Raw genomic sequence first — 57,671 nt, forward strand, 5'->3', positions numbered from 1 at the left:
CGCCCACATCAAGCGCTGAAGATGATGACCCCGGACGCAGCCTACACCGCTACATTAACCGCATGACCTGAGCGGAAACCGGTGGGTCATTACACGACTGTGCGCGAGCCGATCCAGCACGCGCACAACGCCATGTCCCGAGATCGCGCGCTCCACATCGATGGTGACCGCTTCGTGCGTTGCGTCATCCACGATGACCAGACACTTGACTACCCGACCTTCAGCGGTGCGGTCGAACACGAAGTCCATCGACCACACCTGGTTGGCCTGCGCCGGCCGCAACAACGGCTGACGCTCGCCCACCGGCACTTTCTTGCGCTTGCGGCGGCGGACTTGCAGCTGCTGCTCGCGGTACAACCGCTCCACACGCTTGTAGTTCACGATGCGGCCTTCCTGTCGCAGTTTGAGATAGATCATTCCCACGCCATAGCGGCGATGGCGATGCGCCAGCGCAACAATGCGCTCGCGCAGCTCAACGTTGCGATCTTCGCCAGGGCAATAGCGCAGCGCACTGGCGCTCATGCCGATCGCCGCCAAGGCCCGACGCTCGCTGGCGCCATGCCCCATCCACTCGCGCACCAGCACACGACGTGCTGGTGCGCTCACCACTTTTTTCGCAGCGCATCCTTGATCAGGTCGTTCTCGAATAGCTGCTCGGCCAGCAACTTCTTCAGCCGCGCGTTCTCGGCCTCAAGGTCCTTGAGCCGTTTGGCATCGGGAACGCTCATCCCGCCGAACTTGCTGCGCCACAGGTAGTACGAGGCTTCGCTGAAGCCATGCCGCCTGCATAGATCCTTGATCGCCACGCCGCTTTCGGCTTCGCGCAGAAAGCCGATGACTTGCTCGTCAGTAAAACGTTTCTTCACGTCCAATCTCCTTCGGGTAGGGAATTGGACTCCAAACTGGGGCGCTACTCAAAATTGGGGGGACGTCGGTCAGCGTGGCACCCAAGGACTAAGCAGATGCGCCGCGCAGCATGCATGCCCACGCCAGCACTGAGCGTAACGCGCTTTATTACCACGCTGTGCGCGCTCACCGCTCCTCGCGCAGGAGGACAAAGATTGAACATCCGGCTGTCGTCTTGCATCTCATGTTGGACCAACTCGACTACGGCATAGCACATGGTCACGGGTGGCCGCGCTGACATAACGAGCGTTTGCCGCAAAGGCTTGCAGCGATTGACGGCCATCGACGACTCGGCGAGGATCATTTTTACGCCGCACACGGGCAGCCCCAGTAATAGTCAGGCCACTTTGGAGGTCTGGATGGAGTTGATGCTTCTATTGGGTTTGGTACTCGCCCTTGGCAATATCGTCGCATCGGTTGCAGTGCTTCGCGTTTCGGCGCTGTCGCCATCACAACGCGCACTGCAAGTTGCTGTCATCTGGCTTGTTCCAGTCATTGGCGCGGTCGTTTGTGCGGCATTTGCGTCTTCTCAGGCACCTGGCTCCACATCTTCCAGTACCATTGACCCGCTCTATCCATCATCCGATGGTGGCGCATCGGACGGCCAAGACGTTGGGTTCGTTGGCTGTGATGGTGGAGACGCTGGCAGCGCCGGGAGCAGTGACTAGTGGCATCGCTTAAACAACAACATCCCAAACTGAGGTAATGATGGAAGAGAAGTACCAGCTTGTAATGTCGCCACTCTGCCAGTCGATCACGAAAAAAGGGCAGACGGTTCGCTTCGAGATCTATCGTGGGCCAGATAGCGACTGGACGCTTGAAGCTGTTGACTCGTTCAACAACTCAACCGTCTGGGATGATCTGTTCGCTACAGATCAGGCTGCTCTGGACGAGGGGTGGCGGACAATCCGAGAAGATGGCATTGAGTCTCTCATTGGCCAGCCCAGCGGAAGTCAGGGCCAGTGACCCAACCGCCCGACAATTCGCGCAAGCCGAAACCGCTTTGCGAGTCGAGCTAGTTCAGGCGTTACGCCGCTCTGCACATGCGCACCCATCCGACATCATCAAAGACATCAGTTGGATACCGCGCTCTTCGGCTATTCGCTGTACTGCTCGTGTTCTTCGGTATTTCCGTCACTCTCACCTGGTGGCATCACACCAGGACTCTCTTGCCCTGTGCCACTTTTACCTCCATCGCAAGAGACCCGGTCGCACGTCATGCTGGCGTTTGGCTATTCGGCATATCCTGGGCCGGGCTTGCCGTTTTTTTGTTTACGCTCTTTGGCGTCTGCTTGCTCTTCTCATGGGGATGGTCCCTGACTCGCCACAAGCGAAGCTAAAGCCTTAAAATTTATCCAATTTCCCAGTGCTCCAATCTTTCACTCAAGCGTTGCCGCCAAGGAAAGCATGTTCTCCATCTTCAAGAAGAAAGCCGCTCCGTTATTGATCGTTCGCGCCGATGGGCGAGAGTTGTGCCGCGTTACCGAGAGCGATGTCCCGTGTGAGATCAAGCCTTCCGCATGGTTGAAGGCCAATAGCGTCCTGGAGTTTGCCGACTCAGCGGGAGAGGTGCATCGGCATGAACTCGGTGCTGCGACGGGGTGGTTCCACTTCTCCGTTCGTGTGCATCCCAACCTCGGGTGCCAGGCAGACTGCGTCATTTCGCAGACCGAGCAGCTGGAGCCGGATGCGTTTGCGAATGGCCAAGCACCCGGGATCAGGTTTCAGCCGTTCTTCCTGCCGGGCGCCAGCGTCAGCAGTTCCGCACTTGCAGGCAAGGGGTTGTTTGCCAGGGGGCTGCACTTCAATGGAATCGTCACCAGTGGCAATGTGGTGCTTTCCTGTGAGTGCGACCACTGCCAGCGTTCGTTCCTGATCCGCTCCTATCACGCGGGTTTTAGCAACGCGGGATACTTCTATTCGGGGTCCGGCAAGTACACCATCACCGTCGACAGCCACCTGCCTGGCAGCCCTGCAGCGCTGTCCGAGCCGGATGCCGAAGCGCTTGCTGTGCTGGAAGACGCATTACCGTTGGCACCGGATGGGTCCAGCTACGCCTATCTCAATCCCTTTCGCTGCCCGCATTGTTCCGAGCCTTACATCGATTTTGAGGCGAACCCGGGGCTGAGGGCAAGCGAGTACTACGGGAATTACTTCGAGGGTTCGACGCTGCTGCGATACGCGCCGCCCGATGTTCAGCATCCTTCCTGATGACTCCATTGTTGCGTTGCCGCTGGTCTGTCCGAGCTCGCAAAGCAACGCTTTTATAACGAGCCCGAATGCGCTTGAACAGGCATGCATTGCCGTCTCATGGGCTGAAAATCAGCCTTGTTTGTTGGCGTGATGTCACGCTTCCGCTACGCAGCGCGGAGTTCCCGAGTTGCAAGGCGAGCCCAAGACATTAGAATCAGTACGCGTGGTGCGCGTTAGTTCCCGCCTGCGCAATGTAATCGTCAGGTGGATCGGTTCAACTATCAACGAAGGAATGCTCATGTTGAAACCAGCAGATACCAAGCTCTATTCCAAATTGGTCGGCATCAGCATTGGCATCGGCGCAGCCGTGGGGGCTGCCCTCGGGGCAGCAATGGGCAACCTGCCGCAAGGCCTCGGCCTGGGGCTGTCGCTTGGCTCCGTGTTCGGCATTGCCTGGGCGCGTCGGCGTGGTGCCATCTGACGCCGGCATGAGGTGACACGCGCATGTCGCTCGCCGACTGCTCTGTGCTGCCGGAGCCGACGTTGATACCGCCTGGTAACCGCTGGGAAATGCAGCCATGGCAGCGGATCCGCAGCTGTTTCGGTGCCGCTCCTCGATGCCGGTCGGCAAGGCGCTGGCATGCGCTACCATTCGGTCGATGAACGTTAAATCGTGTCTTGCATTGTTCCTGCTCGGTGCCTGTGCATCGCTTTCGGCCCAAGGGGTTTCGCCCGCCACCACGCGTGAGGTCGATCAGCTTTTCAAGGTCCTTGCGCAATCCAACTGCGAGTTTTCGCGCAATGGGTCGTGGTACGCGGCGCCCAAAGCCAGTGAACATTTGCAGCGAAAGTATGAGTACCTGCAGAAGAAGGGGCTGGTGACGTCTACCGAATCTTTCATCGAGCTTGCTGCCACCAAGAGCAGCATGTCTGGTACGCCGTACCAAGTGCGCTGCGGTGGAGCTGCGCCGGTGTCGAGCCAGTCGTGGTTTGCTGGCAAACTGCGAGAGCTGCGCAGACGAACTTCGGGCAGCAGCACGACTTCTGCAACAACCACCCATTCCCGCACCGCGGTTTGATCCGCTCATCTTCAATCACTGGCAGACATGAAACCTTTTCAGGCAGATGCAATTGCTCAAGCGATGCTGGCGCGGGATGCTGCGGAACAAGAGGCCTTAGGTTCCAGGCGTGCGAAGGAAGCGCAGTGGCTGATTGAGCAGCGGAAAGTCGCGGCACTCGGACTTGCCGGTTTTGCTGCAGGTGTAGCGGTGGCGCACGTCAGCGGCCAACGCTGGGCGACCGGTGGCTTGTTTGGTAACCTTCTCGGCGCTGCAGCAGGTTGGATCTGGATCTCGTGGCGTAAACCGCAGCACCGATAAGGTGTCGATGTTGGCCATGCAGGCTTACTCGACATCGTCGCTGGTTCGGCTGGCAACTCTGGTTGGGTGTCTCTGGAGATGATGTCGGTCAACCGCACCATGCAATGGCTTGAAACGAAGATTCCGCCGCCGGTCGTGATGGTGTTGCTGGGCTTGGCTGCGTTGGCTTTCGCGCGTCTGACGCCGGCATTTGTATTCTCGTTACCACTGCGCACACCTGTGGCAGTTGCACTGACATGTGTCGGCGTTGCGCTCAATGGACTTCCCAAGCTAGCGTTCAAGCGCGCCGGTACTACGGTCAATCCACTGAGACCTGCGCTGGCCACGCAACTGATCACTGGCGGCGTGTATCGCTACAGCCGTAACCCAATGTATGTCGGTCACGCCGTAATCCTGCTGGGCTGGACGCTGTATCTGCACCATGCGGTGGCACTTCTGGCAGTCCCGCTGTTTGTGCTGTATGTGACGCGCTTTCAGATCAAGCCGGAGGAACGGCAGTTGGCTGTCCGGTTTCCTGGCGCCTATGCGGAATTCTGCGCGCGCGTTCGACGCTGGCTGTGAGCGAGTGTGGCGACGCACTCAGTCGTTCGCTTGGCGCTGGCCGGCTGACCATGCTCGATAGCGGACGGCCTAGCGGCACAACCGCGCCGACGGCAGCCCACCCCTGCAGCAGTACATCACGCGTAGCGCTGCAGAGATGACAAGGGCAAAGCCTATGGCTTGCGCAAGCCCAGAGCAGCACCCCGCGGGATCAGGCAACCCGTCGTTCGCTCACGACGTCGGCGCTTGCCGGCATCTCCGCCACAAACGCACTCACTGCATCCTCCAGCTGCGCGGCATGGTCGCCCATGGCGCGTGCGGCGGCGCTGGCGTCCTGCATGCGGGTGACCCCGTCGCGCATGTCGGCGTCTACGCCGGCGAGGGTGTGATGCACCTGCGCGATGCTGCCGGCTTCCTGTTGCGAGGCGACGGCGATCCTGCTGAGCGTGCTGCTGACCTGGCCGATGGTGGCGACGATGTGCTGCATGCCTTCGCCGGCGTGGCGCACCTGCTGCACACCGGCCTGCATATGCGTGACCGATTCGCCGATCAGCGTCTTGATCTGGCTGGCGGCGGTGGACGAGCGCAATGCCAGCGCGCGCACTTCGCCGGCGACCACGGCGAAGCCGCGGCCTTCTTCGCCGGCGCGTGCGGCTTCGACGGCGGCATTCAGGGCCAGGATATTGGTCTGGAAGGCGATGCCGTCGATGACCGAGACGATGTCCTGGATGCGGCGCGAGGCCTGTTCCATCTGCTGCATGGTGCCCATCGCCTGGTGCATGGTGTCGCCGCCGCTGCGTGCGGCCTCGGATGCGGCGGCGGTGAGCTTGTCGGCGTCGGCTGCCTGCGCGGTGTGCTCCTGCATGGTGCCGAGCACGGCCTGCATCTGGGTGGCGGTGCGGCCCAGGGTGGCCGACTGCCGCTGCACCTGCTGCTCCAAGGCATCGTTGCGGGTCAGGATGTGGCCGGCGGCGTGATTGATCGCGGTGCTGGAGCTGCGGATCTGCGTGATGATGCGCGCCAGCTCGTCGGCGGTGGCATTGGCGTCGCGCTTCATCTGCTCGAACACGCCTTCGCAGTGGCGGTCGATGCGCTGAGTCAAATCGCCACGCGACATCGCCGCCAGCATGCGGCGCATGTCCTGCAGGCTGTCGTCGGTGATGGCCAGGAACTGGTTGACGCCCTCGGCCAGCTGGCCGAGTGTGCCGCTCCTTGCATTCCCCTGCAGACGGGCACCGAGCTCGCCACGCGCAGCCTGGGCAATGACCGTGGCCAGCTGCTCTTCCAGCGCCAGGTCCTGGGTGCGGTCCTGCCACTCCACCACCACGCCCAGCGAGGCGCCGTCGTCATCGCGGACCGGGGTGATGTTTTCCTGCAGCTGCAACGCCGCCAGGGCGCGCGTTTTGCTACTGCCTGCGTCATGCCCCAGCTGCACCGCATCGGCCAGTGCGGTGTGCAGCACATGCGCATCGACCTGCGTGCTCAGTTGCTGGAACGACTGATTGCGATAGATGGCAGCGCCCTGCCCGTCGACGATGGCCACCGCCATTGCCGATGCATCCAGCGCCAGGCGGATACGGCGATTTTCCAGTAGCAGCTGCTGCTGTTGGGCGATGCGCTCTTCCACCTGCACGCTCATGCGCACCAACGCCTGCGCCAGCGAGCCGCTGCGGAAAGGCTGCTGCAGGATGGCCGGCGGCAAGGTGGCGCCGGTGGCCAGGGTGTCGGCCAGTTCGGCCAGCGCTTCGGCCTCGTGGTCGAGGGCATCGACCTGGCGGCGCAGCTGGATGGCCATCACGCAGACGAAGGCGGTTTCGACGATCACGTAACCGGCATGCAGCACCACGATGCCGAAGCCGCTGCCGACGGTGAACGCCTGCACCGGCATACCGCGCGATTGCAGCCAGTAGAACGCCAGGTGATGCACGGCGATGGCGCCTGCGGCGACCACCACCGGCAGCCAGTCGCGGTAGTACAGCAGCAGCGCCAGGATCACGAACACGCCAAAGTGCATTTCCACCAGGCCATGCGCCTGCTGGATGGTGGCCGCGACCAGGGCCATCAGCACCAGCGCGTTGGTGATGCGGGTCAGGCGCGTGCCGGGGTTGGCCTGCACTTGCCAGGCCATCAGCAACAGGCTGGGCAGCGTGACCGCCAGAAACGTGGTCCATTGGCCCTGGTACCAGGCCAGGCCCAGCGAGCCGACGCTCTGCAGCACGGCCAGCCATAGAAACAGCCGGTCGGCCTTGATCGCCAGGCGGGTGGCGTAGGTGGAGGTCGGCGGTGCCGATGCGGACAGTTCCATCATGACAGCGACTCCACGGCACAGGGACAAGGGGACACCAGCGCGGCACCCGGGGTGCGCGCCAGGACATCGGGTAACCAGCGCGACCAATCCGCCGCGCCGGCGGTGCCGCACACCGCGCCGCCGTCTGCGGGGCCGGCGTAGCGCGGTTGGCCGTCGGCACCGAGCAGCCACACGGCATAGCCGCTGCCACGCAGCGCGGGGGTGTCGAGCATGCGCACCTGGCCGCCACGCGCACGTACCGCGCTGCTGAGCACGGCCCAGGCGCGATCGGCGGCCGGGTCGGTGCAGGCGCAGGCACCGGCGACGCCAATCAGCATCGGCGCCTGCTGTGCGGCCGGCAGGCTGGCCTGGACCTGCGCCCATGCACTGGCGACGTCGGTGGCTTGCGCACGTGGCGTGGTCCAGGCCACGGCGATCCAGCCGCACCACAGCGCGAGCAGGGCAGCGCCCAGGGTGCGTCGCGTTGAGGCGGACAAGGTGCCGAAGACAGGCATGGCGCAGCGGTTTCGCGAGATAAGGTGAGCCCCTTATCGGATGCCGGTGCATGCGCTTGAGCCGGCTTGCGATTGAAATTAGTGATGGCAGCGATAGCGTGCAGCAGGCCCGTTACGCCGCAAGGGTTTGCGGGCGACACGCGTCGTGATGGCGCTGGCGGACGTTTATCCGGCGCGGGATTTTGTGAGCACGCGTTCACAGATCGGCGGCGGGCCCGCCGCGTGCGTGGCAGGCTGTGGTGGCTGTGATGTCGTCACTCTGGAGTCGGGTCCAGGCGCCAGGCGTGCCCTCGACAGCAGCGATGCACGGCGGGCCCGCCACTGAACCGTCCACGCTTCAGGGTCCGAGCACCGATGCCTCAACAAGGCATATCTGGCAGACGCGGAAATCCATCCACCGCTGCGCCTAGTGCAAGCGCGTAGGCGGTCAACCAACGCGCCGAGGCGCCCACCTGGCAGGTCAGCGCCGTCAGCTCGCTTGCCGATACTGCAGGGCGACGCTTACGCCATCGCCTCGTCGGCATCCAGCGCAACCGCCGGCTGCTGGGCATGATCGAAGCGTTCGCGTGCGGAGCGGATGGCCGCATGATTCTCGCCTGCCCAGTTGAGCAGCTGCGAGATCGGCCCGAGCAGCGCCACGCCGAGCTTGGACAAGGCATATTCCACGCTGGGCGGCTTGGTCGCGTAGACCTTGCGGGTGATCATGCCGTTACGCTCAAGGTTGCGCAGGGTCTGGGTCAGCATGCGCTTGGAGATGTCCGGCACGGCGCGCTGGATGGCGCTGAAGCGGGAGGGGCCGGGGATCAGCGTCAGCAGGATCAGCATGGTCCATTTGTCGCCGATCTGATCGAGCACGTCGCGCACCGGGCACTTGGTGGCGTCGAACGGCATACCTTGCAGGGACGGTGGCGGTGGAAACAGAGCAATCGCGTTCACTGGGAGATCTCACGGTAACCAGGGGGTGAAAAACTGCCTCCTTGCGGAGGTTCGAACGGCCCTGACAATAGGTGCGCGGACCAAGAGTCTAAATAGTAGACCACACCTCTTATCAATACCTACTGGAGTTCATCATGGCACACACCTCCCCCCTGATCCTCGTCACCGGCGCCAGCGGGCAGCTGGGCGCATTGGTGGTCGACGCACTGCTGGCGCGTGTCCCGGCCGCTCGGATCGTAGCAACAGCCCGCGACACTGCGTCACTCGCACAGTTCGCAAAACGCGACATCACCGTGCGTCGCGCCGACTACGCGGACCCGCAGAGCCTGGATCAGGCCTTCGCGGGCGTGGGCCGGGTGCTGCTGGTGTCGTCCAATGCGGTGGGCGAACGCGTGCCGCAGCACCGCAACGTGATCGAGGCCGCCAAGCGTGCCGGCGTGGAGTTGCTGGCCTATACGAGCGTGCTGCATGCCGATACCAGCACGCTGGCGCTGGCACCCGAACATGTGGCCACCGAGGCGCTGCTGCGCGAGAGCGGCGTGCCGCACGTGCTGCTGCGCAATGGCTGGTACACCGAGAACTACACCGGCTCGATCGCGGCCGAGGTGGCGCATGGCGCGGTGATCGGCAGCGCCGGCGAGGGCAGGATCAGTGCGGCCACGCGCGCCGACTATGCCGAGGCCGCCGCAGCGGTGCTGGCCGCCGACACGCCGCAGGCCGGCAAGGTCTACGAGCTGGCCGGCGATACTGCCTTCACGATGGCCGAGTATGCCGCCGAGGTGGCGCAGCAGTCGGGCAAGCCGGTGGCCTATCACGACCTGCCCGAAGCCGATTACGCGGCGGCCTTGGTGCAGATCGGCCTGCCGGCTGCATTCGCACAGGTGCTGGCGCAGTGCTCGGCATCCTCGCGCGGCGGCAGCCTGTTCGACGACAGCCACACGCTGAGCCGGCTGATCGGCCGCCCGACCACCCCGCTGCGCGATGCGGTGGCGGCGGCACTGCAGGCGACGCCGGCCGGCTGAGCCCTGGCACGGTGTTGCGCGACACCGTGCAGCCGCACCGGCCCGGCGCTACGCCACGCGGTGCGTGATCCGGCAAAGGCGGGCGATGACCCGCCTTTGCCACGTGTTGATTCATCGTCCCTCGCCCACACGTTGGCGACGACGACAGCACGCTATGCCGTGCCAAGCACCCGCCTTCGGCCTTTGCGTTGGCAGCTGCTCCTAGCGGCACCATCTGCCCATGGCACCGCAGGCCAATGGCCGGCGGCAGCAACCAAAGCGTCACATCGGCGCCTGGTGCCCACGCCGCGCGCCGATGGGCCCGCCTTCTGTGCGTCGCATAACTGACACGCGCCGGACACGCAGCTGACACAGGCGCTGCAGCGCGCAAGTCTGGCGATGTCACCAAACTGACATCAAATCTAAATATAACTGCACGCATTGCCGCACCGTCAGGACGACCGGGCGCCTTGCTGGGCGCACTGGCGCCGTGTTCGCCGCCCCGCCGGGCAGCGCCGGCCTGACGCTGCCGCCGACCCGTTTCCCTTGCACGAGCCGGACCAATGAAAAAACGCAATCTCGCCACCGTCCTGTGCGCCCTCAGCGCGACCGCCAGCGGCAGCACGCTGGCTGCCGAGCTGGAGCTGTACGTGGACCGCAAGACCAAGCAGATCTTCGCCGAGCCGGCACCGGGGCGCGACAAGCTGGGCACCTTCGTGCAGGTGGACGAGAACGGCAGGCTGCCAACGTCGGCGATGCCGGCCGCCCCGGCATTGCCGCCGGCCCCCGCGGCGCCGGTGCCAGCCGATACCGCCATCGCCCAGGCCGCACCTGCGCCCATACCGGCAGCAGCGCCGGCCACGTCCGGCGACGCCGGCAAGAAGTGGTACGACAAGCTCAGCCTGCGCGGCTACACGCAGATCCGCTACAACCAGGGCATCGGCGGCGACGCGCAGGATCTGCGCGCGCCGGGCGACCGCTTTATCGGCGACGACCAGAGCCTGGGCATCCGGCGTGCGCGCCTGGTACTGAGCGGGGATCTCAACGAGCACGTGTCGCTGTACTTCCAGCCGGACTTTGCGAGCACGCCGACCGGTTCGACCACCTCCAACTTCGCGCAGCTGCGCGATGCGTATGCCGACATCTACTTCGACAGGAAGCGCGAGTACCGCGTGCGGGTAGGCCAGTCGAAGATGCCGTACGGCTGGGAGAACCTGCAGTCCAGCCAGAACCGCCTCACCCTGGACCGCGCCGACGCACTCAACTCCGGCCTGCGCGACGAACGCGATATCGGCGCGGTGTTCTATTACAGCCCCACCGTGGCCAAGGGCCGTTTCCAGGATCTGGTCAAGTCCGGTTTGAAGGGCTCGGGCGATTACGGTGTGATCGGTGCCGGCGTCTACAACGGCCAGGGCGCCAACCGCGCCGAGCGCAACGACAGCATGCATGCGGTGGTGCACGCCACCTATCCGTTCAAGTTCGCCAATGGCCAATACCTGGAAGTGGGCGCCGACGCCTATAGCGGCCGCTTCGTGCCGACGGCGGCTGCGGTCAACATCGGTGGACGCAGTTTCACCCCGGCCATCACCGATCCGAACGGCTATACCGACCAACGCGTGGCCGCGCACATCGTTTACTACCCGCAACCGTTCGGCCTGCAGGCCGAGTGGACGGTCGGCCGCGGCCCGGAGCTGGATGTGGCACAGCGACGCATCCGCACCCGTTCGCTGAGCGGCGGTTACGTGCAGGCGATGTACAAGCACGATGGCAGCCACGGCCCCTTGCTGCCCTACCTGAAGTGGCAAACCTACCGTGGCGGTTCCAAGTTCGACACCAATGCGCCGCGCATGCGGCTGGACGAAGTGGAGGCCGGCGTCGAGTGGCAGCCGATGGATGCGCTGGAACTGGTGTTCGCCTACTCGAAGATGAAGCGCACCGACGTCACCACCGCGCCGTACCCGGTGGTGGAAGGCGATCTGCTGCGGCTGCAGCTGCAGGTCAATTACTGATCCCTGCACGTGATGGAAGACGAACAAGCCCCCGCGTGCGGGGGCTTGTTGGTTATTGCCTCGCGAGCCTTGGTGGCCGCTTGCGTCGGCAGGATGACGCTAGCCGCGGCCCTGCTGCTTCGGCCGCCCATCAAACGCCAGCACCGGCGCGCTAGCGGGCTGCCAGTTCTGCGCGAATGATGTCTGCGCCTGCGCTCAGGGCCTTGAGCTTGCCTCTTGCAACGTCACGGGCCAGAGGCGCCATCCCGCAATTGGTGGACGGGTAGAGCTTGTCGGCATCGACGAAGCGCAGCGCCTTGCGCAGCGTAGCGGCCACTTCTTCCGGCGTTTCGATCGTGTTGCTTGCCACGTCGATGGCCCCGACCATCACCTTCTTGCCGCGCACCAGTTCGATCAGGTCGATCGGCACGTGCGAGTTGTGGCACTCCAGCGAGATGATGTCGAGCGTGGATGTCTGCAGCTTGGGAAACGACTCTTCGTACTGACGCCACTCCGACCCCAGGGTCTGCTTCCAGTCGGTATTGGCCTTGATGCCGTAGCCGTAGCAGATGTGGACGGCGGTCTCGCACTTGAGCCCTTCGACCGCACGCTCGAGGGTGGCAACACCCCAGTCGTTGACCTCGTCGAAGAAGACATTGAAGGCCGGCTCGTCGAACTGGATGATGTCCACGCCGGCCGCTTCGAGCTCCCTGGCTTCCTCATTGAGGATCTTCGCAAATTCCCATGCCAGCTTTTCGCGGCTTTTGTAGTGCGCATCAAACAGGGTGTCGATCATCGTCATGGGACCGGGCAGCGCCCATTTGATCGGCTGCCGGGTCTGCTGGCGCAGGAATCTGGCATCGTCCACGAAGACAGGCGTGGGGCGGCTCACCGCGCCCACGACAGTCGGGACGCTGGCGTCATAGCGATTGCGGATCCTGACGGTCTCACGCTTCTCGAAATCGACGCCGCTGAGGTGTTCGATGAAGGTGGTGACGAAATGTTGGCGGGTCTGCTCGCCGTCACTGACGATATCGATGCCGGCATGCTGCTGTTCCTGCAGCGACAGACGCAATGCATCCTGCTTGCCTTCGATCAGTTCCTCGTCCTGCAGCTTCCAGGGAGACCAGAGTTTCTCCGGCTGCGCGAGCCAGGACGGCTTGGGCAGGCTACCGGCGGTTGAAGTGGGGAGCAGCTTTTTCATGATGAGTGGTGTCTTGCGTTCCTGTTGATTAGAAGGCGTGGCTGGAAGCCCACTGCGCGAGCATCGTCCCGTACGGCCTGATGAAGTGCTCCTGCGTGAATTTGCCCTGCGACACCGCGAGCTGATTGCGCTCTTCCCGGTCGTAGACGATCTGGGTAGACGAATAATCCTGATGCTTCAGGCTCGGCCGATAGACGGCTCCTGCCGCGGAATTGGCGTTGTAGATTTCCGGCCGGTAGATCTTCTGGAACGTCTCCATGGTGCTGATGGTGCCGATCAGCTCGAGGTTGGTGTAGTCGTTCAGCAGGTCGCCGAGGAAGTAGAAAGCCAGCGGCGCGGCGCTGTTCGCAGGCATGAAATAGCGCACCTGCAGGCCCATTTTCTCGAAGTAGCGATCGGTCAACGAGAACTCGTCCTGTCTGTACTCGATGCCAAGGACGGGATGCCGGTTTCCGGTTCGATGGTAGACCCTGCTGCTGGAGACGCTGATGCAGATGACCGGCGGCTTGGGGAAACGCGCTCTGTAGGCGTCCGAGTCCATGAAGTGCTTGAACAGCGTTCCGTGCAGGCTGCCGAAATCCTCCGGGATGCTGAAACTGGACGCATCCTGATTGTGCGCTGGCAGCAGCACGCTGAAATCGTAGTCGCGCACGTAGGAGGAAAAATTGTTCCCTGCGATGCCATCGATGCGCGCGCCGGTCGTCTTGTCGAGGATGCTGGGTTTCAATATCTCGATCAACGGAAATGCATCGCTGCGTTCGCTCGCATCGATGTTCATCTCGACAGAGATGATGTCCAGTTCGACGGTGTAGCGATCGCGCCTGGGGTTGTCCCAATGCGCCAGGTCGTTGCAGCGGTTGTCGATCATCGCAAGCGTGTTGCGCAGGTTTTTCTGCCGACGCTGCCCTCTGGCCAGGTTGGCAAAGTTCGTCGTATGACGCGTATTGGCCGCGGGACGGTAGTCCTCGTCAAACCGCAGGCTCTTGATGCTGAAGGTGAATTCTTGAGTCATTGCAAGTTGACGCCTTGTTTCCGGGATTGAATACGAGCGCAGGTCTCGGCGCAGGTGTGGATACCCGCTGGGTGGATGCCGCCACTTCGGATCGGCGGGCAATCACCAACCGATCCTGTGGCCGGCGACGGGTGTGGTGGCCCGCCGAACAACCGTGGGCTGGATGGCCTCAGGCCGCAGCCACGTTCTCTGCAGCAATGGCGCTCGCATGCCGCGTCAATGCGATCAGCGGCAGTGCGCGCTGCACCGCCAGCCTGGCCCGCTCGGCCAGGGCCTGGTTGTGCACGCGGTGGTCCAGGAAGTCGCGGTCGGTCGCGTAGACGCCGAGCGGCAACGTCCGTGCCTGGAAGAAGCTGAAAAGTGGCCGCAACTGGTGGTCGATCACCAGTGCGTGGCGCTCGCTGCCGCCGGTCGCCGCCAACAGCACCGGGGTGTCGATCAAGGCATCCTGGTGGATGAAGTCGAAGAAGTGCTTGAACAGCCCGGTGAAGGAGCCGCGATACACCGGCGTGGTCACCACCAGCACGTCCGCCTGCTCCACGGCCGCAAGTTCCTGCTCCACCGTCGCCGGTAGCTGCGAGCGCCAGACCGCACCGGCGAACTGCGGTGCCAACGCCCCGAGTTCGACCAGATGTTGCTCGCACGGCACCGCATCAGCGATCAGCGCCAGCAGGTGTTCGGCGAGGGCGACGGCCTTGGAGGGGCGCTGCAGACCGCCGGAGACCGCGACGACGCGGAGGGGGTGTGGCACGTTGACAGTCATGCGGGTTGACCTGAAGCGACGAACCCCGATGCTAGGGCTCGCATTCAATGAAGTAAAATGGTGTTATTTCAACAATCCATGAATTCGGATCATCTGAATGCTTGAGCGCATCCATCTCACCATCGTCCAGCAGGTCGAGCAGCAAGGCTCGCTGACCGCCGCCGCCGGCGTGCTGAACCTGACTCAGTCGGCGCTGAGCCACAGCATGAAGAAGCTGGAACAACAGCTGGGCACCGACGTGTGGCTGCGCGAGGGACGCAGCCTGCGCCTGACCCAGGCCGGCCAATACCTGCTGGCGGTGGCCAACCGGGTATTGCCGCAGCTGGATCTGGCCGAAGAGCGCCTGGGGCAGTTCGCGCAGGGCGAACGTGGCGCGCTGCGCATCGGCATGGAGTGCCATCCCTGCTACCAGTGGCTGCTCAAGCTGGTGGCGCCCTATCTGGCCACCTGGCCGGATGTGGATGTGGACGTCAAGCAGAAGTTCCAGTTCGGCGGCATCGGCGCGCTGTTCGGCTACGAGATCGACCTGCTGGTCACGCCCGACCCGCTGTACAAGCCCGGGCTGCGATTCGAGCCGGTGTTCGACTACGAGCAGGTGCTGGTCGTGGCCAAGGGCCATGCGCTGGCGTCGGCCGCCTACGTCAAGCCCCAGCAGCTGACCCGGGAGGTGCTGATCAGCTATCCGGTGGACCTGGAGCGCCTGGACATCTACAGCCAGTTCCTGCTGCCGGCCGGGGTCACGCCCAGGCGCCACAAGGCCATCGAGACCACCGACATCATGATGCAGATGGTGGCCAGCGGCCGCGGCGTGGCCGCGATGCCACGCTGGCTGGTGGAGGAATATGCCTCCAGGATGGACGTGGTGCCGGTGCGGCTGGGTGCGCGCGGCATCCCCAAGCAGATCTTCCTGGGCGCGCGCGAGGCGGATATCGCCGTCGACTACCTGCGGGCCTTCATCGAACTGGCGCGTCAGCCTGCCAATGGCATCGCCAACACCACCGCCAACACAAATTCCAATACGCCGGGAGCCAACTGATGGACAACATCGCCACGCGCACGCCACTTCCATTGCCTGCCGGCCACGACAAGGTGTTGCTGCATTCGTGCTGCGCGCCGTGCTCTGGCGAGGTGATGGAAGCCATGCTGGCATCCGGCGTCGACTACACCATCTTTTTCTACAACCCCAACATTCATCCGCGCAAGGAGTACGAGCTGCGCAAGGAGGAGAACATCCGCTTTGCCGAGCAGTGCGGCGTGCCCTTCGTCGATGCCGACTACGATCGGGACAACTGGTTCGAGCGGGCACGCGGGATGGAGAACGAACCCGAGCGCGGCATCCGTTGCACGATGTGCTTCGACATGCGGTTCGAACGCACCGCGCTGTATGCCCACGAACATGGCTTCCCGGTGATCACCAGCTCCCTGGGTATCTCGCGCTGGAAAAACATGCAGCAGATCAACGACTGCGGCGTTCGCGCTGCGGCCAGGTATCCCGGCCTGATGTACTGGGAGTACAACTGGCGCAAGGGTGGTGGTTCCTCGCGCATGGTCGAGATCAGCAAGCGCGAAAACTTCTATCAGCAGGAATACTGCGGCTGCGTCTACTCGCTGCGCGATACCAACCGGCACCGCGTGGAAAGCGGGCGCAATCGCATTCAACTGGGCGTGAAATTCTACGGCGATGCGGAACAGGACGATTGAGTGCCCGCCAGGGCATGCGGCGGCGCCGGGATTTCAGTGTGCTCCATGGCTCTCTCCGCGCTCGACCGGAGCTGACGTGGCGGCGCTGCCCACTCACCACCACAGGATGGCAAGCCCTTTGATCGATCCGGATACGCCCAGCCTCGCCAGCACCATCACCGACGCCTACTCGCTGGAGGTCGGCGCAAGGGACATTGACGAGCTGGCTGCAGCGGCGCCCCGGATCGTGCGTGGCTCAACCATCGCCATCCCCTACCTGCCCAACCAGGACAACGACGCGCGGCTGGCCGCAGCACGGAGGGTGCGCAACCTCGGCTTCCAGCCGATGCCGCACCTGTCCGCACGCCGCATCGGCTCGCTCGACGAGCTCCACACATTCGTCAGGCGCGCCGTCGATGAGGCCGGCGTTGAGCGCTGCCTGGTGATCGCGGGCGATCCGCCGTCTCCGATCGGGCCGTTTTCCGATAGCGTTTCGCTGATCGATACAGGGGTCTTTGAGCGCTCCGGCATTCAGGCCATCGCCGTGGCGGGACATCCGGAAGGACATCCGAGCATGCCTGCAACCGATCGCTGGGATGTGCTGGAACGCAAGTGTCGCAGCATCGCCGAGCGCGGCATGGCGCCGCTGATCGTCACTCAGTTCGCGTTCGATGCCGACATCGTGCTGACGTGGTTGCACGCGCTGCGCGCGCGTGGCATCGAACATCCCGTGCGTGTGGGCGTTGCCGGTCCTGCAGGCGTGGCGGTGCTCGCACGCTATGCCGCGCACTGCGGTGTCGGCGCATGCGCATCGATGCTGTCCAAGTACGGCATCTCGATCGGCAAGCTGTTGGGGACCGCCGGGCCGGACCGTTTTGTGGATCGCCTCGCCACCGGCCTCAGCGGAGCGCATGGAGACATCAGCATGCACTTCTTCCCCTTCGGCGGCATCGCACAGTCGGTCGGGTGGGTGGAGCAGTACCGCTCCCGCACCGCGCGCGCCCGGGCGGACTGACTCGCCGCGCGCGGCGCTCGGCATCGACCGCAGACCTCGACTGATCGAGCACGGAAGTGCGCGGCATCAACCTGTTCACGACCTGGATCACAGTCTGGACTCCTTCATTCTTGTCGGGCTTGTTTGCTGCGCGTGAGGTGCTGCAGCGCACAGCAGACCTGTCATAAGCGCGCGGTATAACCATCGGCGAATCGCGGCGATGGGGGCGCTGCATCCGATGTCGTTGCGATACGCGGCGGCATCGCTTCTGCAACGTTCAAGGAGAGATGTCGCCATGCCGAAGCCGTCGCTGTTGTCATTGCTGTGCACCCTGTCGCTCGTTTCCATGCCGCTTGCAGCGGCCGAACTGCAGCCCAAACAACTGGCCGGCCCGCCGGAGGAGTTCGCGCAGATGCGCGCGCCCGATCCGGCCGAGTCGGCGATTCTGTCCAAGAGCGCCTTGCTGCCGGTGGAGCTGGCACCGGCCGGCAACTCCGCACGCTGGCAAGGCACGCTGCCGGTGGAAAACGGGCACCTGCGCTTCATGGTGCTGGCCGGCGATCAGCCGTGGAAGGCGGCGGTGACTGCGCCACGCGTTGCCGGCGCGCGTGCGGCGACCGTTGCGCCGCAACTGCAGGCGCAACGCACACTGCTGGGCACCGCAGACAGCGGCGCCAGCGGCATGCGCTACGCGGTGGAATCGGCGCAGAACGGCGCGTGGTCGCTGACCCTGCAATCGGCAGCGCCGGTGGCGCAACGCGGCTATGTGCTGATGGAAGGCGATGCGCGCACGCAGCTGGCCTCCTACCCGCGCCATCGTCGGCAGCAGGTCGGCCAGACGCTGACGCTCAACGCGCTGCTCAGCGGCAACGATGCGCGCGGTGCCACCCTGCTCGCCGCGCAGGCCGGGCAGATCGACACCGCGAGCCTGCGTGTGATCGATCCGCAAGGGGGCATCCGCACGCTGCCGATGGCCGATGACGGGCAACACGACGATGGTGCTGCCGGCGACGGCGTGTATGGCGGCACGTTCCGACCGACGGCCGAAGGGACCTGGATCGCGCAGGTGATCGTGCGTGGTCACGACCAGGCCGGGCAGCCGTTCGTGCGCACCAGCGAGCATGTGTTGCCGGTGCTGGACACCTCGCTGCGCCTGCTCGGCAATGCCCTGAGCGCACATGCGGCCGACGGCACACGGCTCAGCATTGCCCTGCCCATCGCCGCACGCGGCAAGGCGCCGTCGCATTACCGGGTGTTCGGCCAGGTCTGGGGCACCGATGCCAAGGGCACGCAGGTGCCGGTGGCGTGGATCGGCGGCATGCTGACGCCGCAGCAAGGCGAGCTGCCGCTGAGCCTGGACGAACGCTGGATCGCGCGTGCCGGTGCGCGTGCGCCGTTTACGCTGCGCGGGTTGCGTATCGAAGACCCGGACCATTACATCCCGCTGGTGCAGGCCGACACACTGCCGCTGCAGCTGCCCGCGCTGCGACGTGCCAGCATCGCGCGGTCTGCGGCCGCGATCGACGAAAGCATGCGCATGGGGCCGCGCCCGACGACGCTGGCCAGTGCCGATGCAACGGTACAACCGCAGGCGGCCGGTTCGCAGCTGGTGCTGGTGCACGGGTATTGCTCCAACGGCGTATGGCCGCAGGCGCAATTCACCAACGCGTCTTCGTTTATCGATGCCAAACAGAACCGCAGCAACGATCAGTTCGCACAGCGGCTGGCGCAGTTCGCCAGTCAGTGGTCCGCGTTCGCGACGGTGGCGCACAGCCAGGGCGGCATGGCCGCGCTGCATCTGTACACCTACTACTGGAGCGGGCTGGATAACGCCACCGGTGAGCGGGTGATGCAGTCGGTCGGCACGCCCTACCAGGGCACCAATCTGTCCGGCATCCTGGCGGCCGTGGGCTCGTGGTTCGGGGTGGGCTGCGGCACCAATACCGACCTGACCTACGACGGCGCCAAGGCCTGGCTGGCCGGCATTCCAGCCGATGCGCGCGCCAAGGTGAACTACTACACCACCTCGTTCGCCAAGACCAACTGGTACACCAACGACTACCAAAGGTTGAACGGATGAAGATCAAGACTTACAAAGGCGGCTGTCTATGCGGAAGCATCCGCTTTATTGCCAAGGGCGAACCGCGTTTCCCCCACACCTGTTCCTGCGGAATGTGTCAACGCCACTCTGGCAGCCTTACTCAATGCTGGGTCGAGTACGACAAGGACGCAGTTGAGTGGGTCGGTGAGGGTGGAGTTCCGAAACTGTATCAGTCTTCTGAACAGTCTAGCCGAGCATTCTGCCCAACATGCGGCAGCAGTCTGGGAGCGATCGACAATGGCCCTACGACAGGATTGTTACTGGGTGCATTTGACGCCAAGGGCGACAAGGCTCTGAGGCCGACTTCCCATTCGTTCACGTCATCCCGCCCGCGGTGGTGGAGAATCGCCCCCCAGCCTTGACTGGTCTGCGATCTGAAGACTAGCGATAAGGAGCACACATGTACTCGACCTTACACCCGGTGATCTACAAAGCAAAAATGCTTAGACAGATTCGCCAGATCCTTGATTCCGAGGGCTTTCTCGAAATCATGACGCCAATACTGCGCCGCTGCAACGCCGCCTCGGACCTGGTGTTGAACGATCCGGAAGACGGCACAGTCGAGCAGGTCAACGCGCAGCTGCCGGGCGGCGTCAATCGCGGCCACACCACCGGGCAAATGCCACACCACCGGCATGCGCGACCCGGCGCAGTATCTGGACGCAAGCCACAATGCGGTGATGAATGCCAATGCCGCGAAGTGATGCGATATCGGCGGTCTGCACTGCGATGGCCGTCGTCCGCATCGGCCATCGCAACATGCGTGGGAACACCGGCCTACTGGCTGTAGTCAGAGCGGCGGAACAATTGCTGCGCTCAGCGGTAGGTGGGTGCAGCCTGCTTTCTTTGTTCCCATCAGCGCTCGGCTAGCTAGACGTTCGACGCAAGCATCTGCAGGTCTAAACGACGCTAGAACCGGACGTTTCGCTTGTCTTGGCGTGACTGGACGGTGCCGAGATCAGGTATAGAGCTGCTGATCTGCGGCTTGGCTGCAAGGCCCGTGCCCGGCCACCATCGCAGGACACGCCGCAGGTGCGTCCGTGCAGGCGCTGGCGTGGCATCCATGCCGCTCAAGATTCCGCGATGGTGGGTTGGCAAGGGCCGGTCGGAACGGTCGGTGCGTGATTGCGAGCAGCACGCTACGCGCTGTCCGATGAGGTGCGGTTCGAGTAGCTCCTTTTGACCCGGGCACTGTCGCTACCGTTGCGCACCTGGCGGATGCGCTCGCACATCCATGCAGGACTACTGTTGCGCCAACGGTTGCGATTGCGCATCGGCGCCGCCGCCGAGCACCTTGTACAAGGTCACCCGGTTGTTCGCTTCGGTCAGCCGCAGGCTGATCAAGGTCTGTTGTGCGCTGTAGAGCGAGCGCTGCGCGTCCAGCGCCACCAGGTAACTGTCCACGCCGTTGCGGTAGCGCGCATCCGACAGGATGAAACCCCGTTGTGCCGCATCCACCAGGGCGCGTTGCGCGTCCATGCGTTCGGCCAGCTGGGTGCGCTCGGCGAGCGCGTCGGCCACTTCGCTGAAGGCGGTCTGGATCGCCAGTTCGTATTGGGCGATGGTGATGTCCTTCTGCAGCTTGGCCACATCCAGTTCGGCCTTCAAGGCGCCGGCGCGGAAGATCGGCAAACTCACGCTGGGCGAGAACGACCAGGTGTGGTCGCCATCGAACAGGCTGGACAAGGCATCGCTGCCGCGCCCGACATTGCCGGTCAGGGAGATGGTGGGGAAGAACGCCGCACGTGCCGCGCCGATGTCGGCGTTGGCGGCCTTGAGCGTGTGCTCGGCCGACAACACGTCCGGGCGCTGCAACAGCACGCGCGATTCCAGCTGGGCCGGTAACGGCGCCAGCGCCACGCCGCTCTCGATCGCATCGGTCGCAGGCAACAACGCCGCCGGTACCGACGTGCCCACGACCAGATTCAGGGCATTGCGCGACTGCGCCAGCTGGGTGGTGAAGCTGGCCACATCGGCGCGCGCACTTTCCACGCTGGTCTGGATCTGCGCCAGATCCAGCCCGGAAACGACCCCGTTGTCGTGCTGCAATTCGGTCAGGCGCAGTGTCTTGCGCTGGCTCTCCAGCGTCTGCTGGGCAAGCGCCAGCCGCTGCTGATCGGCGGCCACGGTGAGCCAGTCGCTGGCCACTTCGGCCACCAGGCTCAGACGCGTGCTGCGCTGGGTCTGCTCGCTGGCCAGATAGGTTTCCAGTGCTTCGTCCTTGAGACTGCGGATGCGCCCGAACAGGTCCAGCTCCCAACTGCTGATCCCCACCTGCCCGGTGGCACTGCGGATGATCTGCGCCGCACCGGTGAAACTGGTTGCCGCTGCAGCACGCTGCGCCGTGTGCGAGACGGTGGCGTCCACTGCCGGAAACAGATCCGCACGCTGGATGCGGTACTGCGCGCGTGCCTGCTCGATAGTGAGCAGGGCCACGCGCAGATCGCGGTTGTTGTCCAATGCCAGTGCGACGACCTGTTGCAGGCGCGCATCAATCAGCACCTGCCGCCAATCCAGCTCAGCCGCGCCGGTAGTGCGGGTGTCGGCACCGGCACCATGGCTCGCGCTTCCGGTGTCGCCGACCACGCCGGGCACCGGCGCGTCCGGGCGTGCATAACGCGGCGCCATGCTGACGCAGCCGCTCAATGCGATGGCACAGGCCATCGCCAGACTGAGGGAGGTAGTGCGCATCATGGAGTCACCTCGGAGGTGGAAACGACGGTGGAGTGATCGGCCGCCTTGCCGGGAAACAGGCTGCGCACCATCACGTAGAACAACGGCACGAAGAAGATGCCCAGCACGGTGGAGGCCAGCGTGCCGCCGAGCACGCCGGTGCCCAGCGAATGGCGTCCACCGGAGCCGGCGCCGCTGCTGATCACCATCGGCAGCACGCCGAGCATGAAGGCCAGCGAGGTCATCAGGATCGGGCGCAGACGCATGCGTGCGGCGTGCAGGGTGGCCTCGATCAACGGCTGGCCTTTTTCTTCCAGCTCCTTGGCGAACTCCACGATCAGGATGCCGTTCTTGGCGGCCAGACCCATCGTCGCCAGCAGGCCGACCTGGAAGTAGATGTCGTTGGACAGCCCGCGCATCCAGGTCGCCAGCAGCGCGCCGACGATGCCCACCGGCACCGCCAGCATTACCGAGATCGGAATCGACCAGCTCTCGTACAGCGCGGCCAGGCACAGGAACACGAACACCAGCGACACCGCATACAACATCCAGGTCTGGGTACCGGCGGCCTGCTCCTGATACGACATGCCCGACCAGGCGTAGCCCACGCCCTTGCCCATGCCGTCCACGTCGCCGGCAACCGCCGTCATCGCATCGCCCGAGCTGATGCCCGACGCGGCGCTGCCGGTGATCTCCATCGATTCGCTGCCGTTGAAGCGGGTCAACACCTGCGGCGCGTAGGCCCAGGCGCTGCTGGCGAATGCCGAGAACGGCACCATGGCGGCGTCGCTGTTGCGCACATACCAGCGGTCGATGTCGCCGGGCAGCATGCGTGCGGACGCCTCGCCCTGCACATACACGCGCTTGACGCGGTTGTTGTTGAGGAAGTCGTTGACGTAACGCCCGCCCATCACCGTGGAGAGCGTGGTGTTGATGTCGGCTGCGGCCACGCCCAGGGCGCCGGCCTTGGCATCGTCGATCTGCACGCGGTAGGTCGGCGCATCGTCCAGGCCGTTGAAGCGCACCGCACTCAGGTTCTGGTTGCCGTTGGCCAACTGCAGCAACTGCTTGCGTGCTTCCACCAGGGCCTCGTGGCCGTTGCCGGCGACATCCTGCAACTGCAGGGTGAACCCGGAACTTGTGCCCAGCCCGTGGATTGCCGGCGGCGTCAACGCAAACACCTGCGCGTCGGGCAGCGTCGTCATCATCGCGCCGGTGATGCGCTGGGCCACGTCCTGCGCGGAGCCCTCGCGGTCGGCCCAATCCTTCAGGCGGATAAAACCCATGCCCGAGTTCTGACTGCTGCCGGCCAGGCTAAAACCGGAAATGGTCATGATGCCCTGCACTTCCGGCTGCTGGAGGATGAACGCGGTGGCCTGGTCGATCGACTGCTGGGTGCGTTGCTGGGTGGCACCGGCCGGCGCGCTGAACATCACCATCAACATGCCCTGGTCTTCTTCGGGCAGGAACGCGCTGGGCAGCCGCCAGAACAGCAGCGCCAGCACCACCAGCAGCACCGCGTAGATCAGCGAGCCGAGCTTGCGATGGGCGACGACGCGCTCCACGCCACGGCCGTAGCGCTCGGTGCCGCGATCGAAGCGCGTGTTGAACCAGCTGAAGAACGTGCCCAGCACACCCTTGCGCGAGACATGGCCGCCCTTGTCGATGGGCTTGAGCAAGGTGGCGCACAGCGCCGGACTCAGGGTCAGTGCGACCACCAGCGACAGGATCATTGCCGCGGCAATCGTCACCGAGAACTGCCGATAGATCTCGCCGGTGGCGCCGCCGAAGAAGGCCATCGGCAGAAACACCGCCGTGAGCACCAGCGCGATGCCGACCAGGGCGCCGGTGATCTGGCCCATCGAGGTGTGCGTGGCCTCGCGCGGGGACATGCCCTGCTCGGCCATCAGGCGCTCGACGTTCTCCACCACCACGATGGCATCGTCCACCAGCAGGCCGATCGCCAGCACCATGGCGAACATGGTCAGCGTGTTGATCGAAAAGCCCAGCAGCGACAACACCCCGAAGGTGCCCATCAACACCACCGGCACCGCGATCACCGGCACCAGGGTGGCACGCCAGTTCTGCAGGAACAGGTACATCACCACGACCACCAGCACGATCGCTTCGATCAGGGTCTTGACCACTTCCTCGATGGAGATGCGCACGAACGGCGTGGTGTCGTAGGCGACCTCGTACTTCAGCCCGGCCGGAAAATACGGCTTGAGCGCATCCAGCTTGGCTTCCACCAGCTTGGCCGCGTCCAGCGCATTGGCACCGGTCGCCAGCTGCAGGCCCATGCCCGAGGCCGCCTTGCCGTTGAACTTGGAACTGGAGCCGTAGGATTCCGAGCCCAGCTCCACCCGCGCGACATCGCGCAGGTAGACCGTGGCACCGCCGGGCTCGGACTTGAGCACGATGTTCTCGAACTGCGCCGGCGTGCGCAGCTTGCTGCGCGAGGTCACCGTGGCATTCAACTGCTGGCCCTGCAGCGCCGGCAATGCACCCAGTGCACCGGACGAGACATCGGCGTTCTGCGCGGCGATCGCAGTGCTGACATCCGAGGGCATCAATGCATAGGTGTGCAGTTTTTCCGGATCCAGCCATACCCGCATCGCATATTCGGCGCCGAACACGTTGACGCTGCCGATGCCGTTGAGGCGGCTGATCGGGTCCTGCAACGAGGACACCATGTAGTCGCCGATGTCGGTGCTGTCCATGCTGCCGTCTTCGGAGGTAAAGGCCAGCACCATGAACATGCTGCCGCTGGCCGACTTGGTCACGGTCACGCCGCTGGTCTTGACCTCGTCGGGCAGCAACGCCTCACCTTGCGACACCTTGTTCTGCACCTGCACCTGCGCGGTATCCGGGTCGGTGCCGGAATCGAAGGTCAGCGTGATCTGCGCAGTGCCTGCCGAGCTGCTGCTGGACGACATGTAGAGCAGATTGTCCAGGCCGGTCATCTGCTGTTCGAGGATCTGCGTGACCGAGTTCTGCACGGTCTCTGCGGAGGCGCCGGTATAGGTGGCGTTGACCGTGACCGAGGGCGGTGCGATGTCCGGATATTGCTCCAGCGGCAGCGAGAAGATCGAGATCGCGCCGGCCAGCGTGATGACGATGGCGATGACCCAGGCGAAGATGGGGCGGTCGATGAAGAAACGAGCCATGGAAGTTCCTCAGTCGGCCTTGGGTGCGGTGCCGGCCGGCGCTGCGGGCGTCGGCGTGGCGTCAGGCGCAACGGCGGCGGCGGCACTCGGCGCAGACGTCGCCGGCGTGGCCGCCGCGGCGGTCACCTCGCGCGTCTTCACCGGCATGCCGACCTGGATCTTCTGCAGGCCCTGCACGATCACGCGTTCGCCCGCCGACAGACCTTCGCTGACCGTCCAGCGATCACCGACCGCGTCGCCGGTCTTGAGCACGCGCTGCGCCACCTTGCCATCGGCGCCGACCACCATCGCCACCGCCTCGCCCTTGCTGTTGCGGGTGACGGCCTGTTGCGGCACCAGAATCGCCTGTTCGTTGACCGCCATCGGCAGCACCGCCTTGACGTACATGCCGGGCAACAACAGATGGTCGGGGTTCGGAATCACCGCACGCAGTTTCACCGTGCCGGTGGTGGCGTCCACCGCGGTGTCCACCACTTCCAGCGTACCGGTGCGCGCGTAGGCACTGCCGTCTTCCAGCAACAGCTTGACCTCGGCCTTGCCATCGACCGCCTTGAGCTGGCCGCCATCGAGCTTGCGCCGCAACTGCAGCAACTGGGCACTGGACTGGCTGACATCCACATAGATCGGATCGAGCTGATTGATGGTGGTCAGCACATCGGTCTGATCGGCGGTGACCAGTGCGCCCGGAGTAAAGCTCGAGGTGCCGATGCGGCCGCTGATCGGCGCGGTGATGCGGGTGAAATCCAGATTGAGCTTTGCGGTCTGCACCGCCGCCCTGGCTGCGGTCACTGCAGCCTCGTTCTGGCGCAAGGTGGCGGTGGCGTCATCGCCATCCTGCTGGCTGACCGCATCGAGCTGGACCAGCGTCTGGTACCGCTGCGCCTTGGGCTTGGCCGACAACACCGCCGCTTCGGCCTGCGCCAGCTCGCCCTGCGCGGAAGCGTACGCGGCCTGAAATGGCGCCGGCTCGATCTGGTAAAGCACCTGCCCGGCCTGCACCTGCTCGCCTTCGGTGAACAGCCGCTTGCGCAGGATGCCGCCCACTTGCGGGCGCACCTGCGCACTTTGATAGGCCACAGTGCGTCCAGGCAGCGTCTGGTCCAGCGTCAGGCGCTGCACCTCCACGCGCTGCACGCCCACTTCCACTTGCCGCTGCTGCGGCGCTTGCGCAGGCGAACACGCCGCCAGCGCGACGGTGATCATGGCGGCCAGCAGCCACTGACGCGACACCATGGCAGAACGGGAGGAAGCAACGCAACGCATACGGCGCACCCGGAAGTGATCGGAGGATACGCACGCTACGCTGCGAATATGGAGCAAATTTGAAGATTTGCGTCGGCAGACAGCAGGCGCTTGCTTTCGGGGTTTAATGAAGTCCCAATACGGTTGTGCACGACACGCGCTGCACCCGCAGTCGCCGCTGCTGCAACCTGGCGCAACTGCAGCAAGCGCCCGTGCATGACCTCATTCGCAACAAGGTTGTCCCAGCCTCGATGAAACTCGGAATCACCGCCAAGCTCTTCCTCGCCATCCTCAGCGCCTGCATTGCAGTGCTGCTGATCAATGGCCTGGCCGGGCAGCTGTTGCTCAGGAAGCAGTTTCTCGATTATCTCAGCGAGCAGGGCGTCGAGCGGATGCTGGAAGTGTTGCCACGCGTGCAGGCCGACTATGCCAAGCACGGCGACTGGAACTTCATCCGCGACAATCCCGACGCCTGGTTCGTGCTGATGCGCCCGGAGCTGCCGCAGAACCTGCCGCCGTACGCACCACCGATCTCCGATCAGACCGGCGCGGTGTTTCGTTTCGCGCTGCTCGATCGCGACTACCGCGTGATCATCGGCAACCCCAACGTCAGCCGCACCGACACGCTGCGCCCGGTGGCGGTGAACGGGCAGACGGTGGGCTGGATGGGCATGCTGCCCTTCGAGAAGGTGCTGACCGCCAACGACGCGCGCTTCTACCAGGCCCAGCAACGTCTGTGGTGGACCGTCGGTGCGGCGTCCATCGGGGTGGCCGCGCTGTTCGGCTGGTTGCTGTCGCGCACCTTGCTGCGGCGCGTGCGTAGCCTGACCGCGGCAACCCATCGCCTGGCGGCCGGCGACTACGGCACGCGACTGGAGGCGCGCATGCGCGATGAGCTCGACCAGCTCGCGCGCGACTTCAACCAGCTGGCGCAGGCGCTGGACAACAACGAACGCGCGCGTCGCGATTTCATGGCCGATGTCTCGCACGAGTTGCGCACGCCGCTGGCAGTGCTGCGCGCCGAGCTGGAAGCGCTGCAGGACGGCATCCGGCCGATGACGCGGGAATCGCTGACCTCGTTGCATCAGGAGGTCGGCCAGCTCGGCAAGCTGATCGAGGATCTCTACGATCTGTCGCTCACCGATGTCGGCGCACTGGCCTACCGGCGCGCACCAATCGATCTGAGCGTGGTGCTGCAGTCCACGTTGGCCGGCATGCACACGCGCATCGCCGCAGCCGGGCTCACGCTGCAGGCCCACGGCATCACTGCGCCCTTGCATGTCGACGGCGACGAGCGTCGCCTGCAGCAGCTGCTGTCCAACCTGCTGGAAAACGCGTTGCGTTATACCGATGCCGGCGGCCAGTTGCGGGTGCAGTGCGCACGGCGCGCGCACCTGGTGGAGATCGTGATCGAAGACAGCGCGCCCGGCGTGCCGGCAGACAAGCTCGATCGCCTGTTCGAACGCTTCTACCGCGTGGAAGGCTCGCGCAATCGCGCCAGCGGCGGCAGCGGGCTGGGCCTGGCGATCTGCCGCAATATCGTCGGCGCACACGACGGCGAGATCCACGCCACCGCTTCGCCCTTGGGCGGCCTGCGCGTGACGCTGCAGCTGCCGGCCCTGGAGGCCTGATGGACGACACCGCCACCACCACAGCACCGAACGCACACGTGCTGATCGTCGAAGACGAACCGCGCCTGGCTGCAGTGCTGGGCGAGTATCTGCACGCGGCCGGCTATTCGCATCATTGGGTGGCCGATGGCGCGCTGGCGATTGCGGCGTTTCGCGCACAGGCGCCGGATCTGGTCCTGCTGGACCTGATGCTGCCCAATCGCGACGGTATGGACATCTGCCGCGAGCTGCGCAGCCTTGGCGCGGTGCCGGTGATCATGGTGACCGCGCGCGCCGAAGAGATCGACCGCCTGCTCGGGCTGGAGATCGGTGCCGACGACTACATCTGCAAGCCCTTCAGCCCGCGCGAGGTGATTGCCCGGGTGCGTGCAGTGCTGCGCCGCCACCGGCACGATCCCAACGCGGTGCCCACGCATGGATTGCTGATCGATGACGCCGCCTGCCGCGCCAGCGTGGCCGGGCGCGACCTGGACCTGACCCAGGTCGAGTTCCGCCTGCTGCGCACGCTGTGCGCGGCGCCGGGGCGTGTGTACTCGCGCGAACAGTTGATGGACCACGTGTATGTGGACCACCGCATCGTCACCGACCGCACCGTGGACAGCCACATCAAGAACCTGCGCCGCAAGCTGGCCGAGGTGGGCGGCGAAGAATGGGTGCGTTCGGTCTACGGCGTGGGCTACCGCTTCGAGTATCTACCCACCGAAGCGTAATCAATATCCCCCCCCTCGTAGGAGCGTGCCCGCGCGCGACGCATGACCGACCACCCACCGACTCCAGGCGGGTGACCGATAACACTCACACCTTCAACCAACGCGTCGAAACCGCCACCGCCACCATCAGCACCGCAACACCGAGCAAGGCGCCGACCAGGCCGATGCCATGCGCGGCGAAACCGATCAGCGCCGGCCCGGCCAGGATGCCGGCGTAGCCCAGGGTGGTGACCGCGGTGATGGCGATGCTCTCCGGCATGCGCGTCTGGTTGCCGGCCAACGAAAACAGGGCCGGCACGATGTTGGCGCAGCCCAGGCCGACCAACACGTAACCGGCCAACGAGGCCTGCCACGGGCTCACCAGCGTGAGCACGCAGAAGCCCGCGCTGGCCAGCAGCGCGCCCACCACGATCGAGCGGATGCGCCCCAGGCGCTCCACCACCGCATCGCCCAGCAGGCGCGTCACCGTCATGGTCAATGCAAACACCACATAACCCACGCCGGCGGTGCTCGGGTCGACCTGGTGCACATCGGCCAGGAACACCGAGCTCCAGTCCAGAATGGTGCCTTCGGCCAGGAACACCACAAACGCCAGGATGCCGATGAACAGCACGATACCCCTGGGCAGCGCCAGCAACGGCCCCTGTTGCGCCACGCGCTCGGTCCGCCAGTGGCGCACCGACGCCACCCCGACCAGGAGCATGGCGATCACCCCGGCGAGCGCCGCGCCCGGCGGGGAGACCTGCGCCGACAACAGCAAGGTCATCGCGCCGGCACCGACGAAACCGCCGATGCTGAAGAACGCATGGAATCCCGACATCATCGCGCGCCCGGCATCGCGCTCGACCACCACCGCCTGCATGTTCATCGCGCAATCCATCGCGCCCACGCCGGCGCCGAACACGAACAGCACCGCACCCAGCAACCACGGATCGGCGACAACCGCCAGCAACGGCAGGCTCAGGCAGATCAGCGCCGCCGTCACCGCCATGACCGCACGGAAACCGAAGCGCGCCGACACCGCGCCGGCCAGCGGCATCGCCAGGAACGAGCCTGCTCCCAGGCACAGCAGGATCAGGCCAAGCGCGCCATCATCCACGCCGGTCCTAGCCTTGGCGAACGGCACCAGCACCGCCCAGACCGCGGCAGCAAAGCCGGGAATGAAGAACGCCGCGCGGGTGGCGTGCTGTTGCGCGCGAGCGCTGGAGCCGGGGACAAGCGACATGCAAACAATTCCAGGAGGAAGCGGCGAGGAGAGTGCGACGGTGGCACCAGGCCGGCGCGTGCGCTGGCCGGACCTGGCCCGGCCACCGCTCCATTGCGCGTGCTGCAACCGTCCGTGGGTATGTGCGACGGCGCTAGCGAAACACCACCGTGCGATGGCCATTGAGCACGATGCGGTGCTCGACATGGCGACGCACCGCACGCGCAAGCACCAGCGACTCGGTATCGCTGCCCAGCCGCACCAGATCGCGCGGTGTCATCGCGTGATCCACGCGTGCCACGTCCTGTTCGATGATCGGGCCTTCGTCCAGATCTTCGGTGACGTAATGCGCGGTGGCGCCGATGATCTTGACGCCGCGTGCGTGCGCCTGGTGATACGGCTGCGCGCCCTTGAAGCTGGGCAGGAAGCTGTGATGGATATTGATCGCCCGCCCCGCCAATGCGCGGCACACCTCGGGCGAAAGAATCTGCATGTAGCGCGCCAGCACCACCAGATCGATCTGCAGCGCCTCGACCAGGGCAAGCAACTGCGCTTCCTGCGCGGCGCGCGTGTCGGCGCTCACCGGCAGATGGTGGAAGGCGATGCCATAGGAGGCGGCCAGCGGCGCGAAGTCGGCGTGGTTGGACACCACCGCCGCGATATCCACCGGCAATTGCCGGCTATGCATGCGGAACAGCAGATCGTTGAGGCAATGCCCCTGCTTGCTCACCAGCACCAGCAAGCGCGCGCGGCGGCGCGCATCGTGCAGCTGCCAGTCCATCCGGAATTCATCGGCCAGCTGCGCAAAGCGGCGTTCCAGCCCGGCAATGTCGGTGCCCGGCGGCTTGTCGAAGTGCACGCGCAGGAAGAAGCGGCCACTTTCGTCGTCGCCGAACTGCTGTGCGTCGAGAATGTTGCAGGCCAGATCGAACAGCAGCCCGGTCACGCGATAGACGATGCCGGTGCGGTCGGGGCAGGACAGGGTGAGGATGTAGTCGGAGCGCATCGGCACAATGATAGCCAATGCGCCTGGCTGCGGGCGCAGTGCTTGCGCCCGTAACTTTCCGCTGCGACTCAGCGCGGCGGCAGGCGCAGCATCAGGCGCCGATTGATCTCGTCCAGTTGCGCCATCGAGGCCTCCACCGAGGTCTCCATCGCTTCCTGGGTGGTGATGTGCGCGCGCAGATGCGCCGGGTCGGCCAGTTCGCCACGCACCAGAAACACGTTCTCGCCCACCTCGCCGACGTGCCGGCTGAGCACCACGTAATCCACCTGGTCAAAGCCATGCTGCTTGGCCAGCGGCAGCAGGCGCGCGGCCATGCGGACGCTGGCTTCGTCGGTGGGTTTGTTCAACTCGGCATCGAGCGCGGCCACCGCTTCGCGGATCTGCGCGAACAGATAGTGGTCCGGATGCTCGGGGTGGTCCGGGCCCACCGGACCCTGGTCGACGACCGGTACGGCGGTCATCGTGTACCACCGGCGCAGGTCGGTGCGCGCGGTGTGCGCGCGGTCGAACCGCGCGTGTTATGCAGGTGTCGCATCGCATCCTCCCTGGAGCGGCGGCTGTCACGAGCCGGCATTTTAGAAGGTCTGCTGCATGTTGGGGTGAGCACGAGGTGGGCCGTATTGCCCTGAAGCGAAGGGTCTTGCGAGCGGGTAGCAGATGTAGCTGACGGCGTGCGAAATCTGCTGCACGTGTGCGTCGCCTCGTCCGCTCACCCCAACCCCTCTCCGCGCCCCTCTTCGCGCCCCGGCCTGCGCTGGCAGCGCGGGCGCTCCAAGGCTTGCGCGCCAGTGACGCGCAAGCCGTGTCGTCCCGCCCCGCCGGGAGAGCGGCTAGCTCCGCTTTGCGGAGGCTGCGATCAGGCCTGCCCGGCCCGCCGCGCCGACACCTCTGCCAGCACGGCCCAGTCGGCGTTGGCGTCGCCATGCGCGATGGCCTCGTCCAGGCCGGCGCGCAGCAACTCGCCCAGCGGCATCGGCACCTGCTTGTCCGCGCCGGCCTGGATTGCCAGATCCACGTCCTTGCGGCCCAGGGTGGCGGTGAAGCCGGCCGGCAGGTAGTCGCGCTGCATGATCAGGCGGCCGTAGCCCTGGTATGCGGGCGCGGCGAACAAGGTGCTGGTGAGCATGCCCAGGAACTGGGTGGCGTCCACACCGTGGCCGCGTGCCAGCGCGCTGGCTTCGGCCATCGCGCCGATCGCGCTGGCCAGGCAGAAGTTGGCCGCCAGCTTGACCGCGTTGGCCTGCTCGGGGGTGCGGCCGATCTCCCAGGTGCGTTGACCGAGCACATCGAACATCGGCTGCACGCGCGCCAGCGCCGCCTCGTCGCCGGCGGCCAGAATGTTGAGCTTGCCGGCTTCGGCCACATCGACCCGGCCGAGCACCGGTGCGGCCACATAGGCCACGCCGCGCTCGGCATGCAGGGCGGTCAGCTCGTGCGCCAGTGCCACCGAGATGGTGGCCATGTTGACGTGCACGCTGCCGGCCGGCAGCGCGTCCAGTACACCGTGCTCCAGCACGGTGGCACGCACCGCGTTGTCGTCGGCCAGCATCGAAAACAGCAACGGGCCGTGCGCGGCGTCGCGCGGCGCATCCACCACCGTCGCACCGGCCTCGCGCAGCGACTGCGCGCGCTGCGGCGAGCGATTCCACACACTCAGTTCGAAACCGCCGCGCAGCAGGTTGTGCGCCATCGGCAGGCCCATCGTCCCCAAGCCCAGAAATCCTATCGGCATGCGTTGTCCTTGTTCGTTATGACGTCTATCGGATGGATCAGCTGGCGAATACGCCACGCGCGTCGCGTGGCTCGCAGCGCAAGTATTGCGGTGAGGGCGTGACCGATGCGCCGAGTGCGGCGGCGGCATGCCAGGGCCAGCGCGGGTCGTACAGGATGCCGCGCGCCAGCGCGATCGCATCGGCCTGGCCGTCCTGCAGGATCGCCTCGGCCTGCGCCGGCTCGGTGATCAGGCCCACACCGATCACCGGCGTGTTGACCTGCGCCTTGATCTGCTGCGCAAACGGAATCTGATAGCCCGCCTGCACCGGAATCTGCTGGCGCGGATCCAGCCCGCCGCTGGAGACATGGATGTAGTGCGCACCGCGCGCATCCAGCGCCTTGGACAGCGCGATACTCTGCTCGAGATCCCAGCCGCCCTCCACCCAATCGGTGGCCGAGATGCGCACGCCGATGGCAATCTTGTCCGACACCGCTGCGCGCACCGCGTCGAAGATGCGCAGCGTCAGCCGCATGCGGTTTTCCAGCGAGCCGCCATACGCATCGCTGCGCCGATTGCTCAGCGGCGACAGGAACTGATGCATCAGATAGCCATGCGCGGCATGCAGCTCGATCAGCGCCAGGCCCAGGCGTTCGGCGCGCTGTGCCGCATCGACAAAGGCCTGTACCACCGCATCGATGCCGGCCTCGTCCAGTGCCTGCGGCAACGGCTGACCGTCACGGAACGCCAGCGCCGATGCGGACACGGTCTGCCAGCCATGCGCGTGCTCCGGTGCGATCGCCTCGCCGCCTTTCCACGGCAGATCGGTGGAGGCCTTGCGCCCGGCGTGCGCCAGTTGGATGCCGATCGGCATCGGCGACCACCGCCGGACCGCGTCCAGCACCTCGGCCAGCGCCTGCTCGGTGGCATCGTCGTACAAGCCAAGGTCGGCATAGGAAATGCGCCCCTGCGGCTGCACCGCGGCCGCTTCCAGGATCAGCAGGCCGGCACCGGATTGCGACAAGGTGCCCAGATGGATGCGGCGCCAGTCGCTGGCGCGGCCGTCCTGTGCGGAGTACTGGCACATCGGGGCGATGACGATCCGGTTGGCGAGCGCAAGCGGACCGAAGCGGATAGGGGAGAACAGCTGGCTCAAGGGGGGCATCCACAGATGACACGGGGGTGCCCATTGCACTGCGCCGCGCGCGAGGGCACAACCGCTGCGATGGATCACTGCGTCATGCCGGGCGCGCACTGGCGTCGTTGACGCTGCGTGCACGCAGCGGATCGAACGGGGTGTGCAGGAACGCCAGCGCCTGCGCGCACGACTGTTCCACCTTCAGGCTGAGCAGCTCGTCCGCACGGGTGCGCCCGAAGTTGAGCGCGGCGATCGGCAGGCCGTTGCGTGCAGCGGTCTGCACGAAACGAAAGCCCGAATACACCATCAGCGACGAGCCCACCACCAGCACCGCATCGGCCGCCTGCAGATGCGCAAATGCACGCTCCACGCGCTCGCGCGGCACGTTCTCGCCAAAGAACACCACATCCGGCTTCAGCACGCCGCCGCACACCGGGCACGGCGGCACCGCAAAGCTGTCGAAAGCCACATCGTCCAGGTCCGCATCGCCATCGGGCGCCTGCGCCGCGTCCAGGTCGGCCCAGCCGGGGTTGGCCTGCTCGAGCAGCCGCTGGAATTCGGTACGGGGCATGCGCCGCTCGCAGCCCATGCAACGCACCACATCGAGCCGGCCATGCAGATCGATCACCGCCTGACTGCCGGCCGCCTGGTGCAGGCGATCCACGTTTTGCGTGAGCAGCACTTCCAACTGGCCACGCGCTTCCAGTGCAGCCAGTGCGTGATGGGTGGCATTGGGTTGCGCCAAACCGAAACGCGGCCAGCCGACCAGACTGCGCGCCCAGTAGCGCTGCCGCGTGGACAACTCGCCCATGAACGCCTGGAACGTCACCGGTTGCGGACGCTTCCAGCCGCCTTGCAGATCGCGGTAATCGGGAATGCCCGAATCGGTGCTGCAGCCGGCGCCGGTAAGCACGAACAGGCGCCGATGGCGCTCGACGAAGTCCTGCAGCGCGCGGGGGTCTTGGGTAGGGACAGCAGTCATCTGGTAAGTCCGGAAACGACGGGATCACTTTGCACCAGCGGCAAACGGTTTGCCCGCTGCGGCGCGGCGTCGACGGCGGGAACGGTTCGGCTTGCGCGAAGCGCGTGGCACTGTCGCATGACGCACGGCCGCCGCCGCGTGCGGGTCAGGACGTTGTACGCGCCACGCACCGGACCGGATGCATGCGTGAGGCCGGTACGGCATCATGCCGCGGCCGCGCGCAGCTGGTTCAACCTATCGGCGCTGCGGGCCGGGGACGCGGCCGCTGACGCTCAGTGTGCAACCCGCGCCTGCTCGACAAACTGCACCAGGTCCCGATTGAAGCGCACGCTGTCCTCCAGGAATGGCGCGTGCCCTGCATCTGGGTAGAGACGCGCCTGCGCACGCGGCTGCAGCTGCCGTGCACGCGCCAGCGTCGGCCCGGTGCTCACCAGTGCATCGCGTGCGCCGTACATCAGCAACACCGGCAGCTGTGTGCGTTGCAGCCCGGCGACGTCGATCGACATGCCCTGCACGGCACGCTGCATGTCCCACGAGGCCAGTGACGCATTGGCCAGCAAGGTGGCGAACACCGGCGCAGGCGGCTGGGTGGCAAAGCACAGCCGCAGGAAGTCCTGCACCGCCTGCAGGTGCGTACGCAGGTCGTCGGAGACCAGATCGCGATAGATCGCCGGATGCGCGCCCAGCTGTTCTGCACGCAATTCGATCACGCCGTCGACATACACCACGCCGCCAAGACCTTCGTCGCCGTAACGGGCGAGGTAGTTGCTGATCACCGCACCGCCCAGCGACCAGCCCACCAGCACCGCATCGTGTGCGTTTGCGGCCTTGACCACGGCGGCAAGGTCGTCGGCCCAGCGCATGCCGTCCCGATACGCGGACGCTGCGGCCGGTTTGCCGGACAGCCCATGCCCGCGCAGGTCGTAGGTGATCAGTCGATAGCGTTGCAGGCGCGGATCGGCCAGCTGCGCGTCCCAATCGATGCGGCTGCCGAGCAGGCCGTGCACGAACACGATTGCCCGGCCATCGGCGGCGCCATGCTCCTGCACCGCCAGGGTCACGCCGTCGGGCGCGGCGACGGTGTAGCTGCGGGAAGCCGGGGTGTCCGCCGGGACCGCCGCAGCCACGGTTGCAGAGACCAGCAGCAGACAGGCCAGCAGGCAGCGTATCGGCAACGTGCCAATGACGGGAAGAAAGCGAACAGGCATCGGAGTGAGCTCCAGACAATGGGAGCCTGCATCCTCGCGCCTCACACCAATGTGAGGGTCAAGCGTGACGTGCAACGTATGCTGGGCGCATGGCCACATCGTCCGAACCATCGCTGAGCATTGGCGCGCTGGCGCTGCAGACCGGCGCCAGCGTGCGCTCGCTTCGCCACTACGACGCGCATGGCCTGCTGACCTCCTCGCGCAGCGCCAATGGCTACCGGGTGTTTCCCGCCGCCTGCGTTGCACAGGTGCGGCAGATCCAGCGGCTGATCGCCACCGGCTTCAGCCTGGGCGACATCCTCGGCTTCCCCGATTGCATGCGCCTGGTGGAAGGCGCGCAGATGTGCCCGGAAACCGCGCAGGCGCATCGGGCACGCCTGCAGCTGATCGAGCGCCAGCTGGCCGACCTGGAACGGCGCCGGGCGCGTTTGCTGGAAACCCTGGCGCAGGGTAAGGCGGATGCAGTGGCCACGCTATCGCCTGCAGCGCAGACCAGACGCAGCAAGCGGGCGCGCTAGAGCGGCTGACGAATACCGCGCAGTCGTGGTGTCAGTCGCTCTTGGACGCGTCGGCCGATCTGCGTCACTCGCCGCGTGCAGGGTGCGGCGCAAAGCGCCCGTACGGCCGCGTGTCGTCGGCGCGCTGGCGCAGCACGTAGGCTGCCGCGAAGGCGAGCGCCAACAACGTCAGGCACATGCCGACCAGCGCGCCCCAGCCGCCGTGTTGCCAGAACCAGCCGCCGAGCGCGCCGATCACACTGGAGCCGGCGTAATACGCCAGCAGATACAGCGATGCGGCGTGACTGCGGTGCGCGCCGCCGAGCCGGCTCACCCACGCGCTGGCCGCCGAATGCGCAATGAAAAAGCCGATCGTCAGCAACACGATGCCGCCCACCACCAGCGCCAGCACATGTGCCAGGGTCAGCGCCACGCCGAGGACGCACAGCACGATGCCGGTGGTCACCACCGGGCCGCGCCCGAAGCGATCCGATGCCGCACCGGCCACCGACGAACTGACGATGCCGAACACATAGGCGCTGAAGATCATGCCGATCTGGCTCTGGCTCAGGCCGAATTCCGGCCCGCCCAACCGGAAGCCGGCGTAGTTGTAGAGGCAGACGAATACGCCCATCAACAGGAACGGCAGCGCGAACAGGAACGGCAGGTTGCGGTCGCGCAGATGCCCGGCCCAGGCGCGCAGATGGAAGCGCAGGTTGATGCCGTGCCGGCGCACGAAGTTGCGCGACGGCGGCAGCAACCAGAAGAATGCCAGCGCGCACAGCAGGTCGAACACGCTCAACACCGCCAGTGCGGTGCGCCAGTCGTAGTGATCGGTCAGCACGCTCATCACGATGCGCCCGCTCATGCCGCCGAAGGCATTGCCGGCCACATACAGGCCGGTGGCCGCGCCCATCTTGTTGGCCGGCAGTTCCTCGCCCAGATACACCATCGCCACCGCCGGCACCCCGCCCAGCGCGATACCGGACAAGGTGCGCACCAGTACCAGCGCGCCCCAGTGCGGCAGGAAGGCGGCGATCAGGTTCAACAGCGCGGCCAGCGCGATCGACACGAACATCAGACCGCGCCGGCCCAGGTTCTCCGACACGGCGCCGGCGCAGAAGATCGCCAGCGCCAGCGCACCGGTGGCCAGCGACAGCGGCAGCGAGGCGCTGGCCGCGTCCACATCGAAGACGCGCGCAAACTCAGGCAGCACCGGCTGCACGCTGTACAGCAGCGAAAAGGTGGCGAAGCCGGCCAGGAACAGGGCCAGGCGGATGCGGCCGCTGGCCGGCGCATCCGCGGCGGCTGCGTTGTCGGCAGGGCCGGCGGTGGCGCCCGGCAGGCGGCCGGTGCGGCGATCAGGAGAGGACACGGAAGCAGCGACGAGACACGGGACGGCGAGTATTCGCCTGCCATGACCCCCTGTCCAATATATGATGCTTGCAGTTGCCATATGCAGAACAGATAGCATGGAACTCCGCCACCTGCGCTACTTCCTCGCCGTTGCCGAGGAGGGCAACTTCACCCGCGCCGCAGCGCGGGTCGGCATCGGCCAGCCGCCGTTAAGCCAGCAGATCCAGGCGCTGGAGCGCGATCTGGGCACGCCGCTGTTCCGGCGCACCCACAGCGGCGCCGAGTTGACTCCGGCCGGCGAGGCGTTCCTGGTCGAGGTGCGTCGCGTGCTCGCCGATGTAGAGCGCGCTGCGGAAACCGCACGGCGGGTGGCGCGCGGTGAATCCGGCCGGCTGCGGCTGGGCTTCACCGCCTCGGCCGCATTCAACCCGGTGGTGCCGCACCTGATCCGCGACTTTCGCCGACAATGGCCGCAGGTCGAGTTGCTACTGGAAGAAACCAACACTGCCGGGCTGCTGCTGGCCCTGGCCGATGGCCGCCTGGACGCGGCCTTTGTGCGCTACGGCCTGAGCACGCCGCCCGACCTGCAACTGCTGCGCTTTGCCGACGAACCGATGAAAATCGCCGTGCCTACCGCGCATCGCCTGGCCGCCCGCAACCGCGCGCCGCTGGCCGCGCTGGCGGGCGAACCGTTCATCCTGTTCCCGCGCAGCTTCGGCTCCAGCCTGTACGACGAGATCCTCGCCGCCTGCCGGCAATCCGGGGTGACCCTGCGCATCACCCAGGAGGCGCCGCAGATGTCGTCCATCGTCAACTTGGTCGCCGCCGAGCTGGGCGTGTCGGTGGTGCCGGCCTCCACCGCGCAGCTGCAGCTGCCCGGCGTGCGCTATCTGGATATCGAAGGCCAGATGCCGCTGGCCCGGCTGGCCCTGGCAGTCGCGCCGGGCGCCCTGGACACCGCGCCGCTGGTGCGGCATCTGTGGGCGCTGGCGGACGTGCTGTGAGCCTGGGTGATCTTGAGCCGATAGCACCACGGTTTTTGTAGGAGCGCACCCGTGCGCGATGTGGCTCTCCCGGTAACGCCCTCGCGCACAAGTGCGCTCCTACACCTGCTCATGCGGAAAGATGTTGGATTGCGTTGCCCGCCATCAGCGATGGCGCTGGTTCTCTTGCGCCGAGGTCTGATCGACATATCCTCAGTCACACCAGTAGCCGTTGATCCTTTGGATGCGCACATGCCCGCGATGCTGTTTGCGTGGCGACATCATCGCGGCCAGGGCCTTCGCTGCAGACAGCATGCACATTGCCTGCGCACGCACGTGCCCTGCCGAATCCGGGCACGCCATTCCGGCACACCGCTTGACCTCAACCGCGATTGAGGTCGTTCAATGCCTGCACCTTCCATCACCTGCGCCCGCCATGCATCTTCGCCATCTGTTGCTGCCCTGCCTGGACCCCGACCTCAGCCTGCGCTTCTACCGCGAGGTGCTGCAGCTGCCGCAGCACGGCAACAGCATTCGCATCGGCTGGAGCAGCCTGGAATGCGTGCAGGCGCAGCAGCCGGTGGGCAGCGTGCATCTGGCGTTCAACGTGGCGCCGTCGCGCTTCGACGCCGCTGCGCAATGGATCGGCGCACGCAGCACCCTGCTTGCCGATCCACACGGCCGTCGGCAGTTCCAACTGGACGGTGTATGGCAGTCGCAATCGGTGTATTTCGCCGGCCCCGATGGCGCGGTACTCGAGTTGATCGCGCGTCGGGCGGTGCAGGACGCGACCACCGGCGACGGCACGTTCCGCGGCGACGAGTTGCTGTGCGTGAGCGAGATCGGGTTACCCAGCAACGATATCGCGGTGGTGACCAGCAGCGTCGCCCATCACTTCGGCGTGCGGCCGTTTGCGCCGGCGGCCGATGGTTTTGCCGCGCTGGGCGACGATGATGGCTTGTTGATCGTCGTCGATCAGGCGCGGCGCTGGTTTCCGCAGCAGCGGCAGCTGCCATGGGCCACCGGCGTGCGGGTCAGCGTGGATGCACCGCAACCGGGGCTGCGTTTGCGCGATGCGCAGGGCTGGGAGTTGCTGGCGGCGTGAGCGCCCACGCCGCGCAGGTCATGCCGCGGCTGCAGGCGCAGGAAGGCGGAAGAACGCACGCGCCGCCGCGGTGCTGTTGGCCGCGGTTAGCGCCACGTCCTCGCCGCGATCGCGCGCGAGTTCTTCGACGATATGCGACAGGAACATCGGCTCGTTGCGGCGGTCCTTGGGCATCGGTTTGAGCGTGCGCGGCAGCAGGTACGGCGCGTCGGTTTCGATCATCAACCGGTTGGCCGGGATGTTGCGCACCAGCTCACGCAGATGCACGCCGCGGCGCTCGTCGCACAGCCAGCCGGTGATGCCGATGTAGTAATCGCGGTCCAGGTAGTCGAACAGCTCTTCGCGGCTGCCGGTGAAGCAATGCACCACCGCCGGACCCAGGCGGCCGTCGAAGCTGCGCATGATCGACAGGAAATCGTCGTGCGCCTCGCGCTGATGCAGGAACAGCGGCTTGCCGTTGTCGGCAGCCAGTTGCAGCTGGCGCTCGAAGGCCTTGTGCTGGGCCGGACGCGGGGCGAAATCGCGGAAATAATCCAGCCCGCATTCGCCCACCGCCACCACCTGCGGGTGTGCCTGCAGCGTGCGCATTTCGGCCTCGCATTCGGCGGTGAACTCCACCGCGTGGTGCGGGTGCACGCCGGCGGTGGCGTAGAGGAATCCGGGATGCTGCTGGGCCAGCTGCAAGGCCAGCGGCGAATGCTCGCGGCTGGCGCCGGTGATCACCAAGTGCGCAACGCCGGCGTCGCGTGCGCGTTGCAGCACCGCGTCGCGGTCGCGGTCGAAGGAGTCGTGGGTGAGGTTGGCGCCGATATCGATCAACTGCATGCTGCGGTGTCGTGTGGGGAGAGCGGGGCAAGTGTAACGAGTGGGGGTTGGCCGCGCTGGCGGAGCGGCTACTCCACCACCGGCACCACCATCGCATCGATCTTCGCCGCCAACGCCTGGATCGTCAGTAGCGCCGAGCGCGACAGCTGCCGCTGCGGGGCCACGCACAGCGCCAGCGTCATCGGCTTGGTCAGGTGGCGGCGGAACGGCACGAATGCCAGGCGGCCGTCGGCCACATCCGGCGCGGCGTCCAGCCACGACATCAGGCCCACGCCGGCACCGGCACGCACCAACCCGCGCAGCGTGCGCACATCGTTGCAGTGGGTCAGCCGCTTCACGTCGATGTGCTGGCGCTGGTACAGCACCTTGGCATGCTCGCCGACGATCAGCGGGGCGGCCGGCAGCAGCAGGCGGTGTTCCAGCGTTTCGCTCAGCTGCAGCTCGCGACGGGTGCTGAGCGGGTGGCCGACCGGCATCGCAATGCCCAACGGGATGTCGGCAAATGCGCGCACCTCCAAGTCCACGCTGCTCACCGGGTCCAGCAGCAGGCCGATGTCCACATCGGCCGAGGTCACCATTTCCATCACCCGCTGGTTGCGCGCGGTGGACAGGTTGAAGGTGATGCCGGGGTACTCCTGCACCAGCGCCGCCACCGCTGCCGGCACCACGCCCTCGCTGAGCGCGTCGATCATGGCGATCTCCACATGCCCGCGGCGCAGCCCCTTGAGCTCGTCGAAGCGCTCCAGGGTGCGCGCGTAGGCCTTCTCCCAGCCGCGTACGTCCACCAGCAGCAGCTCGCCGGCCGCGGTCAGCCGCAAGCGGCCCGGCAGGCGTTCGAACAGCTGCGCGCCCAGCTCTTCCTCGGCCTTGAGGATCTGCCGGTCGATCGCCGACGCCGACACGTGCAGCACGTCGGAGGCCTTGCGGATGCTGCCGCAGCGGGCCACTTCGATGAAGTAACGGGTGAAGCGGGAAAAGGTCAGCATGCGGCAGGGCTCGGTTGGCGTTGCATTTTTTGCAATGGCTTGGCTGAAAATCGATGTTTGATAACACACCCCCGGCTTCCTAGAGTCAATCCGGCACCGCTCCCGCCCTACGCCAGAGACTGCACCCATGGATGTCGCCGTCCCCACCCTGCCGCTGCACTGCACCTTCGAGGCCGCCGACTGGCAGCGCCTAGCCCAGCACTGGCATGCGGTGGCGCTGAGCAGCGAGGTCGGGCAGGCGCCGTTCAAGGCCACCCTGCTGGACGAGCCGCTGGTGCTGTACCGGCTGGGCGAGGAACTGGTGGCCGCGCGCGATGTCTGCCCGCATCGCGGCGTGCCGCTGAGCATGGGCACTGCCGATGGCGGCGGCGTGGTCTGCGCCTACCACGGGCTGCGCTTCGGCTCGGGCGGGCGCTGCAACCACATCCCCGCCAGCCCCGGCCAGAACATCCCGGCCAAGATGCGCCTGCACACCTACGCGGTGGCCGAGCGCTACGGGTTGATCTGGGTGTGCCTGGCCAAACCGGCCGGCGTCAGCGCGGCCGAGGTGCAGATTCCACCGATGCCCGGCTGGGACGAGGACGGCTTCCAGCAGATCGTGTGCCCGGCCTTCGACATCGGCGGCAGTGCCGCGCGCCAGCTGGAAGGCTTCATCGACGTGGCGCATTTCGCCTTCGTGCACACCGCCACCTTCGCCCAGCCGGACAAGCGCGAGGTGCCGGCCTACACCACCACCGAGACGCCGACCGGCTTCAATGCCGACTACCTGAGCGCGGTGGCCAATTATTCGGTGGACATGCCGCTGCCGGACGTGGACCCGGATTTCCAGTGGCTGCGCCATTTCGAGGTGCATCTGCCCTTCACCGCCACCCTCACCATCCACTTCCCGGTGCCGGGCAAGCGGCTGGTGATCATGAACGCGGCCAGCCCGGTGTCCAAGCACAGGACGCGCCTGCTGGTGCCGATCGCGCGCAACTTCGACACCCACCTGCCGGTGGAAGACGTACACGCCTTCAACCTGCGCGTGTTCGAGGAAGACCGCGCCATGGTCGAGGCGCAGCGCCCCGAATACCTGCCGCTGGACCCGCTGCTGGAAGTGCATATCCCGGCCGATCGCAGCTCCATCGCCTACCGCCGCGGCCTGCGCAGCCAGGGCTACAGCGACTTCTTCCTCCGTTGACCGCCGAGGAGCACGCCATGCAGCTGCACGAGGTCCGCGTCGCCGAGGTCTTCGACCAGGGCCATCGCCAACGCGCGATCCGGCTGGAGCCGGTGGGTGCGGAATTGCCTGCCTTCGAGGCCGGCGCGCATGTGGACCTGCATCTGCCCGACGGCATGATCCGACAGTATTCGATCGCCAGCGCACCGCATGTGCGCGACCACTATCTGCTGTGTGTGAAGCTGGCCGACGCCTCGCGCGGTGGCTCGCGGCATCTGTGCGAGCAGCTGAGCACCGGCGACCGCCTGCGCATCTCCACACCGCGCAACCTGTTTCCGCTGCATCCGGGCGAGCGCCACGTCCTGCTGGCCGCCGGCATCGGCATCACCCCGCTGCTGTCGATGGCCGAAGCGCTGGAAGCGCGCGGCGAACCCTTCGTGCTGCACTACTACGCGCGCCGGCACGCCGATGTGGCGTTCGGGCAGCGGCTGCAGCAGGGTTTCGCGCATGGCCAGGTGCAGGTGCATCTGAGCGATGGCGGCGAAAGCCCGCGCGTGCATGTGCCCGAGGAAGTGGGCCAGGCGCGTGCGCGCGACCAGCTGTATCTATGCGGGCCGACCGCCTTCATGGACCACTTCATGCTGCTTGCCAAGGCGCACGGCTGGACGGCGCAGCAACTGCACCGCGAGCACTTCGCCGCCGCCGAGCCCGGCATCGCCCACGATGCCGACAGCGCCTTCGACGTAGAGCTGGCCGCCAGCGGCCGCGTGGTGCAGGTGCCGGCCGACCGCAGCATCGCCAGTGCCTTGCTGGATGCCGGCATCGAGGTGCCGCTGTCCTGCGAGCAGGGCATGTGCGGCGCCTGCCTGACCGGCGTCCTGGCGGGCACCCCCGATCACCGCGACAGTGTGCTCAGCGACAGCGAACACGCGCAGAACCGGCAGATCACGCTGTGCTGTTCGCGTAGCCGCTCGCCGCGGCTGGTGCTGGATCTTTGAGGCGGTCTGTGTGCGGCGGTTGCATGCGCAGCGATGCCGTGAACGCGGACATGCACCTATGCAGGCGACCCTGCCGATGCGACCGCTAAGCCGCATATGACAAGGCGTTGTGCCAGCGATCGTCACGGCCTGCACGCCGCTGCGCCTCCGCAGTATGTCGCGTGCCCGGTGCCGGAAACGGCGTGGTGGTTGCAGCGAGGTTTGTGCGTTGCTCTCGTCTGGAGAGTCAACACTAGCGATACGCTGCGCAGCGTATCGCGTGTGGATCTGCAAGGCACGGCGAAGAAAACCAGGTACCGCACTTGTCGATCCGCAGGCATCTCTGGTGATGCGTTGCCTCATGCAGCCACAAGTGTCTTGCAACCTCACCCAGGTGCCTGGCGACCAACACGACCTTCAGCGCCAGCAAAAGAAACACTCCAGCGCTGGCCGTCCACCACGCTGCAAGGCATGCTTCGCATATCGGCGGCGTGACTGCGCCATCGCTTTTTCTCTCCGAGTTCTCCATCGCATGTCCACCGTTCATCGCAGTCTGATTGTGGCGCTATGCCTGCTGTTGCCCACCGCCGCACAGGCACGCAGCCAAGCCACCCCTGCACAACAACGCGAGCAGCAGGCGGCGCAGCTGCTGCGCACCGCCGCCGATCAGCCTGCGCAGCTACGTGCCTGGCTGCAGGCGATGCCCAAGGGCGGCGACCTGCACAACCATCTGTCCGGTTCGGTATATGCCGAGGACTACCTGCAGTGGGCCAGCGACGATGGCGCCTGCGTGCAGCTGGACGACCTGAGCCTGCGCGCGCCGCCGTGTGGCAACGGCCAGGAGCCGGCACGCGACCTGGCAACGCGCAATGCCGCGCTGTATGGCCGGGTGGTGGATGCCTTGTCGATGCGCAAGTTCCTGCCCAGCCCGTCGCAGCCCACCGGACACGATCAGTTCTTCGGCACCTTCGGCAGGTTCGACGCGGTGGTGCGCGTGCGGGTTGCCGACACCGTGGCCGCAGTGCTGGAGCAGGCCGCACGCGACCGCGTGCCCTATGTGGAAATCATCGCCAATCCGCCGCAGATGGATCAGGCGGCAAACCAGATGCAGTCCCTGCCCTGGAAGGACGGCGACGACGCGGCCAACCTGCGCGCCTTGCAGGATGCCTTGCCGCCGCTGGTGCAGGCCGCACAACGCGCGCTTGCCGACACCGATGCCCAGGTGCGCCGCGTGCTGCACTGCGACCAGCCCGATGCGCGTCCCGGCTGCCAGGTCACCTACCGCTATGTGCCTTACGTGCTGCGCGTGTTGCCGCAGCCGATGGTGTTCGGGCAGATGGCGCTGGCCCACGCCCTGATCGCCGCCGGTGGCAGCCGCGCGGTGGCATTGAACATCGTCGCGCCCGAAGACAACCCGGTGGCGCTGGCCGATTACGCGCGGCATATGGCGATGTTCCGCTTCTTCGCCGCGCGCTATCCAGACGTGCCGCTGTCCCTGCACGCCGGCGAGCTGGCCCTGGGCCTGGTGCCGCCGGCGCAACTGCGTTCGCATATCCGCCAGGCGGTGGATGCCGGTGCACGCCGTATCGGTCATGGCGTGGACCTGCCTTATGAAGACGACGCCGACGGCCTGCTGCAGCGCATGCGCCGCCAGCAGGTCGCGGTGGAGATCAACCTCACCAGCAACGATGTGATTCTCGGCGTCAAAGGCCCCGCACATCCGCTGGCGATGTATCTGCGCGCCGGTGTGCCGGTGGTGCTGTCCACCGACGATGCCGGCGTCTCCCGCGCGGACATGACCCACGAATATCAACGCGCGATGCAGGAACAAGGCATCGATTACCCCACGCTCAAGCAGCTCGCCCGCAACGGCTTGACCTACAGCTTCCTGCCCGGCACCAGCCTGTGGGATGCCGACGGTCGCGCTGCGCAGGCCTGCGCCACGGCGTTGCAGCGCGAAACCGATGATGCTGCCTGTCGCGCATTCCGCCAGGGCAGCGAGAAGGCACGGCTGCAATGGCAACTGGAAACCGACCTTGCCCTGTACGAGCGCACGCTGTTGCAGGTAGGAGCGCGCCCGAGCGCGAACGGGCTTTACCGGTAACGCCCCGTCGCGCGCAGGCACGCTCCTACCAACGCGACTTCCGATCCATCGCCGTTGCAATGTATTAAACCTCCACGACAAAAGCGCAATGACCGACCCGCACGCCACCTCATCCAGACGCCGCGTCATTCTCGAAGACGACATCGACGGCTTCACGCCCGCGCAGCTGCTGCTGTTGCAGTCGCCCGAGGTCCAGGTGCTGGGCATCAGCGCGGTCAGCGGCAACATCTGGCGCGACGAAGTGCTGGCGCATAGCTGCCGCCTGCTGGAACTGGCCGGGCACCCCGACATCCCGGTGCTACCCGGCCCGGTGCATCCGCTGCTCAACAGCGAACGGGCCACCGAGCGTTGGGAAGCGCTCTACGGCAAGCTGGTCTGGAAAGGTGCCTGGACCAGGCACTGGGTGGATGGCGACACCGTGCAAAGCGCGCCGCGGTATCACGCCCACGACGTGGTGCCCGACCTGCCGTTGGGCAATCCCAGCGTGGTGCGCGCGTCCGACGAGCCGGCCGCATTGTTCATGCTGCGCATGGTGCGCCAGTATCCGGGCGAGGTGAGCATCATCGCCACCGGCCCGTTGACCAATCTGGCAATCGCGCAATCGCTGGATCCGGCCTTCGCCACGCTGGCGCGCGAGCTGGTCTACATGGGCGGCAGCCTCAACCCGCGCCAGCAACGCAACAGCATCAGCGCCCAGCAATTCGCACGCGAGTTCGTCAACTCGCCACGCCGCGAATTCAATATCCGCTGGGATCCGGAAGCGGCCAGCATCGTCATGCGCGCGCCCTGGCGCAGGATCACCATGGTGCCGGTGGATCCATCGACCGCGACCGAACTCACGCCCGACCTGCTGGCGCGCATGAGCGCGGCCGATACCAGCATCGGCCACGCGTTGCGCCGCCGCGAAGCGGGCTTTCCGATGTGGGACGAGCTGGCCACCGCGGTATGGCTGCGCCCCGAGCTGGCGACACGGACCGAGACGCTCTACGTCGATACCAACACCGCCTTCGATGCCGGCTACGGCGACATCCTGTCGTGGGCGCCGGGCTATCAACCGGGGCTGGGCGAACAGGCGCAGACGGTGGTGCACGCGGTGGATATCGAGGCGTTCGAACAATTGCTGGTAGACCATCTCACCGCGCCGCAACCACCAGCAGTCGGCTTGCCGCTCCCCCCTCTCCCCTCGGGAGAAGCTGCCCGAGGCGCGGATGAGGCTGCGGCGCCCCAATCCCGAATCCCAACTAGCGAATCCCCGCTCCCAACCAGGTGACCCCATGCAACTCCCAGCGCAGTGGCAGGCCGGCATCGATCGCAATACCGAGGTCCTGCGTGGCCACGCGCAGCTGCTCGCCAGCTTCAACGCGCCGCGCCCCGCAGCGCCGGACACCACCACCCCGCGCGGGCTGATCGCCTCCATCGTCAGCACCACCCGCAGCCAGCCCACCCTGGCCGCGCGCCATGCCACCCAGACGCTGACGCGCATCAACCAGGCCAACGACCAATTGCGCGCGATCACCCGACTGCTGCCCGCACGCGCCGCCGCCGATGCCGCGCGCGTGCAGGCCGCGCTGGCCGGAGGCAGCGACGGCGGTGCGTTGGCCGGCGTGCCGTTCGTGGTCAAGGATCTGTTCGACGTCGCCGGCCAGGTCACCACCGCTGGCGCCGTCGTGCGCGCGCAGTGCGCGCCCGCCAGCCGCGATGCGGCCGTGGTGCAACGGCTGAGCGACGCCGGCGCGGTGCTGGTCGGCACTGCCAACATGGACGAATTCGCCTACGGCTTCGCCACCGTCAACGCGCACTACGGCACCACCGCCAACCCGCACGATCACCGTCATCTGGCCGGTGGCTCGTCGGGCGGCTCGGCCGCCGCAGTGGCCGCCGGGCTGGTGCCGTTTGCGCTGGGCTCGGACACCAACGGCTCCATCCGCGTCCCGGCCGCGCTGTGCGGCGTGTACGGCCTGCGTCCCACGCACGGCGCGTTGCCGCTGGATGGCGTGTTCGGCTTCGTCGATGCGCTGGACGTGGTCGGCCCGTTCGCCAGCTCCATCGCCGACCTGCGCCGCGTCCATGAAGTCATGCTCGGTCACCCGCTGGCGTCGTGCAATGCCGGCAGCCTGCGCATCGCCCGCCTGGGCGGCTGGTTCCAGCGCAACCTGGATCCCGAGCTGGACGCCGGCCTCAACACGCTGCTGACCGCATGCAACAGCTTCACCAGCATCGACTTGCCCGACGCGCAGCGCGCCCGCGCCGCCGCCTTCGTGCTCACCGCCGCCGAGGGCGGCCACCGCCATCGCGCCGGCCTGAACACGCAGGCCGAGCAGTTCGACCCGGCCACCCGCGACCGCCTGCTTGCCGGCCTGCAACTGCCCGCCAGCGCGGTGGCCGATGCGCACCGCTTCGCGCAGTGGTTTGACGCCGCCATGCAACGCCTCTGGGACGAGGTGGATGTGTTGATCGCGCCGGCCACCCCCTGCGTGGCGCCACGCATCGACCAGGACACCATCCAGATCGACGGCCTGCCGGTGTCCGCACGCGCCAACCTGGGAATCTTCACCCAGCCGCTCGGCCTGGCCGCCTGCCCGGTGCTGGCCGCGCCGTTGCCGCGCCCCGGTCGCCTGCCGCTGGGCGTGCAGCTGATCGCCGCACCCGGCCGCGAAGACCGCCTGTTCGCGCTCGCCGCGCAACTCGAACGCGACGGCCTGCTCGCCTTCAGCCCACCGCCGGAGACACGCTGATGCTGCACACCTTGCGCGCACGCCGCGGCATGGTCGTGGCCCCGCACCATCTGGCCGCACAGGCCGGGCGCGATGTGCTGCGCGACGGCGGCAATGCCATCGAAGCCGCGGTCGCCACTGCCGCCTGCCTGGCCGTGGTGTATCCGCACATGACCGGCATCGGGGGCGACGGCTTCTGGCTGATCCACGACCCCGACGGCCGCGTGCACGCCATCGATGCCTGCGGCCGCGCCGCACAGGCCGCAAACCTGGAGTTCTATCGCGGCCACAGCAGCATTCCGTGGCGCGGCCCGGGCGCAGCCAATACCGTCGCCGGCACCGTCTCCGGCTGGGCGCTTGCCCTGCAGCACGCAGGCGGCAGCCTGTCGCTGCAGCGCCTGTTGCAGGACGCCATCCACCACGCCAGCGTCGGCGTGCCGGTGACGCTGGGCGGCGCGCACATCGCCGCCGGCAAGGGCGCCGAACTGCGCGTGCAACCCGGTGCCTACGCGGACATCTTCGAACCCCACGGCACGCCGCTGCGCGAAGGCGCATTGCTGCAGCAGGCGCAGCTCGCACACACCCTGCAGCAGCTGGCCGACCAGGGCCTGGACAGTTTCTATCGCGGCGCAGTGGCCGACGACATCGCCGCCGACCTGCAGGCACTCGGCAGCCCGCTGCGCGCGTCCGATCTCGCAAGCCACCGTGCCGACGCCAGCGTACCGCTCTCGGTCGCCATCCATGGCGCGCGCCTCTACAACCACGCACCGCCCACGCAAGGCCTCGCCTCGCTGCTGATCCTTGCCTTGTTCGATCGCCTGCAGGCCGAACAGCCCGACAGCTATGCGCACCTCCACGGCCTGATCGAAGCCAGCAAACACGCCTTCCTGATCCGCGACGCACACCTCGGCGACCCCGCCTGGATGACGCTGGATGCACAGGCGCTGCTCGATGACAGTGCCGCACTCGATGCGCTCGCCGCACGCATCGACATGCGCAGCGCACGGCCCTGGCCGCAATCCTCGCAGGCCGGCGACACCGTCTGGTTCGGCGCCATCGACGCGCACGGCCGCGCGGTCAGTTGCATCCAGTCCACCTATTTCGAATTCGGCTCCGGCCTGGTGCTGCCGCGCACCGGCATCACCTGGCAAAACCGCGGCTGCAGTTTCCGCCTGGCCCCCGACGGCTGGAACGCACTCGCCCCGGGGCGCAAACCCTTCCACACCCTCAACCCGGCATTGGCCACCTTCGACGACGGCCGCGTCATGGCCTACGGCACCATGGGCGGCGAAGGCCAGCCACAGACCCAGGCCGCGATCTTCTCCCGCTACGCGCGTTTCGGCGTGCCGCTGCAACAGGCCATCACCGCACCACGCTGGTTATTGGGACGCACCTGGGGCGAAGACAGCACGTCACTCAAGCTGGAAGACCGCTTTGATCCGGCACTGGTGCAGGCACTGCGCGATGCCGGGCACGCAGTGGACCTGCTGCCCGCCTACAGCTCGGTGATGGGACACGCAGGCGCGCTGGTGCGCGAGGTGGATGGCGTGATCAGCGGGGCGAGCGATCCGCGCTCCGATGGTGCGGTGGCTGGGTGGTAAGGGTTAGGCGTGTTGCCGCTTCCTGCAGTTGAGTGCGTGGCGGGCAGACGTTGCTGGCGGCCAATCAAGCCATCGGGTCCGCCAGTCACCCTGCAGGACAGTAGAGGCGGGCGCGCAGGATCAAGACTCCAGCCCGGGCAGGCCGACAAGGTGCACATGTCATAGACTCTGGGCATGCTCTCCAAGGCGACGATGGCGGACTCAACCACGCCGATCACCGGACAGGATGCATTTGCTTTCTTGGGCATGCGGGGCGATGAGTAGGTACTTCGCCGCGCTTATTTCGACAGACGCATCAACCCTTCCACCAAGGAGAGTCATATGACAGAGCTAGACGACAATCAACCCAACCTGGAAGACGTCAAGCTGGCGTTCGACGGCCAGAGCCTGGACTGGTATCTGCAGAAGCTGGTCGCAACCGTCAACACCTCGAACGTGCAGTTCGGCATCACGCTGTTTGTCGAGGGCATCATCGTGTCCGGCCAGCTGGTCAGCGGAAAGCAGTACTTCGAGGCGTTTGCGCAGGAATTCTCTGCCGCCTATCCGGGCGATGCGGAAGAAAAAGAGGATATCCGTCGCGCCTTTGCCAGCCACGCCAGCATCTACGACACCGAGGAAGATGCGCAGCAAAGCAGCCGGCCGCCGCAGTTCCTTCACCTGATCGACTCGCGTTGCTTCTCGCCCGGCGGCCAGCCCCTGCCCAGCAACCGTGGTGTGCTCTGGCGCGGCAAGGTCAATGCCGTCTCCGGCTTCACCCTGGGATCGCTGTCGGCGGATTGAGCCTGGCGCGTTCCACCTCGGTGTGAGGTGCTTGTCATCTCACATCGGACTGTTGGAGATATCCCACAAGCACGCCATGGCCGTACAACGGCCAAGCGTGCTTGCGCTTGCTGACAACGTTGCGCTCGCCAACGTCTTCCGCTGGCTGTGGGCATTGGACCGGTGCGGCTCGCATGGCAGCAGCACCAGCCACGCGACGGTACCTACGCAGCCACCTCGAGCGTGCGTCCCAGGAAGTGGCCGATGTACTGCGCGATCTGCGAGGCATGCGTTTCCAATGCGAAGTGACCGGCATCCAGCAGATGCACTTCGGCGTTCGGCAGGTCCTTGCGATAGGCCCGCGCGCCCGGCGGAATGAAGGCGGGATCGTGCCTGCCCCACACCGCCAGCAACGGCGGCTGATACTTGCGGAAATACGCGTGGAAGGCCGGATAGGCCGCGACGTTGCTACGGTAGTCGAGAATCAGATCGAGCTGGATCTCTTCGGCATCCGGACGGGCCATGTATGCGATGTCCAGCGTGTAGCCATCCGGCGACAGCCTGCCCGGGTCGGCACCGGTACCGTACTGCCAGTCGCGAATGGTCTTCGGCGACAGCGAGTCGCGGCATGCGTCGCGAGTGGCCGCGGTCGGCTCACGCCAGTACGCCTGCCAGGGGCCCCATTGGTCGCTGAAACCTTCCAGATAGGCATTGCCGTTCTGGCTGATGATCGCTTGCACCTTGTGCGGATTTGCCGCAGCCAGGCGCAAGCCCACCGGTGCGCCGTAATCGAACACGTACAAGCTGTAGCTGGTGAGCCCCAACGCTTCGGTGAAGCCTTCAATGACTTTATAAAGATTGTCGAACGTGTAATCGAACTGCCCGCGCGGCGGCGCCTTGGTATTGCCGAAGCCGGGCAAATCAGGCGCGATCAGGCGGTACTGGCTTGCCAGCAGCGGCATCAGATCGCGGAACATATGGCTGGCACTGGGGAACCCGTGCAGCAGCAACAGGACCGGTGCATCGTTGCGCCCGGCCTCGCGGTAGAACACGTCGACATCGCCGACCTGTAGCGTGTGGAAACTGACACGAAGTGCTTCGTCGATCGGCATGGCGTCCTCTTTGAGGTCACTGGCTTTGTTGGAAAGTTCGGTAGCGCCGAGCGCGCCGGCGCCAAGTGCGAACGCGGTGCCTATGCACGATGCCAGCAGCAGGTTGCGGCGACTGACATCCGTTGTGGCGTTATCGATGTTGTCTGCGATGAGCGCATCGGAATGATCCATTGAGATCCCAGATCGATGAAGAGCCGGCCATGCTAGGCGCGCAGGCTAATGTCGAGAACCACCAAGGGGGGCAATTCACCATTGCCATTGCTGCAATGCCGCGCGCAGGCGCATGCGATCCCCAGGCCGGGGGTGTCGCGCGACGTGCATCGGCAGGCTGTTACTGTGCTGCCACATTCGACGCTGAGACGCACGTGGACCGCATTCAGGAAATGACGCTGTTTGCCGCACTGGCAGGGGAGGCAAACTTTGCCGGCGTTGCGCGGCGTCTTGGCATTTCAACCGCAACGGTCACCCGCACCGTCGCGCAGCTGGAAAGCCGCCTGGGCGTGCTGCTGGTCATGCGCAGCACACGCAAGATGCGGATGACCGTGGCCGGGCATCAGTACGCTGTCGACTGCCGACGCCTGCTTGCCGATCTGGAGGATGTCGAAAACAGGGCCGCCGGGGTGCACGCACTTCCCAGCGGCTTGCTGACGGTGACAGCGCCGCAGATGTTCGGCGCCTTGCATGTCACACCGGTACTAACGCGATTTCTCACCGAGTATCCGTCGATGACCGCACGCGCCATCCTGGCCGACCGCGTGCTGCCGCTACTGGACGAAGGTATCGATGTCGCCGTGCGCATTGGCGCACTGCCCGACTCGTCGCTGACCGCGATCCCGGTCGGCAGCGTGCGCCGCATGGTCTGCGCCTCGCCCGGCTATCTTGCAGCGCAGGGCTCTCCGCAGCATCCGGACGATCTGCCGCAGCACGCCACCATCTCCACCTCATCGGCCGAACGCGCGCACAGATGGCTGTTCCGCATTGATGGGCGCGAGCATCTGGTCGAGGTGGCATCCCGTCTCCACGTGACCTCGTTCAATGCCGCCATCACCGCCGCCGTGCAGGGCTGGGGACTGACGCAGGTGCCGTCCTACCAGATCCGCGAACATCTTCAGAGCGGCAAGCTCGCCTGCATGCTGGAGCCCTTCGAGATCGCACCGGAACCGGTGCATGTGGTCTACGTGGAAGGTCGTCGGGGCTCGGCCAAGGTGCGTACCTTCGTCGACTATTGCGTGGACGCATTGCGACAGGACCTGGGTTTCGACGGCCGCATTTGAGCCGGCGGCTCGAGCGGGCGGTGGCCCCATCGAAAGCCGCGCGCAGGAGCGATCGCGTGTTCCGATGACGTTGTCTGCACGTGCCCATCCCGCGTTGTCTGCGCTGCTCGACCGCTGCAACGACGAACGGCGATGCGCATGCACAAGCCGTCGGTCAAGCCGTTGTCGGCCCCGATCGAGACCTTGATATCAGCGTGATCACGCAGCAGCCTGGGCGGCTTGCGCCACAGGACCGCGCACGCGGTGTGGGCGGGGCGGTGATGCGCAAGGTACCTGGAGGGGGCGTGTCGCGCAATTCGCTGAGCCAGACAACGCCGCCCTGTTCTTCCGCAACGCGCGGCGCCACCGTCTGGATCTGCTGCTCGTCGGCGTCGGTCGGCGCCACGCAGCGGGCAGTGCGGGTCGGTGTGTCGCATTTTTTGCAACGCGTGCCCCTAAAAAAACCGCTTTGGGGTGACGGGGGCGGTTCGTATAGTCAATTGCGACGCCCGGTGCGCACGCGCCTGTCGCCACGACGTCCGGGCACTCAATCGCCCGGCGTGCCTCGTCCCTTCCACACCGCCTGCGGAGGCGTCATGCATCGGTTCCTGTCGCATCGCGGTCCTGGCAGCGCCGGTGCGACACAACGCCCGCACCGCGCCCCATGCTGAGTGCGCAGCTCACTTCCTCCATCCACTGCTCGGGCGCACGCGCGGTCGCCCGTTGCGATGCGCTGGGTGTTGCACCTTACAGCGACACGCCCGGCGGGCTGTTCCGTGCCTGGCTCAGCCCGGCGCACCGCGCCGCCGTCGCCCAGGTGAGCGAATGGATGCGCCAGGCCGGCATGCAGGTGCAGCTGGACGCAGCGGCCAACCTGATCGGGCGCTACGAAGGCGCACGTGCCGACGCGCCGGCAGTGCTGATCGGCAGCCATCTGGACAGCGTGCGCGATGCCGGGCGCTACGACGGCCCGCTCGGCGTCCTGCTCGGCATCGAATGCGTCGCCGCGCTGCATGCACAGGGGCGGCGCCTGCCGTTCGCGATCGAGGTGATCGCCTTCGGCGACGAAGAAGGCTCGCGCTTTCCTGTCTCGATGTTCTGCAGCCGCGCGGTCGCCGGCACGCTCGACCCCGCCACGCTGGCGGTCACCGACGCGGCCGGCACCGACGTGGCCACCGCGCTGGCCGACTGGGATCTGGATATCGCGCGGATAGCGCAGGCCGCACGCGCGCCCGGCAGCGTGCTGGCCTATCTGGAAACCCATATCGAGCAAGGCCCGGTGCTGGAAGCCGAAGGCCTGCCGATCGGCATCGTCACCGCGATCGCGGCGCAGCGGCGCTTTGCCCTGCGCTTCGATGGCCGCGCCGGCCACGCCGGCACCACCACCATGGCCTTGCGTCGCGACGCACTGAGCGCCGCTGCCGAGGCCCTGCTGGCGATCGAAAGGATTGCACGCGCCGGCAGCGACGACCTGGTCGCCACGGTCGGCAGGCTGCAGGTCGCACCCGGCGCCACCAACGTGGTGCCCGGCCGGGTGGACTGCACGCTGGACGTGCGCGCCGGCGACGACGCCAGCCGCGATGCGGCGGTGCTGGAGATCGAACACGCGCTGGCACGGATCAGCGCGCTCCGCGGCATTGCCATCACCATCGATCCGCTGCAGACACTCGCCGCCAGCCCCTGCGCGCCGGCGTTGCTGAGCCGTCTGGCACACGCAGTGGCCGCACAAGGCATCGCACCGCGCCATCTGGTGTCCGGCGCCGGCCACGATGCGATGGTGATGGCATCGCTCTGCCCCACCGCGATGCTGTTCGTACGCTGCGCTGGCGGCATCAGCCATCATCCGGACGAATACGTGGCCCCGGCCGATGCCGAGCTCGCACTGGCGGTCATGCGCCACTTCATCGAATACCTGGGAGATCCCCTTGCCACCTGATCTGCGTCACCTGCACACCTTCGGCGAACTCGATCCCCCGCAACGGCTGTTGATGGGCCCGGGCCCAGTCAATGCGCATCCGCGCGTGCTGCGCGCGATGGCGGCCGATCTGCTCGGCCAGTTCGATCCGGAAATGACCACCTACATGAACGAGGTGATGGCGCTGTACCGGCCGCTGTTCGGCACCGAGAATCGCTGGACGTTTCTGGTCGACGGCACCGCGCGCGCCGGGATCGAAGCGGCGCTGGTATCGCTGGTCAGCCCGGGCGACCGCGTGCTGGTGATCAACTTCGGCCGTTTCGGCCTGCTGCTTACCGAGATCCTGGGCCGGCTCGGTGCCGACGTGCACACCGTCGATGCGCCCTGGGGCGAAGTGGTGCCGCTTGCTGCCATTGCCGAGGCGATCGAGCGCGTGGCACCCAAATTGGTCGCTACCGTGCATGGCGACACCTCCACCACCATGGCCCAGCCGCTGGATGGCCTCGGCGCGCTGTGCCGCGCGGCCGGCGCGCTGAGTTACGTGGATGCCACCGCCACCATCGGCGGCATGCCCATCGCCAGCGATCGCTGGGACGTGGACGTGGTCACCGGCGGTTTGCAGAAATGCCTGGGCGGGCCGTCCGGCTCGGCGCCGATCACCGTCTCCGACGCGGCGGCCGCGGCGATCTTCGCGCGTCGGCATGTCGAGCGCGGCATCGTGCGCGAGGACATCGTCAACGGCAGCGGGCCGCGCATCGCCTCGAACTATTTCGATCTGGCGATGATCATGGACTACTGGTCGGACAAGCGCCTCAATCACCACACCGAAGCCACCACCATGTTGTACGGCGCGCGCGAATGCGCGCGCGTCGCGCTGCAGGAAGGCCTGGATGCCCGCTTCGCCCGCCATGCCGCCGCCGGGCGTGCGGTGAGCACCGGCATCCGTGCGTTGGGGCTGGAGGTGTTCGGCGACGATGCGCACCGCATGACCAATGTCACCGGCGTGGTGATTCCGCACGGCATCGACAGCGATGCGGTGCGCCGGCGCATGCGCGAGGATTTCGAGATCGAGATCGGCACCGCGTTCGGGCCCTTGCAGGGCAGGATCTGGCGCATCGGCGCGATGGGCTACAACGCGATGAAGCACAAGGTGCTGATCACCTTGGCCGCACTGGAAGCGGTGCTGCGCGCCGAAGGCCATGCCTGCACACCAGGGCTGGCGGTAGAAGCCGCACTGGCGGCCTGGCATGCGGAGCCGCATGCATGAGCGCCGCGCGCGATCTGGTCGGCTATGGCGCCACCCCGCCTGCGGCGCAGTGGCCCGGTGGCGCACGCATCGCGGTGCAGTTCGTCATCAATTACGAAGAGGGCGCGGAAAACTGCGTGCTCAACGGCGATGCCGGCTCGGAGGCCTTCCTGTCGGAGATGGTCGGCGCGCAAGCGCAGCCCGGCGCGCGCGCCATGGCGATGGAAAGCCTGTACGACTACGGCAGCCGTGCCGGCTTCTGGCGGCTGCATCGGCTGTTCACTGCGCGCGATGTGCCGGTGACCGTGTTCGGCGTGGCGCAGGCACTGGCCTGCAACCCCGAGGCAGTCGCCGCGATGCGCGCGGCCGGCTGGGAGATCGCCAGCCACGGTCTGCGCTGGATCGATTACCAGCATGTGGATGCGGCCACCGAGCGTGCCCATATCGTCGAGGCCATCGCCGTGCACACGCGCGTTACCGGCAGCCGTCCGCTGGGCTGGTACCAGGGCCGCACCAGCCCCAACACCGCGCGGCTGGTCGCCGAGGAAGGCGGCTTTGTCTACGACGCCGACAGCTATGCCGACGATGTGCCGTACTACGACCATCGCCACGGCCGCGCGCAGTTGATCGTGCCGTACACGCTGGACGCCAACGACATGAAATTCGTGGCCTACAACGGCTTTGCCGACGGCGAGCCGTTCTTCCGTTATCTGCGCGATGGCTTCGAGCAACTGCGCAGCGAAGGCGGGCGCATGCTGTCGGTCGGCCTGCACGGACGCATCGTCGGCAAGCCGGCGCGCGCGGCGGCCCTGGCACGTTTTGTCGATCACGTGCTGGCCAGCGGCGATGCCTGGATTGCGCGCCGCATCGATATTGCGCGGCATTGGCTGCAGGTCCATCCGGCATGA

The 57,671-nt window shown here is 66.3% G+C and carries 48 protein-coding genes and 3 pseudogenes (1 of these 51 running past the window's edge); 30 read left to right on the plus strand and 21 right to left on the minus strand.

Going from position 1 to position 57,671, the window contains the following annotated elements:
• Nucleotides 1-93: 93 nt before the first annotated feature.
• A pseudogene (locus FHT09_RS18435) lies at nt 94-866 on the minus strand (IS3 family transposase); the annotation flags it as partial.
• Between the two features lie 748 nt (nt 867-1,614).
• On the opposite strand from FHT09_RS18435, the gene FHT09_RS18440 reads away from it, so the two are divergent.
• The 6 genes from FHT09_RS18440 to FHT09_RS18465 all read left to right on the plus strand — a co-directional run bounded on the left by FHT09_RS18440 (nt 1,615) and on the right by FHT09_RS18465 (nt 5,039).
• Nucleotides 1,615-1,872 (plus strand): hypothetical protein, encoded by a 258-nt coding sequence (locus tag FHT09_RS18440; RefSeq protein ID WP_104607100.1) that lies wholly within the window; start codon nt 1,615-1,617, stop codon nt 1,870-1,872.
• A 441-nt stretch (nt 1,873-2,313) separates the two neighbouring features.
• Nucleotides 2,314-3,117 carry a hypothetical protein gene (locus FHT09_RS18445; RefSeq protein ID WP_104607069.1) on the plus strand — a complete coding sequence of 268 codons (804 nt, stop codon included), beginning with the start codon at nt 2,314-2,316 and terminating at the stop codon, nt 3,115-3,117.
• Between the two features lie 169 nt (nt 3,118-3,286).
• Nucleotides 3,287-3,580, plus strand: a complete 294-nt coding sequence (locus FHT09_RS20370) for a hypothetical protein (protein WP_258077264.1) — start codon at nt 3,287-3,289, stop codon at nt 3,578-3,580.
• Between the two features lie 97 nt (nt 3,581-3,677).
• A complete protein-coding gene (locus tag FHT09_RS18455) occupies nt 3,678-4,178 on the plus strand; it encodes a DUF5329 domain-containing protein (protein ID WP_258077265.1) in 501 nt (166 codons plus the stop codon).
• A gap of 27 nt (nt 4,179-4,205) precedes the next feature.
• Complete coding sequence (locus FHT09_RS18460) at nt 4,206-4,478, plus strand: hypothetical protein (RefSeq protein ID WP_104607070.1); 273 nt, start codon at nt 4,206-4,208, stop codon at nt 4,476-4,478.
• A 99-nt stretch (nt 4,479-4,577) separates the two neighbouring features.
• The gene (locus FHT09_RS18465) at nt 4,578-5,039 is read left to right on the plus strand and encodes an isoprenylcysteine carboxylmethyltransferase family protein (protein ID WP_104607102.1); all 462 of its coding nucleotides are present in this window, start codon (nt 4,578-4,580) and stop codon (nt 5,037-5,039) included.
• Nucleotides 5,040-5,229: 190 nt separating this feature from the next.
• Here FHT09_RS18465 and FHT09_RS18470 read toward each other — a convergent pair whose 3' ends face one another.
• The 3 genes from FHT09_RS18470 to FHT09_RS18480 all read right to left on the minus strand — a co-directional run bounded on the left by FHT09_RS18470 (nt 5,230) and on the right by FHT09_RS18480 (nt 8,756).
• Entirely contained in the window at nt 5,230-7,326 is a 2,097-nt protein-coding gene (locus FHT09_RS18470; RefSeq protein WP_258077266.1) for a methyl-accepting chemotaxis protein, read from the minus strand.
• Complete coding sequence (locus tag FHT09_RS18475; RefSeq protein ID WP_043088381.1) at nt 7,323-7,820, minus strand: hypothetical protein; 498 nt, start codon at nt 7,818-7,820, stop codon at nt 7,323-7,325. Before FHT09_RS18475 ends, FHT09_RS18470 begins: the two co-directional genes overlap by 4 nt.
• A 501-nt stretch (nt 7,821-8,321) precedes the next feature.
• A complete protein-coding gene (locus tag FHT09_RS18480) occupies nt 8,322-8,756 on the minus strand; it encodes a helix-turn-helix domain-containing protein (protein WP_039513244.1) in 435 nt (144 codons plus the stop codon).
• 134 nt (nt 8,757-8,890) lie between these two features.
• Between FHT09_RS18480 and FHT09_RS18485 the strand changes: the two genes are divergently transcribed.
• Both FHT09_RS18485 and FHT09_RS18490 read left to right on the plus strand, forming a co-directional pair.
• On the plus strand, nt 8,891-9,778 hold the full coding sequence (locus FHT09_RS18485; protein WP_104607071.1) for an SDR family oxidoreductase: 888 nt from the start codon (nt 8,891-8,893) through the stop codon (nt 9,776-9,778).
• 542 nt (nt 9,779-10,320) lie between these two features.
• Nucleotides 10,321-11,766, plus strand: coding sequence for an OprO/OprP family phosphate-selective porin (locus FHT09_RS18490; RefSeq protein WP_104607072.1), 1,446 nt, complete (start codon nt 10,321-10,323; stop codon nt 11,764-11,766).
• Between the two features lie 151 nt (nt 11,767-11,917).
• Here FHT09_RS18490 and FHT09_RS18495 read toward each other — a convergent pair whose 3' ends face one another.
• From FHT09_RS18495 to msuE, 3 genes are all read right to left on the minus strand, one after another.
• On the minus strand, nt 11,918-12,949 hold the full coding sequence (locus tag FHT09_RS18495; RefSeq protein ID WP_104607073.1) for a methionine synthase: 1,032 nt from the start codon (nt 12,947-12,949) through the stop codon (nt 11,918-11,920).
• Between the two features lie 28 nt (nt 12,950-12,977).
• Nucleotides 12,978-13,961, minus strand: coding sequence for a DUF1852 domain-containing protein (locus FHT09_RS18500; protein ID WP_104607074.1), 984 nt, complete (start codon nt 13,959-13,961; stop codon nt 12,978-12,980).
• 169 nt (nt 13,962-14,130) lie between these two features.
• Complete coding sequence (gene msuE / locus FHT09_RS18505) at nt 14,131-14,724, minus strand: FMN reductase (protein WP_181141420.1); 594 nt, start codon at nt 14,722-14,724, stop codon at nt 14,131-14,133.
• A gap of 97 nt (nt 14,725-14,821) precedes the next feature.
• On the opposite strand from msuE, the gene FHT09_RS18510 reads away from it, so the two are divergent.
• From FHT09_RS18510 to FHT09_RS20475, 5 genes and pseudogenes are all read left to right on the plus strand, one after another.
• A complete protein-coding gene (locus tag FHT09_RS18510; RefSeq protein ID WP_104607075.1) occupies nt 14,822-15,760 on the plus strand; it encodes a LysR family transcriptional regulator in 939 nt (312 codons plus the stop codon).
• Nucleotides 15,760-16,425, plus strand: coding sequence for an epoxyqueuosine reductase QueH (locus tag FHT09_RS18515; protein WP_104607076.1), 666 nt, complete (start codon nt 15,760-15,762; stop codon nt 16,423-16,425). The genes FHT09_RS18510 and FHT09_RS18515 overlap by 1 nt, the downstream gene beginning before the upstream one ends.
• A 106-nt stretch (nt 16,426-16,531) precedes the next feature.
• A complete protein-coding gene (locus FHT09_RS18520; protein WP_258077268.1) occupies nt 16,532-17,419 on the plus strand; it encodes a methylenetetrahydrofolate reductase in 888 nt (295 codons plus the stop codon).
• A 274-nt stretch (nt 17,420-17,693) separates the two neighbouring features.
• A pseudogene (locus tag FHT09_RS18525) lies at nt 17,694-19,460 on the plus strand (choice-of-anchor X domain-containing protein); the annotation flags it as partial.
• A 550-nt stretch (nt 19,461-20,010) separates the two neighbouring features.
• Nucleotides 20,011-20,203, plus strand: a pseudogene (locus FHT09_RS20475) (conditioned medium factor); the annotation flags it as partial.
• Nucleotides 20,204-20,741: 538 nt separating this feature from the next.
• On the opposite strand, the gene FHT09_RS18540 reads toward FHT09_RS20475, so the two are convergent.
• From FHT09_RS18540 to FHT09_RS18550, 3 genes are read right to left on the minus strand one after another with little or no spacing between them, the layout of a single operon-like run.
• On the minus strand, nt 20,742-22,193 hold the full coding sequence (locus FHT09_RS18540; protein WP_104607077.1) for an efflux transporter outer membrane subunit: 1,452 nt from the start codon (nt 22,191-22,193) through the stop codon (nt 20,742-20,744).
• Complete coding sequence (locus FHT09_RS18545) at nt 22,190-25,339, minus strand: efflux RND transporter permease subunit (protein ID WP_104607078.1); 3,150 nt, start codon at nt 25,337-25,339, stop codon at nt 22,190-22,192. The genes FHT09_RS18540 and FHT09_RS18545 overlap by 4 nt, the downstream gene beginning before the upstream one ends.
• 9 nt (nt 25,340-25,348) lie before the next feature.
• The gene (locus tag FHT09_RS18550; protein ID WP_104607079.1) at nt 25,349-26,602 is read right to left on the minus strand and encodes an efflux RND transporter periplasmic adaptor subunit; all 1,254 of its coding nucleotides are present in this window, start codon (nt 26,600-26,602) and stop codon (nt 25,349-25,351) included.
• A gap of 230 nt (nt 26,603-26,832) precedes the next feature.
• On the opposite strand from FHT09_RS18550, the gene baeS reads away from it, so the two are divergent.
• Both baeS and FHT09_RS18560 read left to right on the plus strand, forming a co-directional pair.
• Nucleotides 26,833-28,212 carry a sensor histidine kinase efflux regulator BaeS gene (gene baeS / locus FHT09_RS18555; protein WP_184417068.1) on the plus strand — a complete coding sequence of 460 codons (1,380 nt, stop codon included), beginning with the start codon at nt 26,833-26,835 and terminating at the stop codon, nt 28,210-28,212.
• Complete coding sequence (locus FHT09_RS18560; protein WP_104607080.1) at nt 28,212-28,922, plus strand: response regulator; 711 nt, start codon at nt 28,212-28,214, stop codon at nt 28,920-28,922. Before baeS ends, FHT09_RS18560 begins: the two co-directional genes overlap by 1 nt.
• Before the next feature lie 85 nt (nt 28,923-29,007).
• Here the strand turns inward: FHT09_RS18560 and FHT09_RS18565 are convergent, their stop codons facing one another.
• From FHT09_RS18565 to FHT09_RS18595, 7 genes are all read right to left on the minus strand, one after another.
• Nucleotides 29,008-30,147, minus strand: coding sequence for an MFS transporter (locus FHT09_RS18565; protein ID WP_104607081.1), 1,140 nt, complete (start codon nt 30,145-30,147; stop codon nt 29,008-29,010).
• A 133-nt stretch (nt 30,148-30,280) separates the two neighbouring features.
• Entirely contained in the window at nt 30,281-31,132 is an 852-nt protein-coding gene (purU, locus tag FHT09_RS18570; protein WP_166775473.1) for a formyltetrahydrofolate deformylase, read from the minus strand.
• Nucleotides 31,133-31,200: 68 nt separating this feature from the next.
• Nucleotides 31,201-31,593: an XVIPCD domain-containing protein gene (locus tag FHT09_RS18575; RefSeq protein ID WP_016901471.1), complete on the minus strand. Its 393-nt coding sequence runs from the start codon at nt 31,591-31,593 to the stop codon at nt 31,201-31,203.
• A 395-nt stretch (nt 31,594-31,988) separates the two neighbouring features.
• Nucleotides 31,989-32,864 carry an NAD(P)-dependent oxidoreductase gene (locus FHT09_RS18580; protein WP_104607083.1) on the minus strand — a complete coding sequence of 292 codons (876 nt, stop codon included), beginning with the start codon at nt 32,862-32,864 and terminating at the stop codon, nt 31,989-31,991.
• A 37-nt stretch (nt 32,865-32,901) separates the two neighbouring features.
• Entirely contained in the window at nt 32,902-33,999 is a 1,098-nt protein-coding gene (locus FHT09_RS18585; protein WP_104607084.1) for an NADH:flavin oxidoreductase/NADH oxidase, read from the minus strand.
• 82 nt (nt 34,000-34,081) lie between these two features.
• Nucleotides 34,082-34,963, minus strand: coding sequence for an NAD-dependent protein deacetylase (locus FHT09_RS18590; protein ID WP_104607085.1), 882 nt, complete (start codon nt 34,961-34,963; stop codon nt 34,082-34,084).
• 272 nt (nt 34,964-35,235) lie between these two features.
• A complete protein-coding gene (locus FHT09_RS18595; RefSeq protein WP_184417070.1) occupies nt 35,236-36,171 on the minus strand; it encodes an alpha/beta hydrolase in 936 nt (311 codons plus the stop codon).
• Between the two features lie 89 nt (nt 36,172-36,260).
• Here FHT09_RS18595 and FHT09_RS18600 point away from each other — a divergent pair, with 89 nt between their 5' ends.
• Nucleotides 36,261-36,689, plus strand: a complete 429-nt coding sequence (locus tag FHT09_RS18600) for a MerR family transcriptional regulator (protein ID WP_104607086.1) — start codon at nt 36,261-36,263, stop codon at nt 36,687-36,689.
• Nucleotides 36,690-36,753: 64 nt separating this feature from the next.
• Here the strand turns inward: FHT09_RS18600 and FHT09_RS18605 are convergent, their stop codons facing one another.
• Nucleotides 36,754-38,124 (minus strand): MFS transporter, encoded by a 1,371-nt coding sequence (locus FHT09_RS18605; RefSeq protein WP_184417080.1) that lies wholly within the window; start codon nt 38,122-38,124, stop codon nt 36,754-36,756.
• Between the two features lie 16 nt (nt 38,125-38,140).
• Here FHT09_RS18605 and FHT09_RS18610 point away from each other — a divergent pair, with 16 nt between their 5' ends.
• Entirely contained in the window at nt 38,141-39,028 is an 888-nt protein-coding gene (locus FHT09_RS18610) for a LysR family transcriptional regulator (RefSeq protein ID WP_104607087.1), read from the plus strand.
• Between the two features lie 415 nt (nt 39,029-39,443).
• Nucleotides 39,444-40,112, plus strand: a complete 669-nt coding sequence (locus tag FHT09_RS18615) for a hypothetical protein (protein WP_104607088.1) — start codon at nt 39,444-39,446, stop codon at nt 40,110-40,112.
• 18 nt (nt 40,113-40,130) lie between these two features.
• On the opposite strand, the gene FHT09_RS18620 is transcribed toward FHT09_RS18615, so the two are convergent.
• Complete coding sequence (locus FHT09_RS18620) at nt 40,131-40,937, minus strand: TatD family hydrolase (RefSeq protein WP_104607089.1); 807 nt, start codon at nt 40,935-40,937, stop codon at nt 40,131-40,133.
• Nucleotides 40,938-41,005: 68 nt separating this feature from the next.
• Nucleotides 41,006-41,923, minus strand: a complete 918-nt coding sequence (locus tag FHT09_RS18625) for a LysR family transcriptional regulator (RefSeq protein WP_104607090.1) — start codon at nt 41,921-41,923, stop codon at nt 41,006-41,008.
• 127 nt (nt 41,924-42,050) lie between these two features.
• Between FHT09_RS18625 and FHT09_RS18630 the strand changes: the two genes are divergently transcribed.
• From FHT09_RS18630 to gvpU, 7 genes are all read left to right on the plus strand, one after another.
• Complete coding sequence (locus FHT09_RS18630; protein ID WP_104607091.1) at nt 42,051-43,103, plus strand: aromatic ring-hydroxylating dioxygenase subunit alpha; 1,053 nt, start codon at nt 42,051-42,053, stop codon at nt 43,101-43,103.
• Nucleotides 43,104-43,120: 17 nt separating this feature from the next.
• The gene (locus tag FHT09_RS18635) at nt 43,121-44,080 is read left to right on the plus strand and encodes a PDR/VanB family oxidoreductase (protein ID WP_181141423.1); all 960 of its coding nucleotides are present in this window, start codon (nt 43,121-43,123) and stop codon (nt 44,078-44,080) included.
• 511 nt (nt 44,081-44,591) lie between these two features.
• A complete protein-coding gene (locus FHT09_RS18640) occupies nt 44,592-46,163 on the plus strand; it encodes an adenosine deaminase (RefSeq protein ID WP_184417072.1) in 1,572 nt (523 codons plus the stop codon).
• An 88-nt stretch (nt 46,164-46,251) separates the two neighbouring features.
• Nucleotides 46,252-47,433, plus strand: coding sequence for a nucleoside hydrolase (locus FHT09_RS18645; RefSeq protein ID WP_104607093.1), 1,182 nt, complete (start codon nt 46,252-46,254; stop codon nt 47,431-47,433).
• A gap of 4 nt (nt 47,434-47,437) precedes the next feature.
• Nucleotides 47,438-48,898: an AtzE family amidohydrolase gene (locus tag FHT09_RS18650; protein ID WP_104607094.1), complete on the plus strand. Its 1,461-nt coding sequence runs from the start codon at nt 47,438-47,440 to the stop codon at nt 48,896-48,898.
• Complete coding sequence (locus FHT09_RS18655; RefSeq protein ID WP_104607095.1) at nt 48,898-50,478, plus strand: gamma-glutamyltransferase family protein; 1,581 nt, start codon at nt 48,898-48,900, stop codon at nt 50,476-50,478. The genes FHT09_RS18650 and FHT09_RS18655 overlap by 1 nt, the downstream gene beginning before the upstream one ends.
• Before the next feature lie 321 nt (nt 50,479-50,799).
• Nucleotides 50,800-51,258, plus strand: a complete 459-nt coding sequence (gene gvpU, locus FHT09_RS18660; protein WP_104607096.1) for a gas vesicle accessory protein GvpU — start codon at nt 50,800-50,802, stop codon at nt 51,256-51,258.
• A gap of 203 nt (nt 51,259-51,461) precedes the next feature.
• On the opposite strand, the gene FHT09_RS18665 is transcribed toward gvpU, so the two are convergent.
• Nucleotides 51,462-52,520: an alpha/beta hydrolase gene (locus FHT09_RS18665; RefSeq protein WP_181141424.1), complete on the minus strand. Its 1,059-nt coding sequence runs from the start codon at nt 52,518-52,520 to the stop codon at nt 51,462-51,464.
• Between the two features lie 212 nt (nt 52,521-52,732).
• Between FHT09_RS18665 and FHT09_RS18670 the strand changes: the two genes are divergently transcribed.
• On the plus strand, nt 52,733-53,623 hold the full coding sequence (locus tag FHT09_RS18670) for a LysR family transcriptional regulator (protein ID WP_104607097.1): 891 nt from the start codon (nt 52,733-52,735) through the stop codon (nt 53,621-53,623).
• A gap of 643 nt (nt 53,624-54,266) precedes the next feature.
• Entirely contained in the window at nt 54,267-55,538 is a 1,272-nt protein-coding gene (locus FHT09_RS18675) for an allantoate amidohydrolase (RefSeq protein WP_104607098.1), read from the plus strand.
• The gene (locus tag FHT09_RS18680) at nt 55,528-56,784 is read left to right on the plus strand and encodes an alanine--glyoxylate aminotransferase family protein (protein ID WP_184417074.1); all 1,257 of its coding nucleotides are present in this window, start codon (nt 55,528-55,530) and stop codon (nt 56,782-56,784) included. The genes FHT09_RS18675 and FHT09_RS18680 overlap by 11 nt, the downstream gene beginning before the upstream one ends.
• On the plus strand, nt 56,781-57,671 hold the full coding sequence (gene puuE / locus FHT09_RS18685; protein ID WP_104606915.1) for an allantoinase PuuE: 891 nt from the start codon (nt 56,781-56,783) through the stop codon (nt 57,669-57,671). Before FHT09_RS18680 ends, puuE begins: the two co-directional genes overlap by 4 nt.
• Nucleotides 57,668-57,671, plus strand: partial view of an oxalurate catabolism protein HpxZ gene (hpxZ, locus tag FHT09_RS18690; RefSeq protein WP_104606916.1) — the 5' portion only. The gene runs 392 nt beyond the window's last position; only the first 4 of its 396 coding nucleotides appear in the window; the start codon lies at nt 57,668-57,670; its stop codon lies beyond the right edge, outside the window. Before puuE ends, hpxZ begins: the two co-directional genes overlap by 4 nt.

Origin of the sequence: Xanthomonas sp. CFBP 8152, assembly GCF_014199025.1 — a bacterium.
Classification (GTDB): Bacteria; Pseudomonadota; Gammaproteobacteria; order Xanthomonadales; family Xanthomonadaceae; genus Xanthomonas; species Xanthomonas arboricola_B.

Excerpts from the sequence above, each read along its gene's own strand:
- FHT09_RS18440 (WP_104607100.1), top strand. The coding sequence starts at position 1,615 with ATGGAAGAGAAGTACCAGCTTGTAATGTCGCCACTCTGCCAGTCGATC.
- FHT09_RS18445 (WP_104607069.1), top strand. The coding sequence starts at position 2,314 with ATGTTCTCCATCTTCAAGAAGAAAGCCGCTCCGTTATTGATCGTTCGC.
- FHT09_RS18455 (WP_258077265.1), top strand. The coding sequence starts at position 3,678 with ATGGCAGCGGATCCGCAGCTGTTTCGGTGCCGCTCCTCGATGCCGGTC.
- FHT09_RS18460 (WP_104607070.1), top strand. The coding sequence starts at position 4,206 with ATGAAACCTTTTCAGGCAGATGCAATTGCTCAAGCGATGCTGGCGCGG.
- FHT09_RS18465 (WP_104607102.1), top strand. The coding sequence starts at position 4,578 with ATGCAATGGCTTGAAACGAAGATTCCGCCGCCGGTCGTGATGGTGTTG.
- FHT09_RS18470 (WP_258077266.1), bottom strand. The coding sequence starts at position 7,326 with ATGATGGAACTGTCCGCATCGGCACCGCCGACCTCCACCTACGCCACC.
- FHT09_RS18475 (WP_043088381.1), bottom strand. The coding sequence starts at position 7,820 with ATGCCTGTCTTCGGCACCTTGTCCGCCTCAACGCGACGCACCCTGGGC.
- FHT09_RS18485 (WP_104607071.1), top strand. The coding sequence starts at position 8,891 with ATGGCACACACCTCCCCCCTGATCCTCGTCACCGGCGCCAGCGGGCAG.
- FHT09_RS18490 (WP_104607072.1), top strand. The coding sequence starts at position 10,321 with ATGAAAAAACGCAATCTCGCCACCGTCCTGTGCGCCCTCAGCGCGACC.
- FHT09_RS18495 (WP_104607073.1), bottom strand. The coding sequence starts at position 12,949 with ATGAAAAAGCTGCTCCCCACTTCAACCGCCGGTAGCCTGCCCAAGCCG.
- FHT09_RS18500 (WP_104607074.1), bottom strand. The coding sequence starts at position 13,961 with ATGACTCAAGAATTCACCTTCAGCATCAAGAGCCTGCGGTTTGACGAG.
- msuE (WP_181141420.1), bottom strand. The coding sequence starts at position 14,724 with ATGACTGTCAACGTGCCACACCCCCTCCGCGTCGTCGCGGTCTCCGGC.
- FHT09_RS18510 (WP_104607075.1), top strand. The coding sequence starts at position 14,822 with ATGCTTGAGCGCATCCATCTCACCATCGTCCAGCAGGTCGAGCAGCAA.
- FHT09_RS18515 (WP_104607076.1), top strand. The coding sequence starts at position 15,760 with ATGGACAACATCGCCACGCGCACGCCACTTCCATTGCCTGCCGGCCAC.
- FHT09_RS18520 (WP_258077268.1), top strand. The coding sequence starts at position 16,532 with ATGGCAAGCCCTTTGATCGATCCGGATACGCCCAGCCTCGCCAGCACC.
- FHT09_RS18540 (WP_104607077.1), bottom strand. The coding sequence starts at position 22,193 with ATGATGCGCACTACCTCCCTCAGTCTGGCGATGGCCTGTGCCATCGCA.
- FHT09_RS18545 (WP_104607078.1), bottom strand. The coding sequence starts at position 25,339 with ATGGCTCGTTTCTTCATCGACCGCCCCATCTTCGCCTGGGTCATCGCC.
- FHT09_RS18550 (WP_104607079.1), bottom strand. The coding sequence starts at position 26,602 with ATGCGTTGCGTTGCTTCCTCCCGTTCTGCCATGGTGTCGCGTCAGTGG.
- baeS (WP_184417068.1), top strand. The coding sequence starts at position 26,833 with ATGAAACTCGGAATCACCGCCAAGCTCTTCCTCGCCATCCTCAGCGCC.
- FHT09_RS18560 (WP_104607080.1), top strand. The coding sequence starts at position 28,212 with ATGGACGACACCGCCACCACCACAGCACCGAACGCACACGTGCTGATC.
- FHT09_RS18565 (WP_104607081.1), bottom strand. The coding sequence starts at position 30,147 with ATGTCGCTTGTCCCCGGCTCCAGCGCTCGCGCGCAACAGCACGCCACC.
- purU (WP_166775473.1), bottom strand. The coding sequence starts at position 31,132 with ATGCGCTCCGACTACATCCTCACCCTGTCCTGCCCCGACCGCACCGGC.
- FHT09_RS18575 (WP_016901471.1), bottom strand. The coding sequence starts at position 31,593 with ATGACCGCCGTACCGGTCGTCGACCAGGGTCCGGTGGGCCCGGACCAC.
- FHT09_RS18580 (WP_104607083.1), bottom strand. The coding sequence starts at position 32,864 with ATGCCGATAGGATTTCTGGGCTTGGGGACGATGGGCCTGCCGATGGCG.
- FHT09_RS18590 (WP_104607085.1), bottom strand. The coding sequence starts at position 34,963 with ATGACTGCTGTCCCTACCCAAGACCCCCGCGCGCTGCAGGACTTCGTC.
- FHT09_RS18595 (WP_184417070.1), bottom strand. The coding sequence starts at position 36,171 with ATGCCTGTTCGCTTTCTTCCCGTCATTGGCACGTTGCCGATACGCTGC.
- FHT09_RS18600 (WP_104607086.1), top strand. The coding sequence starts at position 36,261 with ATGGCCACATCGTCCGAACCATCGCTGAGCATTGGCGCGCTGGCGCTG.
- FHT09_RS18605 (WP_184417080.1), bottom strand. The coding sequence starts at position 38,124 with ATGGCAACTGCAAGCATCATATATTGGACAGGGGGTCATGGCAGGCGA.
- FHT09_RS18610 (WP_104607087.1), top strand. The coding sequence starts at position 38,141 with ATGGAACTCCGCCACCTGCGCTACTTCCTCGCCGTTGCCGAGGAGGGC.
- FHT09_RS18615 (WP_104607088.1), top strand. The coding sequence starts at position 39,444 with ATGCATCTTCGCCATCTGTTGCTGCCCTGCCTGGACCCCGACCTCAGC.
- FHT09_RS18620 (WP_104607089.1), bottom strand. The coding sequence starts at position 40,937 with ATGCAGTTGATCGATATCGGCGCCAACCTCACCCACGACTCCTTCGAC.
- FHT09_RS18625 (WP_104607090.1), bottom strand. The coding sequence starts at position 41,923 with ATGCTGACCTTTTCCCGCTTCACCCGTTACTTCATCGAAGTGGCCCGC.
- FHT09_RS18630 (WP_104607091.1), top strand. The coding sequence starts at position 42,051 with ATGGATGTCGCCGTCCCCACCCTGCCGCTGCACTGCACCTTCGAGGCC.
- FHT09_RS18635 (WP_181141423.1), top strand. The coding sequence starts at position 43,121 with ATGCAGCTGCACGAGGTCCGCGTCGCCGAGGTCTTCGACCAGGGCCAT.
- FHT09_RS18640 (WP_184417072.1), top strand. The coding sequence starts at position 44,592 with ATGTCCACCGTTCATCGCAGTCTGATTGTGGCGCTATGCCTGCTGTTG.
- FHT09_RS18645 (WP_104607093.1), top strand. The coding sequence starts at position 46,252 with ATGACCGACCCGCACGCCACCTCATCCAGACGCCGCGTCATTCTCGAA.
- FHT09_RS18650 (WP_104607094.1), top strand. The coding sequence starts at position 47,438 with ATGCAACTCCCAGCGCAGTGGCAGGCCGGCATCGATCGCAATACCGAG.
- FHT09_RS18655 (WP_104607095.1), top strand. The coding sequence starts at position 48,898 with ATGCTGCACACCTTGCGCGCACGCCGCGGCATGGTCGTGGCCCCGCAC.
- gvpU (WP_104607096.1), top strand. The coding sequence starts at position 50,800 with ATGACAGAGCTAGACGACAATCAACCCAACCTGGAAGACGTCAAGCTG.
- FHT09_RS18665 (WP_181141424.1), bottom strand. The coding sequence starts at position 52,520 with ATGGATCATTCCGATGCGCTCATCGCAGACAACATCGATAACGCCACA.
- FHT09_RS18670 (WP_104607097.1), top strand. The coding sequence starts at position 52,733 with ATGACGCTGTTTGCCGCACTGGCAGGGGAGGCAAACTTTGCCGGCGTT.
- FHT09_RS18675 (WP_104607098.1), top strand. The coding sequence starts at position 54,267 with ATGCTGAGTGCGCAGCTCACTTCCTCCATCCACTGCTCGGGCGCACGC.
- puuE (WP_104606915.1), top strand. The coding sequence starts at position 56,781 with ATGAGCGCCGCGCGCGATCTGGTCGGCTATGGCGCCACCCCGCCTGCG.